We start from the raw sequence: 57,671 nt of genomic DNA on the forward strand, positions 1-57,671 counted from the left end.
TACTTCAACGAGAAGCCGGATATACGGACGCAAACCATTTTAGTCAAAACAGCATGTTTACTCTTGCAATAATGGGGGAGACCATATACAGGCCCTAGGGTTTCAAACTTTCTTTACTTTTTTACCATCCTTATTTTTCCGCTTTTTGAACTCAGGTCTTATTCTTTTCGTTAAACAACTAAGTGAATAGTTGATTTAGTGGCTTAGGGAATATTTATGAAACATTATGCGGTAAACACAGAAGTAGAATGGGAATGGGGAAACGGTAGTGCAACGGGAAATATCAGAGAAAAATTTACCAATGATGTAGAGCGCACGATTAAGGGTTCGTCGGTAAAACGAGAGGCTAGCGACAGCGACCCAGCATATCTCATTGAACAGGACGACGGTAGCAAAGTGCTAAAATCTCACAGCGAAATTACGAAGTCGTCTTAATTTGTTGATTAGTAAACCTAAACGAAAAATGCAGCGTTCTTTTTTCACTGATAGCGATGTCGTCAATATAGCAAAGACGCTCATTGGTAACTTCCTGTTTAGTAATGTCGACGGCGTACTAACCGGGGAAGCGATAACAGAACCGGAAGCCTATCGTGGTCATCAGGATCTTGCCATGGAAAAACACCTGTTGTGACGGTCCAGCTAAGCTGACACAAGCTCTTGCGATAACACCTGCGCTTAATTGTGAGCCTGTAGTGAACAACACTTTGATTTGGATTGAGGAAAGTAACCATGCCATTGCTAGTAAACATATCACTAGTTCGCCTCGCATCGGCATAGACTACGCAAAAGACGATCAAACCGGTAAGCTAGGTGCACGGGATGACACAACCTTGCCTTGGCGGTTCACGCTTAGGTAGCGCACCTCAATTGAAACTACTTCGCAAAAGCGAAAGTCAGCTTGCAGTCGATGTATTTGAGCAATTTGTTTACCACCCTTGGCACGGCAATATCACCGTTAGCAATTTTTGATTCAACATAAATATCGCAGTCATCATATTGAATTTGCTGGCGAATAACGTAATCATTGAGCTCGTCAAACAGGCTTTCTTTTAAAGGCACCATGCCAATGAACGCACCTGAGCCTTTTTCATCTACAAGTTCTTCTCGTTTACTGAAGTAAGCGCCTTCAATTTCTCGCTTTAGCGTATACGCCTGCATGGCATCTAACTTTGTTAAGCGAAAGTGCACGCTAGTTTGGGAGTCTGTCACTGGTTATCTCGGTTTTTCTTGAAGCTTATCTAAATGGCTACTGCTTTATTTCCACTTTCCAAGGCGGGTTCACTCTATTCTCTCCTGCCCAGTACAGCTTTATTTTGTTGCCAGATGGATCTCTTAAAATGGCCTCTTTCCAAAGGTAGCGCTGCTGCGTTGGCGGCTGCTCAAAACGAATACCTTTTTCCACAAGAGAGGTATACAACTCGTCTAGCGCCTCGTGTTCAAAATAGATCACACTGTGATTTTGAGCACTTTCGCTTTCTAAAGAGAGCGAAAAAGTGGACGAGCCTTCAGGACAGGTGAATCTGGCATAATGCGGTGTATCTACAATTTGAGTGAACCCAAGTGTAAGGTAAAACTCCACCGCTTCGACCATATTGGTAACGGGTAACGTAACTTGGTTCAATTCCATGAAGACCTGCTCCTTTTGTAAAATTTTGAAAGACACCAGCCAATCGGTTTACACCCAAAAGGCCAGCGTCCAGTTAATATAACCGTTACACTATCAAAAATATCGTGGCTGCTGTGGCCGCGCCCATTGAAAGGTTAAACTGCCGTCTTCGAGTTGGCGAACTCAACCACACGCGTATTTTTGCGCCTACCGCTGCCCAAAGCGAGATGCTTGGAAAACCAATCATGGCAAAAGCGGTAACAATCGCAATACCAGATTGGGTGTAGTGCTCGCCAGGCAGTGAAAACGTGCCTACGCTGGCTAACGCCATCATCCATGCTTTAGGGTTAATTAACTGGAATAATGCCCCTTCCCACCACTTGAGCGGCCCTTGACGTTTGGTCGATTTAATTTTGTTTTCTACCAGGTCTACTGGCTCATCTACGGGGCCAGTGGCAATTTTAAGTGCTAACCATAACAGGTAAGTATCGACATTGCCTGCGTTTTAATTTCATTGATAGTACGCAGGCTGCGCGCACCGAAGCTATTCAGCGTCTTGGTGAGATGCTTGTTGCACAAGAAACCTAATTTTTTATACAAAGTGCGTAAACCCGAGGGCAGTTGATCCACATCAACGCAGGCTAGCCGTAAGTCCACCAAAATAAAACCATCCAAACTAACCTGTGAAACTTTGTATGCTTACGTTAGTGAATAATACAGATGCGAATGATGACATTGTGCCTGAAGCACACGGACTATACCGTCTGCATTTAAAGCCTAACACGCAAATGGCGATAGAGAATAAGCCCGTCTTCGGTGCGAATATTACGCTACATAGCAGCGTATTGAAGCACGATAATTTTGTGGCAACGCCAGATAATATATTAGGTTGGCTGGATCACTGCGGTTTGTCACACTTTGCAGTGAAAGCCGAGACCGACAATTCAGAAAGTGAAGACACGTCTGTACTTTTGCCTTCACAGTTTTTAAATGCCGAAGGCGGAATTTTGCGTGTAACTGCCCCCACCCGCATTTATCTAATCAGCAAAACCCCAATTGATATTAACAAACGCGGCCTGTGCCTTTTTACGCCAGTAAAATAACCAAACAGAAGTGTACTCTGCCCCAAAATTTGGAGGGCAGAGTACATCTTCTTTTATTCGATTTCTGGGGTGGCGTTTGATGTGCTTTCTAAGTGCAGGCTAATTACTTCAGACAGCCCGGAATAACGCTTATCCACCCGTTGAACCATGTGGGTAAATGTTGCGTTGTCAGAGATGATTAAGCAGCCGTCTTTAGCACGGGTTAACCCTGTGTACACTAGGCCTCGATGAAATAAATTGGCGGCTTTCTCGCTATCAGGCTTAGGTAAAATAAGTACGACATGGTTAAACTCAGAGCCTTGAGATTTATGTATGGTCATGGCATACACAGTTTCAAACTGCGGTACTCTTGATAGCGATATGCTGCGCAACGCTTGTTTTTGCGCTAGCGTCTTGTCAGCACTGTCTCCCGCATTTGCCGAAGCTTTCTGACTTGAACCGTTTTGACCCGAAGCTTGACTATCCTGGTAAAACCACGCATAGAGCTTTCCTTTGCTGTCAGGCCAGATTACACCAACCTCACCGTTTGATAGTCGTTGAGGATGATGATTCTTTACAATCATAATGGGCTGACCTTGATAGAAATGGCCTTCCCGCTTTCTGATTTTGTGCTTGATAGCATCGAACACCAAATTATTCAGGCCTTCTACGCCCATTCCGCCCTTGCGGACTGGGGTTAGCCACCTAACCACATTCAGGCGATTAAGCGCTTCTTCGGCACTGCCAGCGTCAAAAATAGGCAAGAAGCTTTCTTTGGCCAACTGTTGTAAATCACGGCCGCTAACCTGGAGTTCTGGCCATAGATGAACGCCGGATTGTAGTCGCGATGCCGTATTTGAACCAAGACCCGCACTTTCGTCATTGGCATCAGCCTGGTCATTAATTGCAGTAAGTGCGCCGCTTGCATCACCTCGCTGTATGGCCGTTGCAACTTTTGCCACCTGCCCCTTGAAGCGCTGCGGTGCTTGCAGAGTTGCTACATAGCTTTTTGCCTGCTCATCAACAGGTAACAGGGGCAAATGCGGGCACAGCGTAGCGATGTGCTGACGCATTGACGATGGCACGCCACCTAAAGAAAACGCGTCGTCATGACTGTTTAAACTAAGTGAGCTATGTGCGCTGTTTGTGCCATTTGGCACATTCGCGTTGTCATCAAAACATGCTGGCCCGGTACTAACTAGCTGCTCTAACACGTTGCCAAGCTCAACCGCAGGAAGCTGATCTGCATCACCGATAAAATAGAGCCGTGCATGGTCTGGTAACGCTCGTACTATGCGCGTCATTAGCGCTAAGTCGACCATACTTGCTTCATCGACAATAAGTACATCTGCTGCCAATTGATTGTGCTGATTGAACTTAGTCGATACACCGTGCTCGCGCAATCCTAGTAATCTATGTAGCGTCACAGCATCGGTAGGCACGTTGTTAAGTACTGTGTCGTTCAACTTGCCGCGAAGCCCGTCTATGCTGTTCATGATAGATTCGGTCATACGCTGTTGCGCTTTACCTGTAGGCGCTGCCAGCACAATTTTTAAGTTTTCATCGCAAGCCTGTAGCGCCAGTAATAAGCGCAATACAGTATAGGTTTTACCTGTTCCTGGCCCACCGTTTATAACGCAAAAGCGCTGCATCAGGCTTTTCGCCACCGCTATTTGCTGCCAATCTTGCCGATCGGTTGTTTCGGTAGGAAAGATTGCTGGCCAAAGTTGCTTTACTTTTTCGCTTGCCTCATCACTTAACGGCGTAAGCGCAGCTCGTTTTACAACATTGCGTGCTACTTCTTGTTCAAATTCATAGTAGCGACGGCTGTACAGCTTGCCGTTGCTATAGACAAATAGTTGAGCCACCTGCTCGTTAACCAGTGCGCTTTTTAAAATTCTAAGTAACGGTGTTAGTTGTGGCACGTCAACACCTGCTTTGGGCGCTTTTTCCTGCTCGGTTTGTTCAACCAGCGTCAGTGAAGCAGCCGCCGCCCCATTACTGCTATGCTCATTCGTTTCAAACGCCAAGGCTGCCTCTTGTTCTGCGACTACCTCTTTAAAAAGCGTCGTACCCGCTATGTCTTTTAAATAGATACAGCTGTGGCCATTGCGCTGCATATACGACAAGTATGCTAAGATCCCAGCCCAAATAAACTGTTCTTCTTGCTCCAGTTCATCAATAAAGCCAAATTCTTTTGCGACAAATTTGTCGATCGCCTCGATGCCAAACAAGTTATCAAAAAATGACGGTACAGAGTGTTGATTGCTTTTCATTATTTTCCTTTGCTTTAGCCTCTATGATGTTGACTACTTGTCATCGAAACTAAACTGCTGCTGACCCGAAGACGTTTGTTCCAAAGGCTGGCGAGAGCTGCCTGCATTCGAAGAACTATTGCCTTGCTGGGCATCGCCTTTGCTCGCAAATATCCCGTCTAATCGATTGAGTACAGACGATGGAACATCAGTATAAAATACCCCTTCCCCGCGCTCGTTTTCTGGGTGCATACCTCGTAGATACAAGTAATACACTCCACCAAAATGTATATCTGGGTCGTAGTTAGGCAGCGTATTCTTTAAATAGCGATGTAGCGCCAAACAGTAAATTAAGTACTGAAGGTCGTAAAGGTGATGCTGGTTATTGTGAAACAGCGCTGTTGGCGTGTAGCTATCAAGGGTATCGCCAAGCCAGGTTGATTTGTAGTCTGCCACATAAAACTGACCGTCATGTTCAAAAATCAAATCAATAAACCCGTGCATCATTCCCTGTAATTTAGCTGTGATTAATTGAGGCGCTGTTTCCATCTCGCCACCAATAACGTCAGCCACGTTTTTTCGATGAGTCGCGAGTACTTCACGAAGCTGAGTCCATTGCGTGTCGTTCATTGGAAAATAGAATTCGGCTTCGCGCAGGGTTTGCGCTAAGGGCAAATCACTCATACTTAGCTGCATATTGGGATACAGAGGCGTCTGTAGCGCTTCTTCTAACCATTTATAGAGTAGCGGCGTTCGCTTTTCATCTAACCCGAAGCGGTTAACCAGTTCCTTACCCGTTTCTTCCCAATCGGGCGCACTAAAGTCACTGTGCTCTAGAATATCGTGAAGTAAATTACCTGCGCTCGCACCTTTCTCTAGGGTAAAACGCAGATCACTTTTACTTACCGTACTTTCAATACCTGCCGAGGAATTGATGTCTGCATCAATTGTGCCCATCTCACCCATAAGGGGGTCACTTGCATACACTTCTTCATCTCGAATGGTTTGAAGTACTGGCACATTAGGAAGGGTTTGACTCAAGGGCTCTGTTGTTGCGCCGGACTCTGCTGCTGTGCCTGTTTCAACGCTTTGGTTAGCACCAGCCGTGGTTAAACGGCTCATTGCTGAGAATGAATACAGTCGCCATTCTTCGCTTGCCGTGCCGGTAAATTGCAACGCGGTTAGCTGAGGTAACTCATCTTCTTGTTCAAAGCCATTATACACTTCCTCAAACTCATCACCGTCGATATGGCTGGCATGGGACGCATCTTCATCAGCAACGCGGTTTAACACACTCGACCAATCGTTGTTGCTGCCATCGCCGCCTACACCAAGTGCTCGTGCTAATGCGCTTCTTTCATTGTTAGTCAGCGGTACAACGCCCATGTAACAGCGATGGGCAGCTCGTGTTACCGCCACATAGGCCAGTCGCATGTCTTCCGCTTCACTCTCACTTTGAACGCGAGCTATCGCCTGTGGCGTCTGCCCAAGCTGCATTTGCAAATCTTGTTTTTCTTCGTCGTAATAAGTAAATATTTGCGACGTAGTGTTGCCGTTTTTAGCGGCGTCTCTGTAGCCGGTGGCAAAAGGAACAAACACGATGGGGTACTCTAGCCCTTTCGAGCCGTGTTGAGTAATAAGTCGAATAAGTTGGCTGTCACTTTCAAGGCGCAAAGTAAGCTCTTCATCGCTTTCAGGCTTATGAATTTGCTTATTCAACCAGTCGAGTAGCTGCTCTGGGCGCTGGTGAGTAGTGCTAGCTTTTTCCAGCACTTCGGCCAAATGCTGATAGTTAGTAAGGGCGCGTTCCACGCTGTCAGCATGAGGTTGATAGCTGTCTTGCATTAAATACAGCAGCACACTCATGCACCCTTTTTGCAGCCACATATCCCGCAGCGACAATACCTTGTCGATAGCCGCATCCCACTGCGCGTCATCTTCATGGTATAGCAATTCAATAAGTGTTTGGGCACTATAACCCCAAAGCGGTGACGCCAAGCTCGACGCTACTTTACTGGTGTCGTTAGCATGCCAAATACCGTTAAGTAACCGCAGTACATCTTTGGCTTCGGCACTGGCAAATAAGTTACTGCGATCGCTTAGATAAACGCACGCCAAGCCTTTTTGCTGCAGTACACTTTTGATAGCGCCAGCTTCGGTCCTGTCTTTCACCAAGATAGCGATATCCTGAGGCTTAACAGGCGCGGTGCCACCATTGGCGGTTTGAAAGTGCGCTTCGTTCAATAAGCGGTAAATCTCTTGCGCAATCCACTGAGCCATTTTGCGACGCATAATGTGGGCGTTTTCTTTATCGTCCAAACACATGCTAACGTAGTTCATTGCGCTGCGTTTCGTTACAGCACTTTTCATTACCTTGTCTTGTTCGGCAGGGTCGATAAGTGGCGTTTTTGCCGCGGCCGCTTTAGGCGTAAATTCGACTGGGTTGTATTTGATATCAAAACCAAACACATCGGCAGGTCTATTTGATGCCACAGGCGCGCCATAAAATAACCGATTATAGGCTTTAACCATTCCCTCAACCGAGCGCCAGTTGGTATTCATCACCCAGCGGTAATCTGCCTGCCTACCCGCCTTTAAATAGGTAAAAATATCGCCACCGCGAAAGCGATAAATCGCCTGCTTGGGGTCACCTATCATTAATAACGCACTTTCGTTAGCATTCTCAGGATTAGGATAAACTGCGTCTAAAATCGCGTACTGCTTTGCATCGGTATCTTGGAATTCGTCGATAAGCGCTACGGGAAATTTTTTGCGAAGTTCAGGCACAAGAGTATTGTTTGGCTTCACCACTTCGTCGGCGAGCATGCGAATAAGATCATCGAAGTCGATAACGCCAAGCTGTTTTTTCTGCTTTTCAACGCGGGATTTGATGAACGCAATGGCTTCAACCACCAGCTTGAATACAGGCACCTTACTAAGCGCTTTGTCTTTTTCACCAAATGCTTTTTTAAGCGCCCCTGCAAAATCTTTTATAGGCGTTAAAATCTCTTTTACGCCAGATGAATTTCGCGCATATCGGTTACCTTTAACAAAGGCTTCCGCTTCGGGCGGCGGAAGATAATAACTTTGTTCATCCACACAAGAACGCAACCAAGCTTTAAGTGCAGCCAACTCCTGCGGCCGCTCTTTTTTATGGGCCGGTGTTTTGATGAGCTGTTCTACCAATAGCCCTTCATTGTCTTCTACGCTTTGAAGTAGAGACTTCACGTAGGCTAAAGACGTGTGCGGCGCTTCATCTAGCTGCTTTTTACACGCCGCCTCAATATCCTCTTCACTAAGCAATATTGGGGTCAGAGTACTTTTAATGCTGGCGTTAAACTCTCGCAGCAGTTTTTCTGGTGTATGCCAGCCTGACTCTGCCAGTAGCCTAAACTCGTCCTCACTTTTGCTAATTTTTCGAATGTAGTCTTCAGAAGCTTCAACGTATAAGTCGCTGGTGTCATTGCCTAAATTGAGTGACATGGAAAAGCCGCTGTTAAACGCTAGCTGGGTAATAACATGCTGACAAAAGCCGTGAATAGTAAACACCGAGGCTTCATCAAGCTCTAGCTGCGCCGCTTTTAAAAGCGCCAAACTCTCGTCGGTGTCGCAACTATTAAATAAATACTGATAAACAGGGTCACAGCCACTGTCTATTTCGTTACCATTATCTTTGGCCTGCTGCCAAATAAGAAGGGATTCTCTTAGCGTTTTAGCAATGCGCCCCTTTATTTCTTCGGTCGCGGCTTTGGTGAAAGTCATCACCAATATTTCTTTGACGGTGAGCTTTTTTTCAAGCAATAGACGCAGATACAAGCGCGTAATATTAAAGGTTTTACCTGTACCAGCGCTGGCCTCAATAAGATGGCGCCCTTTTAACGGCATAGCGACCACATCGAGTAATTGCGCTTCGGTGCCGCTATGATCGTCGGTTTCCGGCTGAGTACGCTTGCTCATTGGATTGTCAGAGGATGTTGGATTGTAACTCATAGCTTCTCCTCCTGAGACGCATTATTTACCATAGCAAGTAGTACAAAAGCACTTAAGTGCGGCACGTCGCTCCAACTCACGCCCTGAGGAAACAGCCAATGTAAGTAAGGGTTGCTTGCCATATCGGCGCTGAACTGCCCGCTACTTTGTTGCCAGTCGGTTAATGATCGCTGTAACTCTATCGAGTCAAAAAGTGCAGCGGCTTGGTCCACCGCCTGTTTTGCTTTTTGGTGTTTTTCACTTGTCGTTTCGCTAGCTACAGCGTTGTCTTTATCAGTGAACGGACAAATCTCGTCAATTGCATGTTGAACTTGGCTAAGTATCGCTTTGTCGGTTTCACTAGTCCCGTCCGCACTCTCTAGTAGCGCATGCAGAATGTCGGTAAACATCTCGGGCTTTATGCTTTCCACTACAGGCTTAGTGTCTGAATTTCTGGTCCCGGGCATAAAAGTACCGAACAAACTTAAATGAACTGGTGTCGGCGCCGTGTAAACTGCCATATAAAGCTGTTCAATAAACAAAAGTAAACGCACAGCAGTTTCGCGATCGTAAGCGGAGAAGCGCTGCTTTTTCAAAATGGTTTCGCCCTTTTCCCAAGCACAGGAATAGATATCCAGCGGATAGTTGCTGTAGCTGGTTTCTTCATCGCTGCTTGAAAAAACTAATTGTGAGATGAAGAAACCCAAAGCGCGATGTGCGTCAATCTTGCCTGCACAAAGCTCGACTAGCGCGTCACTGCCGAATAAAGCCGATGAAGTAAAGGTGATGTATTTGCCTTGAAAGTGCGCTTTTTTAGGCTCCGCGTCGTGAGGACCCATGGCCTGACTCAATGCCAACGCCCCTTCTTTCCACATTTCAACTTCATCTCTGGCAACGGGGTTATTGGGAATATCCCCTCTAAGCGACGCAAACGTGATCACTTTTTCACTATAGGAAAGAGAGGTGACATCATCTTTCTCTGGCGCAAGGCGCTCTGCAGACGAAAAGATAGCATCGAGCACCTGGTAGCGCAGCAGCGCATTGGTTTCAAACGGCTCGCTATTTTCAAGTAGCGTAAACGATTGAGACAGATTCACGCCCAGCCGTTGGACAGAAAAATACTCCAGCGGATCTTTGAAAGCTCTCGCAACTTGAATACCTGATAGACGAAGCGATTGCGTTGATAGTGCATCAGGTGATGGCGCTAACGTTGACGTATCCGCATCATTGGTAGAGTCATTGTCTGCTTCGTCGGTATTTAATTTCGTTTTTTGTAACGCGTCAGCTAACCGTAACCACCCTGTTTCGTAGCTCGGCAAGGTTCCCGTAAAGCCTTCTTCACTAAACGGGTGTAGCGGCGCATTAACGCTGTACTTTGATAACTCCAGTGCGTAGCTGTTTTCTAGCATATCCATGAACTCAGCCAATACCAGACTGGGTTGTCGCTCACTGTTATTGGTAACGTCGTTCCCTTGGTAACTTAAATATAAGCTGTCTCTGGTGGAAATAATGGCTTCTAGGAATAAATACCTGTCTTCCAAACGCCGTGAGCGGTCACCGATTTGGCGGCCAGCACCTGCCATTAAATCAAGACCCAGCGGGCTTGATTTTCTGGGGAATTCACTGTCGTTCAGCCCCAAAATGCACACTTTTTTAAACGGAATGCTACGCATTGGCAGCATAGAACACACCGTAACCTGACCGGTCATAAAGTGGTTGCCGGCATCTGGCGACGAGAATCGATTGAGTAGCAGGTCGCGCACCTGACGAAGGGTGAGCTCGTGTTCATAACCTGCCTCTTCACATCGTGCAGCAAGATCGGCAGCAACTTTGGCAATAAGATCCCAGCTTTGCTGCTGCTCTTTTATCGGCATAAAACACGCATCTCTAAGCGATATTAAGGCTTTAGACCACTGCGCCGCCGTCCTTGGGGCTGTTAATACTTGGGCAAACTCACCCAACAGCGCCACAACGTCAATAAGCTTGCCTAGCGTAAGCGCACTTTGTCCTTCAACGTCGGGAATAGTAAGTAAGTCACTCACTATGACTTCACTATCTGGTGCAAGCATACCCATAAGTAATCGACGTATTCCCCACCACCAGCTGTAAGTGTCGTCTAGATCAACACCTTCTGAAACGGCCGTTTTATGGGCGCTATTAAGACCCCAATGAATATGAGCTTGTTTTAGCCAAACCACCATTTGCTCGATATCATCTTGTGACACTGAGAAACGCTTTTGCACTGAATCTAGCTGCAGATAATCCATAATGTCCGACACACCAAAGCGGCTATCGGGCAGCTGTAACAGCGCCATAAACGCCGCAATCAACGGCTCTGCATCCATTGGGCTTCTATCTGCAATGGTACACGGAAGCCTAACCTGCCCTCTGCCAGCCAAAGCCTTTGTGCCTACTCTGTGAAATACAGCATCAACAAATGGCGCGTAGTTTTCGATGGCCGGGCACATCACCAGAATATCAGATGGGGTGCGCGTTTTATCTTGAGATAACCAGTGTAACAAGTGGTCGTGTAATACCTGCACTTCGCGAAGTGCGGAATGGGTACACATGATAGTAACGCTATCGTCTTTTTCTCTTAAATCATGAGTAAGTGGCTTCGGTTGAGCGGCTTGCAATATATCGTTGTGAATATATTCGAGTAGACCATAACGGTGAACGTTCTCACCACTGTTAGAAGCCTCTTCAAAATCCGGTGAATCAAACGCACTAATCTCAAAGGTATCTAGCTCAGTAAGTAAGTTGAATAGCTCTCTGCCCTGTTTACCTAAGTTGCCAAGCAGCGGGTTTGACTGATCGTCTTCCATCCATTTTTTGAGCCCTTCTAAACGTAATAGCTTCGCCTGTTCGCTACTGCTTTTCGCTTCCCCCCAATAATTAACGCTGGGGTTTAGGTGAAATATATGAATATCAATGTGCTGCGCGAGGGCGTCAAAAAACGCGATAAGCTGCGGGGCCATGGTGTTAATAGCAAACACTATCACACGATTAGGCAATTTGTTCGTTGGCTCATTCGGTAAATGACCAGCTTCTAACGCTCCTAACGCCTCTAGGGTCATTTGATGCAAACGTGCAGGATGCAGCGGTTGCTCTTTGACCAATATGCGCCAAATTTCGCTTTGCCATATCTCCATGTCATCAAATACAGCGCGTTCGTTAGCTTCCCATTTAAATAACCAGTCTGGGCGGTACAACAAGTATTGCTCGTACACGTCGGCCAGAGCGGTAGCTAGCTGAAGGCGCTGTAACCCCTGCTCTTGTTCACTACCGGCGCTTTGCCAATACCGGTTAACTTGCTCGAAAGCTTCTGTGCTCATTAGCGAGCTATCTTGGAGAATATTGTCGATACGCCATGTCAGTACTTCACGACGATAGGGAGATTGCTTGGGTACTTTGTCTTGTCCTAATACAGTACGTGCTGTATTCCACATAAAGCGCACCGGTAGAGGATAATCAATATTCATTGCCACGCCGTGTTCTGTGGCAAGCTGCATGCTGACCCAGTGCTGCATTCCCGGGCTTTCAACCAAGATGGTTTCTGGCGTAAATACGCCCATGGGCTGCTGACGTAAAAGCGTGGTGAGAAGAAAACTTAAGTGTTCTAATTTATTAGAGGGATATAGCGCAAGCAATCGAAAAATCCTTTGTAGAACGTGCTTTTTAGATACTGTGCAAAGACTGTACAGGTATCGTCGACCTTATAATTTAGTGTATCGCATTGGGCTCAGTAGTTAAGTTATTTCTCCAAAATTTAGATGAGCAAATGTCTTATGAAAATAAAACAAATACTGGGGGCATGGCGAAATCAATACCCGGAGAGTTCTAAGCAAAGTGATTGAGAGATCTGGCGCAGTAAATGAGTGCAAAAAAGCGTGTGTGGGCGATTTTCAGACAAAAAAAACCCACACAGACCTCAGGACACGAAAAATCTGTATGGGTAAGGTTTACGGTCTACTCAGTAACAACGTGAATAAGCGTTGCCTGGCACTCATTCACGTTAGCGCTACTCAGCAGCACTGTTAACGATTAATGTTTTGCAGATTGAATGCCAACTTTTTAACCATTAAATATCAACAACTTACACGAAACGAGAAAAAATGACCAATAAGTCATAGTTTTGCCGTGGTGCAAGTGCACCACAAGCAAGCAGACATTAAAAGAAACGCTTTACTCTCGCCGCCGTAAATTTAGCAGTTTCTCCCGAAGCGTCATTCAAGTACAATTTCGCCTTTACGAAACGCAACACAATTTCACGGTCAGGAGCAACAATGTTAACCGCGCAACAACTCGCCACTATGCTTTCTCTTCAGGATAAAATGAACGCTAAAGTAAACCCAGACTGGCTAAATGCTGGTTACGGATACTTACGTGCAGCAATGGTAGAGTCAGTTGAAGCAATTGAGCATCACGGCTGGAAATGGTGGAAAGCACAACAAAAAGACTTGCCACAGCTTCAAATGGAGTTGGTGGATATCTGGCACTTTGCACTAAGTGCCTGCATTATTAAATATAAAGGCGATATCGCTGAATCTGCAAAAATTATTGCTTCTGAATTAGCTAGTGGCAATACGCTAGTGACCTTCGATGGAAAGGACTACGACGCGTCAAATCTGACCCTTCTTGATAATTTAGAGCTCATGACGGGCCTTTGCGCCGCCAAACGCTTTAGCGTGCCACTATTCATGTACATCGTAAGCCAGTGTGAAATGTCAGCTGACGAACTGTATCGTCAGTACGTAGGTAAAAATGTGCTCAATTTTTTCCGCCAAGATAATGGCTATAAAGAAGGCACTTACGTAAAAGTGTGGGAAGGTCGTGAAGACAACGAGCACCTAGTAGAAGTAATGGATGCCCTAGATTTAACGAAGCCAGAGTTTAGCGACTTAGTATATGAAGGGTTACGCTCTCGCTACCCATCTTAAATCGACCATTGCGTTTCGTTTGACGCGATTTAGCGCCGCTGTAGTGCTTATAGCCCAACACAGTTTCAATGTTTATTGCGCCTCCTGCTCATAACAAAAAGCTCTGTCATGGACAGAGCTTTTTCAATTATTTCCAAAGCAAAAGACTCAACGAGGATTTTACGCGTCAACCCAAACTAATTTGTCGCGATAGCTGCCTTGGATAATATCAACAAAGCGGTCTTCTAAAACATGACGCTTTACTTTGAGCGTCGGAGTCAGCAAGTCGTTTTCGATGCTCCATTCGTTTTTCATAATGATAACGCGATCCATAACTTGATGGCTTTCCAGTTTTGCGTTGATAGCTTCGAACGTTTTCTTAAGGCTTGCTTCAATGCCCGCTCTGTCTTTTTTCTGCGCGTCTTCACTAAGCACTAGCAAAGCCACAGGTTGAGGCAAATTAGTCCCCGTTACGCACACTTGCTCAACAATAGGGTTTTCCATGAATTTTGCTTCAATCGGTGCTGGCGTAACATACTTACCCTTCGCGGTTTTAAAGATATCTTTTAAACGACCAGTAATTTTAACGTAGCCATCAGCATCAATGACCCCTTTATCACCAGTGCGCAGATAACCATCTTCAGTAAAGACTTCAGCCGTTTTTTGTGGTTCCAAGTAGTATTCCAGCATGTTGCACGGCGACTTAACTTGAATCTCACCTTCTTCTGACGTGCGAATCTCTACGCCGTCGTATGGCTTGCCGATACAGCCGATTTTATCATGACGGAAAGGTACACTGCCGGTGCCATAAGCACTGTTCTCGGTCATTCCCCATCCCTCAGAAATGTAGATACCAATTTTCGCGAACCATTCAATGACTGCTGGAGCAAGTGGCGCCGAACCGCTTGCCCACAAACGTGCGTTATTAATGCCCAAGCCATCGCGAATTTTCTTCGCTACAATTTTGTTCAAAATTGGAATTTTAAGCAGCGTATCCAGTTTCTTCTGCGGCATTTTCGCTAACACGCCCATCTGGAACTTTGTCCATAAACGCGGTACCGAAATAAATAGCGTTGGCTGACAGTGACCTACATCCCGTTGGAAGGTAGTTAAATCTTCTACAAAGTGAATTTTGCCACCACTGTAGTAGCTTGAAAGCTCGACCAGTACACGCTCTGTAATATGCGCAAGAGGTAAGTAGCTCATTGTGCGATCGTTTTGGTTAATACCCAATTGATCGAGTGAGCGACGCGCTGCCCAACAAGCCGTATTGTAACTGTGCACCACCCCTTTAGGCTGACCGGTACTGCCAGACGTATAAATGATTGTCATCAAATCATCCATATCAGGTACAGGCGAGTCTGTTATGGGCGCGATATCCATAAATTCTTTCCACTGTTGCTTAGTAGCAATGTTTGGATAAGGAAATGCAACCGTTAAATATTCTGAGGGAATAGAGGCAACTTGTTCCGCAGTATTATCTAGTTTTCCAACGAACAATAGCTGTACGTCAGCATGCTTCAATACATACTGGACCGTGTCTGGACCGGCTGTTGAGAAAATAGGTACCGACACGTGACCTGCCATCATAATGCCCAGATCAGCGATAAACCACTCAGCACAGTTTTTTGAAAAGATACCTATACGGCTGCCTTGCGAAAGATCGAATTCACGTAAACGTGCTGCCACTTTTCTGGCTTGTTCGGCGACTTGTTTCCATGTGTAGTCGTGATATTCACCGTTAATAGGCTGCGTAAGAAATACGTCGTTCCCACGGCTTTGTTCCCAGTGGTACAACATACTTAATGGCGATGTTATTACTTCCGTGGTATTTGCGTTTGCTGTCATGTCTAGCGGCATAAGTCACTCATATGTTGTTATAATGTAGCTCATTTTTACAATGATTTCACAGACTTCTAATAATCCCTATTTTTTATTGAAAAACAAGCTTTTTAAACAAGCGTTTACATTCTATGCGATGAATAACAAGGCTTTAGAGGCTAAATTTAGTTTTCTTATAGATTTGGCTTTTGAATCTTTATGGTCTTATCTGTTAGAAAAACGTGGTAAATATCGACGTTTTACCACGCTTTAAATAACAGCGGTGCAACTTCCTCAGCGGTACAAGGCTTGGCGTAGAAATAGCCCTGGTGGAAATAACACGCTTTTCCAATCAATTCTTCCGCTTGCGCTTTTGTTTCAACGCCTTCCGCAACACAACTCATATTCAAGTTATTCGCTAACGTAATGGTTGTTGTTACCAGCGCTTCGTTTGCATTACCCGGCGCCATTTCGTTAACGAAGCTCTTGTCGATTTTTAATACCGACAACGGATAACGCTTTAAATAGCTTAAAGACGAGTAACCTGTACCAAAATCGTCAAGGGCTAATACAAAGCCTTCTTTCACAAACCGATTAATCTGTCTTAACGCATTATCACTGTCATCCATCAATACGCCTTCGGTAATCTCGAATCGAAACGCTTCTTTGGGTAGGTTGAACTCATCAAGCAGGGTTAGCACACCGGTTAAGTCGAATTCGGTTTTGAAGTGAAGTGCAGATAGGTTAATAGAAACAAACCCCGTGAAGCCTTGGCTATACCAGGACGACAAATCCTCTGCCGCTCTTCGCATTGCCTGTCGTGTAACTTCTATTATGTACTTCAATTCTTCAAGTACCGGAATGAACTGATCGGGGAAAAGAGGCTCGTTATCCAGTTTTCCTCGCAGCAGTAACTCAACCCCAATAGTGGTATTAGTTCTGGCATCTATAATTGGCTGGTAGTGATTGAAGAAGCAGTCATCTGAATAGGCACGTTTTACTTTATTTTCAAGCTGTAAACGCGTTTTGGCACGTTCATTCATGTCTGTCGTAAAGTAGGTAAAGCCGCTTAATGCGTCCTTCTTCGCCGTATACATGGCCACATCAGCCTGCTTGATAAGCTCAGCAGGCTCAGAGGCGTCTTCGGGATAAAACGCCACGCCAATACTGCAAGAAACACGAAGCACTTCCTCTGCTAACGATATAGGCGTTTCTACTGACTCAATGATTTGGGCCACGAATGAGTTCAAGTCGTCATTGGCATTAACTTCCTCAATAACAATAACGAATTCATCGCCACCTAATCGCGCAACGGTGCCCGACTCAGCCACAAGGTTTCGCATTCGGTTGGCTACAATGCGCAGCAGTTTGTCACCGTAATCATGCCCAAGTGAGTCGTTAATGCCTTTAAATCTATCCAAGTCAACAAACATCACCGCCACACGATGCTCATGATGACGGGCAAGCCCAATAGCGTGCTCCAGTCTGTCTAGCAGCAATGTTCTGTTGACCAAGCCTGTTAAGCCATCGTAGGTCGCGATTTTCAGAAGTTTGCGCTCAGCATTTTTTTGTTCTGTGATGTCGGAAATAACAATCAGGTAATGCTCTGCAGTATTACTTTCTCCACTTACCGCTGTTATATCAATAAGCACGTCGTAGCGCTTGCCATCAGCACCATCGATCACGGTCTCGTCTTTCCAAAAATCCCCTCCCTGCATTTCCGGTAATTTGCCAGACAGGTGTCTATTCAAGGTTGGGTAACGCAAATAAAGTCGTGCCAACTGCTTGGGTAACGGCTCTTTATTACTAAAGCCGAACACCTGTTCAAAAGCTGGGTTCGCGGCAACTAAACGCTTTTCTTTATCAAAAATTAAAACCCAGTCTCGAGTTTGTCTAAAAGCGTCACTGAATAGCGTTACCTGCTGCTGCGCTTTTTGTAATCTAAACAGTTGGCGTTGACGGGAGAGTAAATATGCTACGAATAAACTCACGATGAGCGCTGCGTAAATAGTATATGCAAGCGGTGAACGCAAAGGCGCATGTGGCATATAAAGCGTAATTTCAGCCGGAAGCACGTTATAGTCGAAACTACCTGGCGTAGGGGCAACAGAAAAAACGTAGTCACCCGGTTCTATGTTGGTAAAGGTTATTTTTGCATCGTCAGTCACGCCTTCTGTAACGACGCGATCACCGTTCAACAGCTTGTAGTAATACTTTATTTTTCCTATGCCTGACATCGCTAATGACGAAAAATGGATTGTTAACCCATAATCTTCGTAATCGAGATCAAAATGGTGTCCAGTTAGGTTTTTAAGCGGCTGATTAAGGACCCTATTGTCTACGGCGACTTCCGTTATTGCAGTTTGCTTACTTAGCAAACTTCTTCCAACTTCTAAGCTTTCCAATTGCGATGCAGAGAAAACCACAGCACCGCTCGTCGAACCGTAGGCCAGTCGACCGTCCTTAAGCTTAAGCGAAGCCCCCTGGTTAAACTCAGAAACACTTAGCTCACGTCCGTAAATAAAGTTCTTGATTTGGCCGGTAGACGGATTGTAATTGTGTAACCCTTTGTGCGAACTAAACCAGATATTGCCTGCTTCGTCTTTTTGCAGCCCGTAAACAATGTTTGATAATAAAATATTCGATCCATTTAGGTTGTACAACGGCTCAAACGTGTCAGCGTCTATACCAACCAACCCTACGCCACTGTATGCAAGCCACAGCACTCCCATATCGTCGATAACCCACGACGATATAGAGCGATCTCGGCCACGCTGTAGCTCTGAGAATCGATAGACCAATTCATGCTGAAACGTCTCTGGGTCGATTAACCACAAACCACCTTCGGTAGCAAAAAATAATCGATCATTGTGGTAATGAGACTGCCCCAAGAAACCCAATGAAAAATTTACGTCAAAAACACGAGGATCCAGCTCTAAAGAAGAAATTTCTTTTTCGTCCACGTCATACTTTAAAAAACCTTCGTTGCCAATAAAGTACAAATCCCCTTTATCTGAAAGCATCATTCCCGTGCCATACGCATCAAATATGGTCTCATCGCCACCTTTTAATACCTCTGGCCGGTTAGCCTCCCCTGTTTCCATATCAAACAACCGTATTCCGTTGTACGTATTGAGAAACAATTCGCCACTTTGCGTTGGAACAATTTTGTCTACGGCTCCTTCACCGATAATCGCTCTTTCACTTTTTGAATACAGATACTTCTCAGACTTTTTTGTCGAAAAATCATAGTGGTTAAGCCCATTTTCTGTACCTATCCAAATTTTATTAGGCTCAGTCTCAGCAAACGACCACACCACATGGCTAGTCAAAACGCTAGCCTCACCTGCTCGTTCATTCTGGATGGCAAAAATATCCGCACTTTTCACACCGAAATACAGCGCGCCAGCATAGACTGAACTTAACCAGAGGTTGTCAGATTCATCTTTGGCAATGGCGATAATTTTTTTGTTTGAAATTTCGGTGAAACCGTTATGCGGTTCTAAGATGTGTTCGTATTCCCAACCACCTGCTTTTTTACTCAGCTGATATAGCCCTTTATTAGTGCCCATCCAAAAAGCGTCGTCTTTGTACTGAACCAACGTCCACACATTTCTGTCAGATAGAACCTGTGTAAAGACATGTTCTTTTTCGCCCTGTACCTGCTTGAGAAAGTCTTGTTTCTGAGCAACAAATACGCCCGAAACCGTTGAAATCCACACCCTGTCCTTATCGTCTAAAAGTAGAAACTTTGCATTGGCGTTATCGAGGTTTTCGGGAATATCACCCAAGTAATCAAGTCGACGTAAAGGCTGCTCTAAATTGTTGATATCTTTGACGTACACACCCGATGTAGTGGCTACCAGTAAGGTGTCTTCAACGGTGATTGCCGCCCGGATGCTTTCGCTGTTACCCAACAGCGGCTCAGGGAGCTTTGCTATTCGCTCAAGGGTTTTAGTTTGCGTGTTAAATTTATGCACTTCTTCTGCCAGTGCAATGATAAGATGCGTGTCATCTTGCCAATGAAAGGTTTCCGCATGTTGCACAAAACTTTCAAAATCGTGGTAGTACGTTGGCTCTAATTGCACCACATCTTGAGTGGCCAAATCGAGATAATAAACTCCTCTGCCGTACACGCTAAACCACAACGCTTCAGTACCTTGAAGGGCAAGTCGATAAATGGATGAGTCGATAAGAGAATTGTCTGGACCTGCTATTCGTTTAGTTCTAACTCCATCCCAACGAACCAAACCACCTTCTGTGGCTATCCACACAAAGCCATCTTCGTTTATAACAATGTCGTTGACGATATCTTGCGGAAGGCCATTTTTGGTCGATAAAGACTGAAAGACGGGATTAGACAGTCGCGGTGAGGCCACCGCTTGTAGGCTTACAACTAAAACCAGCAGTAAAAGATAGTTGAAATATCTCATCAAAAATGGGTCGCACGTTTTAAATTTTTATTATAAACCCAAGTGTAACAGAATGTTTTAAACTTGGGCAGCTTCTAAAATGAGGTTTTTAAAAACGTGAAGGACACATCTATCGCATTGATAAATAAAAATTAATTTCCACAAAGCATACAATATGAACAATTACAAAAAGCGCGCCAGACTAAATACACTTAGGGCTATTTCAATATTTTTATTTTACTCTTGCTGTACAGGAATGCGACCAACTGGAACAACCTGTCTGCGAATGCTTGGCTGTGGCGCTAGCCTGTACAAATCACCGTTCTGCCCTACATAGGTCTTTTTAATACCGCACGCTTTAGCAATATTTGCATGTGCTTGAAGGTGTTGATGCTCCCCGTGAACCGGAATAGCAATGGTAGGTTTTACCCAATGATACATGAGCTTTAATTCTTCTTCACAGGGGTGACCGCTGGCATGAATTGGCAGCGTGCTATCTTCACTGTGAATAACCGTTACTCCCTTTGCCTGCAGCGCTTTACTTAATCGGCCTACACTCTCTTCATTTCCGGGAATAACTATCGAAGAAAATAGCACAGTATCCCCTTTGTCTAAACTAAGGTGAGGGTGAGTGTCTTTTGCAAAACGCGCCAGCGCGGTATTTTTCTCGCCCTGGCTGCCTGTCGCTACAGCTAAAACTTCATGGGGGGGAAGATAACCTAAATGTTGGGGGTCGGTCACCGGTAAATCGTCTGGCCAAATGCCCTGTTGCTTGGCAATGCCGTACATGTTCATTAAAGAACGACCGTACAGCGCCATGTAACGCTTAGTTTTCTTGGCGACTTTAGCCAGCGAAATTAGCCGTGCTATATTGCTACCAAAGCAACCTACCACCACTCTCCCCTTCAAGGGCGCGATAGTGCTTAATAGGCCGTCGTAACAATTTCTCTCTGAAATTGAAAAGCCCGGTTTTGTTGCATTGGTAGAGTCTCCAACCATGGCAAGAATATTCTCGTTGCCTAGTCGCTTGTAAAGGCTAACGTCAAACGGTAAACCTGTTATAGGGTTGGCATCAATTTTCCAGTCTGCTGTATGCAATACTGTGCCTACTGGTGTATTGATTTTTAGTGCGAAGGGTTCTGGAAGCGAATGAGTAATGGCAAGCCAGTTAACGCTAAAAGACCCAATTTGCTTAGTATCGCCTGCGTCGACTTCAATAATGGTAATACGGTTAGCCAATTTACTCCTTGCAAGCTTTCGCCTTAACACTTCGGCGGTAAAAGACGTAGTATAAATTGGCTTTTGGAAACGTTCCCAAAGGTAAGGAATTGCGCCTACATGATCTTCATGGGCGTGGGTAATGACAATGCCAGCCAGTGCTTCTTTTTGTTTAGTAATAAATGAAGGGTTTGGAGCCACAACGCGATGCGTAGTGGCTTTGAACGTACTCTGGTTAGACTCTTGGCTGATGTCTTTGTAGGCAGGTGTGAGAGGCTCATCAAAAGAAACCCCACAGTCAACCATTAACCATTGACCATCGTGACCATACAAATTGAGGTTCATCCCAATTTCGCCCGTTCCACCTAACGGAAGAAACCACAAATCATCAGCAGATGGGTGCAACAAAACGACTAGTACCTTCTCTCAAAGCATTAAATATTAGTTTGACGTTCAAATCTATGAGCGCAGAGCCATCATTCGTGCAACTCAGCATTAAGTTGGTCTATCACTTCGGCCCACGCAGCGTCTTCAATAATGGCATCTTTCAAAAATGCAGACTGACTTTCATTCCAATAAGGCGCTTCATGAAGATGTTGGCTCTTATTCAGCCCTCGATGTGTTTCAAAAAATTCAGCAATTTCTTCGTCTGAACTTCCTAAACCGAGTTGGCTAAATAGACTATTCATTGTGGGTTGCTCAGTAAACATAACGCCTCCTTGGGTTACTAATTAAAGGCACAATAAGCGCCAGATACGTTGTACCCAACAAGCGTTTTTATGCCCCATTTGCTTACTAGATAATTACCCTTTGCCGTCCCCTTGAGATCACATCTTAAAGGTAGTCAGCAAACTCTTCTGGTGTAATTACCTCTCCTTCTTCAGCAGGTACAGGACATACAATGACCATTAATTCATCTTGCGTCATGCCCGGCACCCACTTAGTCAAAAACTCTTCGGTGCTTAATTCCATCGCTTCACAGTGTGCCCAGTCTTCGGTTGCCCACAACAGTGCTAACTCAGCATCAGGCCAAACCGGAACACCATCTTCTTCATCAGTAGTTAGCATTACGCAGCCGTGCTCATCTTTAAGAATGAAGAGCTTTTCTTCAGCTTTAATTGTTGCAAGGCTTGCTTCTAGTCGTTGAAATGCGTTTTTTTCCAATAAAGGATGTAATTGTGACATAAGTTTCTCTCTTTAATTCTGCGATTCACATGCCTTTAAATTAGGCACAGTGGGTAAATTTATTGGCAGCGGTTAACACGCTTTAGACACGCTTTCTATTATCTCTGCTAGACCCACTCGTCTGACTTGCTTCATGCTGTGCACATACACCTTAAACGATACGTTTTCTAACGTTTCAATTCTGGTCACTTTCACACTACCGGGTAACTGACTCTCAACGTTGGTCGGTAATACGGCTATACCACCTTCGCTCTGTAAATTGTTGAGCGCAAGATTCAACGAATTGGTTCTTAGCTTTGCATCGCGAAGTTGAGGGTAAGCAGTAAGCAACCAGTCTCTTGCCTTAGTTCCCCAATCAATAGCCACAAAATCTGCTGCATCAATAGTCTCAGACGCTTGTCCAATTCTATATAGCGCCAAATCCTGCTCTAGCAATACATCACTGTTTACTTCTTCAGATTTCAACGGTTCAGTGGAGAATGATAAGTCCGTCACCCTTTCGTGCAATTGTCGCGAAAGGGTATCTAACGTAAGAACTTCAGCCTTTACTGACCAATCGGGAAACGAGTTGTGTAGGTGACTGAGCATCTGAGGCAATAACAGCTCGCTCGCAAGCTGTGTTGCGCCGCAAACAACATATTCAGAGGATTGAATTTGGAGCTCTTGTTTTGCTTCGTTTAGCGTTGCGCATAATTGCCTAGCGTAAGGCAGAAGTTTCTCACCAGATTGAGTGAGCTGTATACTGTTGCGTTGCCTAATAAAAAGCGTGGTATGAAAATACTCTTCAAGTAGCTTTATGCGCGCACTGACTGCAGATTGAGTAAGGTAAAGGTTTTCAGCCGCTTTACCAAAGTGACGAGTTTTTGCCACCTCTATAAAGGTGGTGAGAAAGCGTATATCCATGCTTATCGTACAACCGAATCAAAGTAGGTCTAAATTGACACAGATAATACGGCAAGTAAACACAAAAGCACAGAAGCGCACCGCTATAAACGGTACGCTTTATTAAAATTTCACCAACTCGCTGAATTAATACTCTTCTTGGTGCAGGCGACGCTGTTTGTCACGGCGTTGCAGGTCACGCTTCTGCTTTTCCTTTACAGTACTTTGACGTTTGGAATTTGGCTTTTTAGCGTGAAAATCTTCCTCTTCTACCGAGTCCCATTCATCACGCTGGTAACGATAGTCTTTACTCATTGACTTCTCTGGGTTGTTAACACACCTCAATTATTATCTTAAGCGACAAAATAGAAAACGAATTTTAATCATCGTAGCGACAAGAATTTTTGATTATTCCCATCAGTGATTTTCATAGACTTTTAACGTCCAACTCATTTACGCTCGTATAATAGCGACGCCCGTTGCAGGGCCAATAAATAAAAACTCACATTTTACGTTAATTTCAAAAACTTAGGCATATCACGATTGAGGTTATCTCCTCGCACTTTCTGTATACTATTCAAACGTAATCTTAAATTTAGTGTTAGATTTTATACCGTTAAAAATTTTTTATTGATAAGAGAAAAATCTTTTGTTTTATCTTCGTTTTTAATTATCTTAAAAGTGCGCTGAACAAAACATTACGTTGGGTACAACATGAAAAGTTTAGCTATTCGACAATCTGCAAAACCTTATATTGACCGTCAGAAGTTTCCATACGGTTTTCGTAAATCAGGTGACTTCAGTATTACTGAAGCCGATCTTCTAACCCACTACGGCAAAACACTGCTAGGACTTGAAAGTGGCGAATTGTCGCCTGAAAGTGATGATGAGAGACATTTCGTCGAATTCGTTACGGGTAAAGTTGAAGCTAACAATAACCTAGAAAAAGCCTGGGCGAAATACGTCAGATTAGCAAGGGGCAAAAAGCACTTCTACACCCTTCACAGCAGTGCGAGTAACCAATCAGACTATGATGAAGACTACTCTGATGAAGAATTCGATGTAGCATAATGCTACAGCATTACTAAAAAGCTCGCTCCGGCGAGCTTTTTTGTTTTTGAACAAATGATCTCAATCAACTTCAGACAAGAACAAAATGAAGAAACATTAAGGACTGTCTACACTTAGTAGTAATACAGAGTGATGTGCAGTGAATTGTGCATTTCATTCTGAAAAACGAGCCCATGCAAAGGAGGCGCAACGATGATCATTAGTTCAAACCAGCTTACTCACTTTTCTATACATGCCCTTGATGACAAAGTGGGCGGCATCCGCGATATCCTTTTCGACGACGAAACCTTCACTGTTCGCTATTTGGTCGCAGATACCAATACTTGGCTACCGCTTAGCCGCAAAGTGGTGATATCACCTATATCTGTCAAACAGCTAGATGAAGATAGTGAGTCTGTTCATATCAATATGACAGTTGATACATTAAAAAACAGCCCCTCTATTGACGAACATAAGCCTGTGTCACGTGAATACGAAGAAAATCTCTTCAAATATTTTGGTTACGGATACTATTGGATTGGACCAGGAGCTTGGGGGGAGTTCGCACATCCAAATGAACTGGTCGAATTACAACGCGCTGAAGAGTCTGAAACTGAAAACCCGAAAAAAAGTACCAACCACCTAAGAGCAGTGGGCGAAGTTGGTGGATATGAAGTAGCTACAACCACAGATAACGTGGGCCACATTAGTAACTTCGTCATTGATACCGAGAGCTGGAAGATAATCATGCTAGTGGTAGATACTAACAACTGGCTTCCGGGTGGCAAACATCTCGCACTTCTACCTAGCGATATTGAAAGTATCGACTGGGCGGCGCACAGCGTAGTAGTGAATTTAAGTCACGACGAATTGGTTGATAGACCTGAAGTGGAAAGTGAAAAAATTTCTGAAGAAGGCTATGTGCCTATGCTTTGCGAGCAATTGAATAAAACCGGAAATTAATAACCGAAGAATGTCATTGTTGGCGATTTTTAGATAGGAACTTTACAATGTCCGTTGTTGAAGGCGGACATTGTAGCTTAAGATACATAAAGAAGATTACTCGCAGAAAAATTCGTACATCAAAGCAATTAAACGCTTGACGCGCTCGTCTGCTAAGCGGTAGTAAATAGTTTGACCTTGCCTTCTTGTGGCCACCATCTTTGATTCTCGCAATAAAGCAAGGTGCTGAGAAATCACTGGCTGCGAGACGCTAACAACTTCGAGAAGTTCGGTTACCGATTTTTCCTCTTTCAGCAACGAACAAAGCACCATAAGGCGTGTTTTATTCGCGAATTGCTTAAGGAAGATCTCGGCTTCTGCAGCGTGTTCCATTATATCATCTGAACCTATTACCATATCCTCGGACATAAGCACTCTCTATCTGTGAAGTATTTCGGCACCAATTTAGCCATTTACTATACTAAAGTATAAGGCATTTTGCCGACCTGCCAATTTATGCGACGAATCGCCGTATTTTACATTGTTTTATTATGCTGACATCAATATATTAGATTTTACTTATTTCAACTAAGTTTAGGCAAAAAGGAAAAATATGCTTATAGACATGAAGACTCGAATAGAAAACATAGACGTGAACTTACGCACTGTATCTGCGGAGCAAGCGGCCAGTGAGTGCCGAAACAATAGCGGTATACTGATTGATGTACGAGAGAGTGCCGAAGTTGCCAATCAGCCCGTACCTTCTGCGCTTCACATACCACGCGGCGTGCTCGAAATGAAGGCACTGGAACAGTTTAAAGATGCTTCAGCGCCACTTTATATTCACTGTGCGTCGGGCGTTCGAGCAAAACTAGCTGCAGAGCAACTTATAAAGATGGGCTATGAGAACGTTTCGGTTGTGACATGCCCTGTACCCACGATAAATCAAGTAAACCAGAAATGACTTCTTAACCACGCGTATGCTATAAGTAGCGTTAATTAAGAGTTTTAAGGCGCTGTATGCTGAAATCTACGTTAGAACAATGGCGAATGTTCAAAGCCGTCGTCGATGCAGGCGGCTTTAATCAAGCTGCTGCTGAAGTTCACAAAAGTCAATCGAGCGTTCACCACGCGGTTCAAAAGCTTGAAAACGCCATTGGAGTGTCATTGTTTGAGAATATTGGACGTAAAGTCCAGCTTTCGCCGCAAGGTGAACTTATGTATCGCCGTGCCTCTTTTTTGCTTAGCGAAGCGCACAAGCTCGAGGCCGTTGCCAATAGCCTTAAATCTGGCACAGAAACAACTTTACGCATAGCGGTGGATATTATTTTCCCGTCAGAATTGCTTTATAACGTGCTAGCGAAAGTTTCTGCTGAGTTCCCGCTCCTTCGTATCGAGATAGAAGAAACTGTACTCAGTGGCGCAAACTCACTTTTGAGCAATGGTAAAGTTGATTTAGGCATCTCTCCTTTCGCGTTTTCTAGTGGCTTTAGCGAAGACTTGTGCGAAATTGAATTTGCAGCTGTCGCTCACGCCGACCATCCATTGCACCAATTGGATAGAACGCTCACACTGGAAGACTTAAAAGCGTATCGTCAAATTGTGGTAAGGGATTCATCCGCGGAGCGTAAAGCTGATGTGGGCTGGTTAGGTGCAGAGCAGCGCTGGACCGTAAGCCACGTTAGAACGTCATTAGATATTATTACTCAGGGGTTGGGTTTTGCGTGGCTGCCTATAGCAATAATTAAAGATGAGCTAGAAGACGGTACACTCGTTCCCCTTCCCCTCGATAATAATGCAGCGTTGCGTAAGGCGCTCCTTTATTTGTCTTTCGAAGACGGCGATACGTTGGGACCAGCTGCCCGTGCTTTTATTGGCGAGCTACGATATCAAACAATGAACCTTCCATCGTCAGATTTTATGCTCGATTCGTGTACTGAGTAGTTAGAACATCAACTTAGCGCGACTGAAAGGCGTTCAAACCCTAGTATAAAGCCAAATAGCGATAATGAAACACCAAACAACGCCACAGCACCGTCGTCTGTGGCCATGCCTATTGCCATAATCAAAACAGCAAAAGCGGGAATAAGCCCCATAAAGGGAATAAGCTCCAGTGGAATCATTACAAGTCCGCAACCCGCACAGCATAATGCGATGAGTGATCTAAACACAGGCTGGCGCATGAAAAAACACCGAGGAACTAAAAAGCGGTCTACGCGCACTGCAAACGGTTTAACCTTTTCGACAATGTAGCGAAGCTGATCGGCGTCACAGTTTAGTTGCATCACTTTTTGCGGTAACCAAGGATGCCTACGACCGAGTAAAATTTGCAACGCGATGAGTAAAATCGTCCCACCCGCTAAAGATGGGATCCCAGGGATGGCCCCAATCGGTGTGCAAGCGATAAAAGATGGCAGCGCCAGCATTGGTCCAAAGCCTCTTTTCTCCATCACATCCAAAAACTCAGCAAACTCGAACGTATCTTGTCTTGCTCGCGGCTGCATTTTCCCCAACAACTCGTATAAGGTCATTGATCTTACAGCTGTTTTTCCCCACATCTTCAATTCCTTTGATATCACATTACCTGCGAACGTCGCGCTAATCAGACGGGCTCCTCGCCTAATTAATATACATTTCTTGCACCTAGTCGATTTGCCATAATGAAATTGCAAGCAACTTTAGACAGATAAATCGTGCGAAAAATATGCCATCGATTGCATGTGACGGTGTGTTGAAGACAGGAATACTTTTTGCAGATGCCCCTGATATGTAAAATAAAATCACCTAATAAACAAAGACAGATATAGACATTCTGTACTTTAGTGCGATGTGTACCGCTGATCGCAAAGAGTTGATAAATTAGAAGAAGGTAGCGCAACCGACTATCCCTGGCATCTAAGCAAATGTTCAAGGTTTCCGGGTTGCTTGAAGCGTTTAGATATTTTCCGATGCGCTTACGCCTTATCAATTTAAAGCAGCGTATAAATAAACTTTAAATATGCGCTTTAGCATTCCGTTGTTAATAGCGTATGATAAAACTATAACATTGATTCTATTTCATATTTTTTCTGAATAGGAAACGAAAGAAGAGAGGGACATCCACGTGCTTACCGTACTTTTAGTTGATGACGACGCCGAGTTCACAGAAGTAGCTTGTACTATCATCGAATTTCTTGGCCACGAAGTACTTACCGCTGCCACACTCAAAGAAGCCCGCGATTGGTTAGAAAAAGAAACCTTTGACCATGTACTGCTTGATTTCATGCTACCCGATGGAAGCGGCGCGCACTTATTTAATGAACTAGATGCACTTCCTAAGCGCCCTCGCGTTACTTTGATAACGGGTCACCCTTCTGTGAAAAGCGTGATAAAGGGTCTGTGTGGCCCCACGGTCGACTATCTCGTTAAGCCAATTCAACGGGAGGAAATAGAGGCTGTATTAAGTCAAAAGCCAAAAGAAAAAGCACCTGCACAAGACAAAATAGAGAAACATTTTGACTTGCTGATTGGTGAATCGCCAATTATGAAAGAGCTCTACAAGCTGATTTCTAGAGTGAGTAAAACCAGCGCAAATGTAATGCTGCTTGGTGAAAGCGGTGTAGGTAAAGAAGTGGTGGCTGCCGCAATTCATCGTGCTTCAGAAAGTGAAGGCCCCTATATTGCAACCAACTGTGGTGCATTCTCAAAAGAACTAATAGGTAGCGAACTTTTCGGTCACGAAAAAGGAGCATTTACCGGCGCTGTAGGACGTAAAGAAGGTGTCTTCGAACAAGCTGAGGGCGGCACGCTCTTTTTGGACGAAATCACAGAAATGCCCATTGATATGCAGCCCAACTTACTCCGCGTTTTAGAAAACAAGGTTGTTATTCGTGTGGGCGGAACGAAGACCATCCCGGTGAGCTGCCGCGTTGTATCTGCCACGAACCGAACAATGGAAGAGATTGCGCAAAGCAAAGTACTGCGCGAAGACATCTACTTCAGACTTGCGGTGTTCCCAATCACCATTCCTCCGCTACGTGAAAGAAAGGAAGATATTCCATTACTAGCAAAAACCTTTATTGCTGAATTCAATAAAGATAATGGCTCGCAATTTAAGTGGGAAGATAGTCAACTCGATACGTTACAAGCCTACGACTGGCCCGGTAACGTGCGTGAACTAAGACACTTTGTGCATCGCGCTGCCATTATGAGCGACCCTGAAAAGAGTGAGATTGAATTACCAAAAACCATTGAGTCACCATTTGCTCAAAAACAGAGCACGACACCGGCACTTCAAGCCGGTAGAACCATTGAAGACGTGGAAAAAGAGCTAATTTATGCCACGTTGGAAAAAGTGAATGGCAATAAGACCACCGCAGCAGAAATGCTGGGAATTAGTACGAAAACGCTTTACAACCGTCTTCATGCATATGGTGACTTAAGTAAAGACGACTAAGTAAGAGGTATTCGGCATGACTAGCGAAGAATTTTCTCGACTAAGTGTTTATGTGCATGATGCACGCAAACCATTAAACAGAATATCAATGCAAGCTGAGCTAGTAAAAATGGCATTAAACGGTGACGTTCCACCTGAAAAGGCACTGGTGGCGTTGGATAAAATAATAAGCAGTGCTAAAGACTGCAGCCATACTCTTGCTGAAATGACATCAGAGTTAAGTGGCAATGTTTCGGATTAAGTAAATGATTACTAAAGTATTGTCTTCACTATACAGTTGGATAATTTTAGTTGTTCTGGTCATTATTGTAATAACTGCTAATTCATTTTACGTAGTTAGTACATTGAATGACCTTTCTGCTCTGGAAGCGCGGCTGTTCACTACGAACCGTGTTATCAATGCAGTTAACCGCCTTCACGTTGCTGTACTTCGCGTGGAGTCTGGTCAGCGCGGCTATATGCTAACTGGCGATGAAGAATATCTTACCGACTACACCGAAACGTTAAGCGTAATCGGCGAATTAATGGATGAGGTAGAAGTAAGCTCCTTCTCTTCAGATATTAACGACCAGTCCATCCGCATCGAAGAACTTTTGTCTTTAACCAAAGCAAAAATCAATGAAGTCATTGAAGTAGTTGAGCTGTATAAAGAAGGGAAAGAGCAACAAGCTGTCATTTTAGTGAATAGTGATAAGGGTATAAAACTCTACAAACAGTTTGAAACCTTATTTAGAGAAATCGACGGTTCAGAACGGGATATGCAAGGCACGCATTTGGCCAACTTAATGAGCCTAAGAAGGGACTCCGTTAATACGCTGATCATTTCCTCTGCAACGACTCTGCTACTGATTATTACGGTATTTTTATTGCTCAAAATAAATTCCCGTGAGCATGAGAAATACCAAGCTGATCTAGAGTCTGTTAACGAAGATCTAGAATCTCGGATAGCAGATAGAACGCAAGAGTTAAGTGTTTATTCAGACGAATTAGCACGAAGTAATAGAGAGTTGGAAGATTTTGCCTTTGTGGCGTCACACGATCTTCAAGAACCATTAAGAAAAATTCGGGCATTTGGTAACCGCTTAGAATCGGGCTACAACGACGTGATAGACGAACGAGGCAAAGATTATCTTGCGCGCATGCTCAATGCAGCAGAGCGGATGTCCATGCTTATTTCAGACCTTCTCGCCTTTTCTCGCGTTTCCACACGAGGTAAAGAGTTTGACGACGTTAATCTAGACACCGTAGTGGATAGCATCATGGGCGATTTGGAAATCGCTATCGATGAAAAGTCTGCGCAAATACATGTTAGCGATATGCCGACTATTCGCGGTGACAAATCGCAATTAGAGCAGCTGTTTTTAAACTTAGTGTCTAACGCACTGAAATTTCAGAGCGAGGGAGTGAGACCTGAAGTAACGATATCTGCAAGAGACGCGACGGAAGAAGAAACGAAAGACATTCTGCTTGCTGAAGAATACGACTGGACAAAAATAACCGTATCAGACAACGGTATAGGGTTCGAGCAATCGTTTGCTGAAAAAATATTTGCCCCTTTCCAACGCCTTCACGGTAGAAGTGAATACAAAGGTACGGGTATTGGGCTTGCCGTTTGTCGTCGTATTGTAGAACGGCACAACGGTCAAATAACCGCAGTTAGTTCTCCCGGAAAAGGGGCAACGTTCTCGATAATAATACCCAAAAATAGTGAACCGTTTGGTTCTAACAACAATAATGGAGAAACACACAATGACGCGTAAACAAACTCAGCCTATCAATATTCTTATGGCGGACGATGACGAAGACGACCGCTTACTTACGGTTGACGCGCTCAATGAAAGCCGCGTTCTAAACAATCTGTTTTGTGTTGAAGATGGCGTTGAATTATTAGAGTTTCTTCGTCATGAAGGTAAATATACAGATCCTGCTTCGGCACCGCGACCTAGTCTTATTTTACTGGATCTAAACATGCCAAGAAAAGACGGTAGAGAGGCGCTGCAAGAACTGAAAAACGACCCCAAGCTTCGCAGTATCCCAGTGGTAATTCTCACAACCTCTAAAGAGGAGGAAGATATGCTACGCGGTTATGATCTAGGTTGCGCATCTTACATTACAAAACCAGTGAACTTTGAAGGATTGGTTGAACTAATGCGCGCGCTCGGACGTTACTGGATAGAGTTCGTAGAATTACCACACGAGTAAACAAATAAGGGTTAGTTGAATTTTTGACAACCCAAACATGTTACTCAATAAAGTTTCAAAAATACCCCATCGGTAAACGAGGTACTAGATGTCAGAGGTAATAAAAATTTTATTGGTAGAGGATGATGAAGATGATTACTTCTTAACCTCTGACTATCTAGCACAGTGCGAGTCACCTACGTTTGAGTTGACGTGGGTGACGAATAGCTTAGACGCAGTGGAAGCATTAAAGACACAAAGTTTCGACCTGTGTTTGTTAGATTACTTACTGGGTGCAGAGAACGCGATTGATGTATTGGGTGTTTTAAAATCTAACCAGTTCAATTTACCCGTGGTGATACTTACCGGACAATCGGATGCTACGGTGGATGAAATGGTCATGCGAGCAGGTGCCGCAGACTATTTGCAAAAATCGGAAATTGAATCACCGCGGTTTATGCGCACGATTAGATACGCCATGGTTCGTCGTGACATCGAGAACGAGCGAATTGAGCGGAACAAAGTAGAGCAAAAGAACAAGGCCAAAGATAAGTTCCTTGCGCATTTAGGGCATGAGCTGCGCACCCCCCTCACCTCTATTCTTGGCTACACCGAACTGCTTATAGACGATGCGAGAAACAGCCCTTTTCAACAAGAGTTATCTATTATCCACTCTAATGGCAAGCACCTGTTAAGCCTACTCAATGATTTGCTAGACATGTCGCGGATAATGGCAGAGAAACTTGAACTCAACATTAAGGAAGTGAACTTAAGCGCGTTTTTGACGGACATTCACTCATTAATGCGTTTGAATGCCAAAGACAAAGGACTAAGCCTTAACGTTGTTTCAAAAACAAAAATACCAGAGTTTATACACACAGATCCTACCCGCCTGCGTCAGGTATTGTTGAACCTTATTTCGAATGCCGTGAAATTTACCGACAAGGGCAGTATCACGCTTACCATCTCTCTCGACGAGCCGTCAGAAAAAGATTCGAGTCAAACACTGCTGCGATTTTCTGTAGATGATACAGGTATCGGCATGCCGCCTGATAAGCTCAGCAATATTTTTCAGCCTTTCGAACAAATAGAAGATGTAATGCGCGCCAATCATGGCGGAGCAGGACTTGGACTTGCCATTTGCAAAGAGCTTGTCACTAAACTGGGCGGCGACATTGATGTTAAGTCTCGTTTAGGAGAAGGCAGCACATTTACATTTGATATAAACCCTGGCGATGTTTCTGAACAGCCTCGTATAGATCTTGAATTAGGCCAAATTCAACCTGTCGAGTCTAGTAGCATCAATTTAAACGTGACTGGACGCGTATTAATTGTTGATGACTTGCGAGAAATTCGACGTCTAACCGGCCACCTTGTGAGTCAATCTCAAGCTGACATTAGCTACGCTGAAAATGGCGTAAAAGCACTGGAAGCCGTGTTGCAGGCGGATGAACACAACCAGCCCTTCGACCTCGTTTTAATGGATATTCATATGCCAGTGATGAATGGCATAGAAGCCCTACATGCGATTAGACGACATGGGCAGGATATCCCAGTGATAGCCGTCACAGCAGCAAGCCGCAAAGGCTTAAGAGAATCGTTAATTCGCGAAGGGTTTAACGACGTAATTGGAAAACCGATTGACCGGTTTGCACTGGCTAACTTGCTTTCGCAATACCTCCCGCCAGGTAATCACGTAACATTTACCAACGTGGAGGCACAAGTTGCAGACATGCCAATAGACAAGCCGCACGCTCCAGAGGACGAAACCGCTTATCGAGGACTTGCAGATAATGGGCAAGCAGAGCAGAAAATCCAGTCTACTGATTCAAAAGGTAATTCAGATCAGCCTGCCAATAAGCATATACTTGTGATTGAAGACGATGAGGATGCGGCGGAGCTACTACAATTGTTTCTTTCCCACTTAGGTCATACGGTCACTACTCAGTACAGCGGTGCTGAAGCATTACAGGCTGCAGAAAATCAACGTTTCGATCACATTCTTATGGATCTTACCCTTCCCGATTATAACGGTTACGACTTAGCGAGTGAGCTCAAGAAAAAGCTACCAGATGCCATCCTTACTATTGTAAGCGGCCACGAAGCGGACTCCGAAACGATGACAACTATAGGGATCAACAGTGCACTGCTCAAACCTGTCACTAAAGACGATTTAGCCTCGGTAGTGGGCTGAAAAGTTAATTATTTCGCTGCCAACCTGTACCGAATGTCGGAGGTTGAGCAGCGCATCATCAAGAGCAAGAAAATATTACAGACGTAAGACACAACAGTGTGTGAGACTTGCACATAAGCACCTCACGCAACAATAGTAAAATAAAAATAAATCATATAAAACAGTAAGATAATAATTTGGTATATCAGTTGCAGCTACCTATATGAACCTAAAATATTAAGGAGAGTATTATGGCTACACAAGCTTCAGTTAAATCGCAAACAGCTAAACATAACGATACAAACAGCGTGGCTGAGCCGAGTCACCCAGTAACGGATCAACTGAAAGATTCTCTTCATGCGTCAGTAGACAAGTTAGCAGACAGTGCAGGCATTGCGGAGGAAAACATTCGTCGCACTGCTACATCGTCTGCAGAGAACATGTCAGCGAGAAAGCGTCTGGCGCAGCAGAAATGGCAGGCGTCAAACGTACGTAAATATGCCATTGAAAACCCAGTAGCGACAGCGGGTATCGCATTCGCAGCAGGAATGTTAGTGACGTCACTTTTACGTAAGAAGTAATACGATGACTGTACCAGATTTTCGAAGAGCAAATTTCAATTTGTGCACAGAAAATCCTTTTCGCCTGACGCCGCCCGCGGCGCAGGCGAATCCTAATGTTACGAGCAACGGTGACAATGCTAACGCTGCATCAGCAACCTCTGAACACTCTGCACAATACAAGTCAACACAACAGAACAAGTCAACGCAACAGAATTACCCCGACCCATCGTTTTCGGATATCTTCTCGGCATTCTCTGAAGCATTTACCCAGCGAAAAGCGCAGGGTTTAGCGTTTTTAGAGCTCACTAACAGTGAATTGATGCTCATTAAAAAGAGTTTCTTTGTTACAGTCTTTGCATGCTTAGCGGCATTTGCGGTGGGCACTGTATGTTGGCTCATTTTAAACATCGCTATTGGCGCTATACTTCATAGTGTGGGCGTTAGCTATGTGGTAGTTCCACTCCTGTTGTTGGTGTTTAACAGTGTTGCGGCCTTTTGTTTATTTAAACTTGCACAAAATTCATTTAATTACTTGAGCTTTAGCAGACTCATTCAAACGTGGCGACGGGTTTTCGGATAGTGAACACACTTACCATTGCGTAATAAATCACGGCCAATAATGAGGAAAAGAGATGAACATTTTTTTAAAATCGAATATGAAAGATATAGCACAGAAAGAGCATGCTTATTTTTCGCAAAAACATCATGCAGATGTTGCACTTACACAAGCAAAGAGGCAATGTAAACTGATGATGGGAAAGCCTGAAACATTGCTTGGCATCGCAACCCTTGGCGCATACAAGGGTGCGGTAGATGCAAAACCCAAAGCAAAACGCAATCAAGCCCTAATGGCAATAAGTAGGACTGCGCTATTGTCGTTATTTCAATGATCACAGTATTAAGGAATATGTGAGATGAACAACAAAAAAAATATGAAGAAAAGTCGTTTGACGCTTGCCTGTGTTGGTGTGGCGTTTAGCCTTGCAATAGTAGGTTGTTCATCGACCCCTGTAGCAGCCCCTACCCCTTATAAGTCAGCGAGTTCCAAAGCTGCCTATGGCTATTCGAGCGAAAAAATTTCTGAGAACGAATACAAGGTTCTTTTTAAGGCAACAGACAAAACTCCTGCTGATAAAGTACAGCAATATGCCCTTTACAGAGCAGCGGAAATTGCTCAAAAGCAAGGCTTTACCTATTTAGCTATTGTTAAAACCAACGTGGATAAAAAGCCAGTTGTTGCGCGAGAAGTTATGGCGAACAAGGAAGAGCCCGTGGCATTTCAAACAGACAGGCAGTGCACTATGTCAGGCTGCGATGAAGTGGCACAGCCTATGGCCGTCCCAAGCTCAAGCGACGTTGTGAAAACTCAAATTAACGACATCTACTTTACTATTGATGTAATGATGGCGAATGATAAAACGCGTCTAGGTAAAAATGCTTTTACTGTCTTAGAGGTACTATCAGAGCCTCTGGAGCCAAAAAATGGCAACTAGCTGAGCGTTTTGCCGCTCACTAATGCTCTGAAACATCAGTTTTAATAGAAATGCTTTTCAGGCCCTAGTTGCAGTTATTGAAAAGCATCGCTCAAACACATAAGCAAAACCGTAATATGGTTCAAAGCCAACAACCTGTGCAATAGTCTTTATTACTTTTCTGTTGTGGCTAGCAGTCCACAGGCTAACTGCATTCTTCACTTTTCTACAAACTTGGGCGGTGTCATATTCGTTTCTTCTTGAAAAAGTCGATGACACTGCTGCTATCACAGCCCTTTTCTCTAATTTAAAGCCTCTAATCTATAGCCTCTAGTCTATAGCCTCTAGTCTATAGACTCTAATTTATAGCTGTTATCCATTCTTCTGAAGTGCTTCTTGCATTTTTAATGACCCGTTAATCTTCTATTAATGTTGTACAAAAGTCTCCGTCATCATAGCTCGCTATCATTAAACCCATAAACTGCAGAGCAGATTTATAAACCTCTAGCAACAACGTTGTAGCGGTACTGCTCTAAGCAATTGAATCAGGTAATAGCACATATTTATTTTGCAAATGACTAAGGAGTCAGGCGATGAGAAAGCTAAGCACGTTAATGACAAAAACTACTCTTGTAGCAGCTACAGTAATGTTGGTGACAGGTTGCAGTGCAGTGGCAAAACCGCAGATGGAGCATTCAGCTAGTTCGAATGTTCCGGCGTTAAAAGCTAAAGCACTCGACAACGCATTACTTTATTCCGACGAATGTATTACTGAGCGAGAAGTGGTAACGGCACAAAAGATGTGGGGCGACGGCATAGTGCGAATTGGTGCAGTATTTAGCAATGATGGTGATTACTCTGGCGAAGCCGCAGATTTCATCCAAGCTATGTATGGTTACGATTTAAGCAGCGTACTGTTTAAACCAACGCTTGCAGCTAACGACCAGTTCCGTTCAAGCTTCGATGCTGCGCTTTCATACTTTGTTGGCGGTAATGACGCTTACGAAGAGGACAAAGGCTTTGCTATAAAGCCATACACAAATGTGAAATTCGATAATGTGGGTATTATCAACAACAGCTGTCGCATGGCCGTGGCGATGGGCAACTACTTCTTTACTGATACAAAAGGTGGCGAAACGAAGGTGGAATACACGTTTGCCTATGTCAAAGATAGTGACGGCGACCTGCGTATTGTTGCTCACCAATCTTCGTTACCTTACAACCCAAACGGTAACTAGATAGGCCATTGCCCCTCCATTCTTAGGAAGTGTGAGGGGCGAAACACTCTCCCTTTGCAGGCAAGGCGTCCCTTCCCTTTCGCTTTGCCTCTTTTTTATTTTCAACGAGAAAAACTATGTGCGCAAAACGAATTATGACGCGTTGCGTCTTACTACTTGCGATGGCGATGACAGCCGGCGTTAAGTCACACGCCGAGTCAGATTTTCAATCTTGGAATGCCCTCGCACTCACTGGAAATGCCGATGATAAAGGTAAATGGCAATTTTGGTTTGACGGTCATTTACGCTTTAAAGACGACGCATCTCGGCTAGGCGTTTCTATCGTTCGTCCCGGTGTCGGCTACCAACTATCAAGCGATACGACCTTGTGGCTGGGTGTTGCAAGAGTAACGATAGACTCAGACAGCGGTTCAATTGAAGAAGACAGGGTGTGGCAGCAAGCCACGTATTCATTAAGCAAATTTATGGGCGGTACCATTTCAGGTAGAAGTCGTTTGGAGCAGCGATTCAGGAGCGATGAAGGCGATGATACAGGCTATAGGTTTAGACAATTTATACGGTGGTCGAAACCTTTAAATGAGCAATGGTCAATAGTCGTGTGGGACGAGGTATTTTGGGCTTTGAACGACACAGACTGGGGCCAAAATAGCGGGTTTGATCAAAATAGACTTTACGTGGGACCGGCCTATCACCTCAACAAGAAATGGCGCGTCGAGATGGGATACTTACATAATCATATTGCGTCGCCAGGCGCCAATTCAGACGCCATAACAAACCACAACCTTGCTCTCACATTCTTCGGAAGCTGGTAAGAATCAAAAAATAACTCCAGCCAAAGGCCCTTAACACACAAAGAGTAAAGTTGGGTGACTAGGGCCTTACTCAATCATGTAAAAAATGCATTCGTACGTGTAATCGTGACGTTAATTGCCTGCAGATACGGTCTGACAACCAGAGAAAAATTAAATTATATCAATATATTTCAATAACTTAAAAAACAGGCACAAAGATAGCATTAGTTTAAAGTGAAAGTAACGGAAGCAATACGAGGATTTAGTTATGTTAGGTTGGGCAATCACATTTTTTATCATCGCCATTATTGCAGCAGTTTTTGGTTTTGGAGGCATCGCAGGTGCAGCAACAGGTATCGCACAGTTTCTTTTCTTTGTGTTTATCGCGTTGCTCGTAATCTCACTTATCGCAAATGCGTTACGTGGTAGAGCACCAAGAGCCTAAGAGTTAGAAGTATTTTAATAGGAAAAAGGAGTAAGGATATGTTTTCATTTAAAAACTTATCAAAGGTACTAGTAGCATCAGCATTTGCACTATCACTAGCAGCTTGCGGTGACGGTGAAGCGGAAGACGCAGGCGAAGAGCTAGACGAAATTGTTACCGATGCAGGTAATGCCGTTGAAGACGCTTGTGAAGATGTGAAAGAAGGCGTAGACGCTGAAGATAAAGACTGTTAATCACGTTTTTATCAAAAAAGGGTCAGACAATTGTCTGGCCCTTTTTGTATTTACAGTCGACGTGGTTTGACCTAACTGGTTAGTTAAGACACTTCTTCACCGCCTAATTCACGAGCAAGATCGTCTAGTGTAGATAGCGTCGAATCAAATTCACCTACGCCGTAACGGTATTTTACACTCACGTGATGATCCGTACGCCCGAACTTCACTCTTAACCCTTCTGCGTCAATATGCTTCACGGTATTCAAAAAGCGATAGGCAGACATTTCTGTTTCAAATTGAAACTCAACACTGTTTTCCATTTAGGCTTTCCGTTTAAGCAACAATTTCAGGATGAGTATCAATAACTGAAACAACTCGTTGCAGCAAATGGTTATCTTCTTCGCTTATCGAGTCGTATGATAACCAGTCAGCAAGAATGTCGGGAGCTGTTGCCGCTTCGCCTTGTTCCAACTTAGATGTCATCATTTGTAGCTGTACGCTAGAGCGTATAGATGCGTCTGCATCTGGGCTTGGCATACCTGTTGCGACTTCTAATGCTACCGTTAACCATCGTCTATCGTGCTGAGTTGTTTTATTTCCAGTAGACTGACCCAATACGCTTGACCAACGCTTCCCTAACGTTTCCGCTAGAGATTGCTCATCACCACTTCCCTCACCTACACTTAGCTGTAGTAAAGAAATCAGAGCCTGAGCTCGCGCCAATCGGGCTTGAGATTGTGCATTTTTCGCTTGCGCCGCGCGCTTACTTTCAAGTGAATCAATCTTTTTATCTACTTTCGTACGTTGCGCTTTAGGCAAGTCGGTTAACTGAGCGCGAACGTCGCTTATTGATTGACTGAACGTTGCATCATCGCTGTTGATGTCAACAGCTTCCACTTGCTTGAGTAGCGAATCTACTAACGCGTTAAATGCATTATTCTGTACTTTCCGCTCGGCTTTTAAACGTTCAAATACGGTGTCATTGGCAGCCTTAAATTCTGCCCACAACTTACTCTCTTCACGTTTACCTGCATGGCCTACTTGCTTCCATTGGCTTTGCAATTGCTGAGCCTTGTCGGCAGCGCCAGCGACATCTTCTTCCGTAGCAAGTTGACAAGCTTGGGTGACTAACGCACGCTTTTGGGCTTGGTTGTCTCTTTGCCATTGATTTACTTTTGCCTGAATGGGCGATGAAACCGCCTTCCATTCTTGCTTCAGTTGTTCATATATTTCGCGTTCTACCTGACCTGCACTGTGCCACTGCTTAGACGCTCTATCGAATACCTTCACTAACTCGGCTTCGGGTATGTTAATGTCCATTGCCTTGACCGTAGCGATAACCGACATGCGCTGTTCACGCGCAGCAGCCCGCTGTGCATCTAACTTCGCGTAATGCGCTCTACAAGGCTCGAAGGCCTTTTCAAGTGCATCATCGAATTGCTGCTGTAACAACGCGTCATCACTACTTTCTTCACTCGTTGACGATGACGGTGTTAGTGATAACCATTGCTTACGAAGATACTTAATGGCCTCACTTCTTTGCTTAATATTTTCTGCGTCAGCGCTGGCTAACGCTTTTGCTTCTTCTACAAGAGCGGGTTTGCGCGGCGCAGCAAGGTAATCCTGCCATCCTTCTAAGCGCGACACATCACCAGCGGTTTTTTCAAAACGTTTCTCTACATACTTTTTCGCTGAACCAGGAAGCGCAGCATAACTTTCCTGAAGCTTTGCAAATTTTGAAATAGCAACGCGGAATTTACCCTGATCAATTAAGTTATCGATAACACTAATATGCTTTCTAATGCGTTTCACTTGCTCATTTTCTTTGGCTTTTTGAGCACGCTCTTTGGCATTTACACGGCTTGTCGCTGCGTTAAAACGCTTAGACAACGCCTTAGGAGTGGCATCGATTTCGCGACTAAGCGCTTTATACGCTTGACGTGCTTCGTCAAACTCCGCTTTAAGAGCCACTACACTACTGCTTTGTAATGCGTCGCCACCATTTACTTGACTCAAATCCTCAGTTGATGCGCTAGCTTCTTCAACGCTCACATCACGGGTATCGTTATCCGACTCGCTATCGCTTGCCGAAACGATCTTAGCGGCAATGTCTTCGAGCGACTGAAGTTTTATCAGTAGCTTTTGGCCGTATTGCTGCTGCATAGAGAAGCGATCAAGCTGCTCGTTTAGTTCGTCGACAGAGCGCTTAATCTGTGTAATTCGCTTATCAGTTGCAGATTCATCATCGAGACGCGCTAGCTGTTCAAGCGTTGCTTCAACACCGCGTACGCTTTCATTAACTGTAGCAACATCAGCAAGCGTCGCTTCACAAAGCCGGTTATTGTACAACCAAGCTACCTGCTCCTTGGCATAAGTAAGCTGCTGTTCGCACAATGCTTTGGCATTGGCACGTTGCGACGCTTGTTGCTTTTCTTCCCATGCTGGGCGGATACGGCTTAAATATCGCTCGAGCTGCTCACCAATACGCGCGCGCTTTTCTTCATAATCAGCGAGTTCTTCTGAAGTGAGTAAGTCAATTTGAGCAAACAGCCCTGTCAATTCGCTCTCAAGCTCATTGCGCTTTTCATCAATGGTTTCTACATCTGATTTGTCGAGCAAAGCCTGATATTTTGAAAGTCCCAAAGTGAGGTGCTTTTTAAGCTCCACTGGGCGCTTTGCTGCCTCTTTGATAGCGTCAATACGTGCATTAATCTGCTTTGTAAGCGCATCATCTGACACTTTCTTAGCTAGTTTCTGTAAATCTGATACGTCTGAATGGGCGTTTATTAGCTGGGTTTGCAGTTGGGGACTTGCGCCTTCTAAAAAAACAAACTGGGTAAACGATGGCTTCGCTACTTTTTCGATTAGCGCGTTAGCTAGCGCATCATCTTGTAAGAGCATAGGCTCTTTCTTTAACATTTGCGGTACTAACTGCACTACCAAATCGGCGTTGGCTGTTTCAGTTAAAAAAGAGAATATCTCTTGGCGGGAGAGTGTGACATCCCCCTCGCCTAACAAAGCGGCGTTTACCTTTTTCTCCGCCGCTTTTTTAACGCGAGACTGCTTGGCAATTTGTGACTTTTTAAGCCACAGCACAAAGCTATTAAGCTTTTCGAGTGCTGCTAAACTGACATTTGCATCTTCGTCATTAAATGCCAGTTCGTGAAGAATTGTTTTTTCCTGTGCCTTTTCGGGAGAGAGACTCTCTATTGCCTGCATCCGTTTTTCAGGCTTTGGGCTTTGGTGTGAAGGCGCAAATATACGACTAAATATCATCCTGTTTAAACCGCGCTATTGTATTATCATCATCCTGCTCATCGCGTAACGAGCGTTTAAAGTCGGCTTTACTTTTATGTACAATTTCGCCGCTTTCACCTACTGTCATATGCTCAGAGGACTTTTCTATTTTTGCTTGATACAGCATAACAGCCTGCATACTGCTTGCTTTTTGCTCTTCGTTTAAAGGCGTGCCATCTGGCCACTTACCTGTTTCAACAGCCTGACGCAGACGCTCGTAAATTTCCGGCGTCATGCTGGCTAAAAGTGCTTCTATATTCATTTAGGAAAAACGCTTTATGTAAACAATACGCGCGCGGTTTACTAAGTACCAAACAAAGCCAACCACTGCGCCCAAAATAGCTAAATTATGTTGCAAATCACCTGGGCGTGTTCCGCCCCAATACATGAAGCCAAAACTCGCAACGAATATCAGCATAGCAAGAAGGGATTGGTTTTGGATACTGGCTAACTTTTTAAATCTTTGTAAGCTTTGTTTGCGCTCTATATCTTCAGAGGTCGCATCACCGATTTTAAAGTCACAGTGAGGACACGTCTTCGCTTTGTCAGACGTTTTTTTGTTACACGAAGGACAGTCAACTAATGCCATATGTTGCTCCTGTTTATTGGGTGCGAAATGGAAATGCGCAACTTGCTATTGAGCAAAGACGCATTTATACGCGGATGGGTATCATACTTAAGTTCATCACAACAATGAAGTCGATTCTGTGGAATAACCTTATCGCCATAAAACAAAAATGCGCAGGGTGATAACTTTTATACAAAGTTCACCGCTACGCATTTTTACCTGATAGCCAAGTTGCATTTCCCTTCAGCGAAACTCAAGAAGGGGCAATGCTTTAGGCAATACTCACCTTATTTTTTATGTCGAGACCAGTAGTCGTTAACCGTTTCTTTCATCTCTTTACAAAGCAACATGATGCCAAACAAGTTTGGCAAGGTCATTACGACGATAGCCACAGCTGAAAGCGCCCAAACTAATGTGGTGTCAGAGAATGCAGCCCAGACAAAACCGGCGACGTAGATGACGCGATACGGCATTACGGAGCGAGGACCGAACAAATATGTCATAGCGCGATCACCATAATATGACCAAGCGATGGCGGTTGAGAACGCAAACAGCATAAGCCCAATTGACACGATATATTGACCGAAATCACCAAAGAAACCGCGAGTAAAGGCAATGGTAGTGAGCGCTGCCGAGTGAACCAGTGACTTACCGCTTACTTCAAGGTTCTCTTTAACCGGCTTTCCGTCAACAATCTTAAGCGTGCCAGTAAACAAGTCTTCACTACCTACTGCATACTTCACGTCTTCTGCTACAGACCTAGCGTTAAGCAGTGTAAAACCATCGCTTACCGCCGTGCCGTTAACAACGGTAATTGAGCCAGTGTAAGGCTGTACATTGTTACCTTCAATTTCATTCAAGTAACCATATAGTTTGTTTACGTCATCCTGATTCGAGTCGTCGTATTGACCTGCAACAAAGTACATGTCTGAACGATCGAAGACGTTTTCGTGTTTTTCTTTCCACACGCCAGACGACAAAATAACCAAACCCGTTACGGTACAAATTAGAATAGTGTCGATAAAGGGTTCAAGCAGTGACACCATACCTTCTGAAGCAGGCTCTTTCGTTTTTGCTGCTGCGTGAGCGATAGGTGCAGAACCTTGACCCGCTTCGTTTGAAAACAAGCCTCGGTTAACCCCACGGTTAAACGCATAAGCTAACGAAGCCCCCAAGAAACCACCTGCGGCAGCTGAACCAGTAAACGCATCACCGATAACTGCGGCAAACGAAGGCCCAATGTTGTCTAGATTAGCGAAAATAACCGCTAGCGCACCGATGAGGTAGATAACAGCCATAACTGGAACAACACGCGCTGTAAACGCGGCAATGCGTTGGATACCACCAAGAATGACCAAGGCTAGAAGAATACCCAGTACACTACCTACCACCCAAGGTTCGAAGCCAAATGTTGCTTCGATACTTTGCGCGATACCATTACTTTGAGGAAGGTTTCCGGTACCAAATGAGCTGACTACCGTAGCAACAGCAAATGCAACCGCTAACCACTTCATGTTTAGGCGACGGTCCATGTAATACATAGGGCCACCTGCCATGGTGCCGTCTTCTGTTTTTACGCGATATTTGTGCGACAGAGTAACTTCAACAAATTTTGTAGTCATACCTAAAAAGGCGGTTACCCACATCCAAAATAGTGCAGCGGGGCCACCAAGGAAAATAGCGAATGCAACACCTGAGATGTTACCTGTACCTACGGTACCAGACAGTGCGGTTGTAAGTGCGCGAAAGTGCGTGGTGTCGCCTGGATCGCTTTCTTTATCAAACTTACCGGTAACAACCTGCCAAGCATGTTTAAAGAAACGAATTTGCGGAAATTTAAGATAAACCGTAAAGAAAAGACCTACGCCTAACAGTACATAAGGAAACCAGAACGCGCCTCCTAAGAATCCATCGAGCATAGTTAGAAAACTATATAACCCTTCCAACGTTATTCCCCTTTTTTATTATGTTTAATTGTTGTTTTATTTTAATAATTAAAAGGCCTCTTTTTGTCGAGGCCTTTTTTGCGGAAGCTTTCGCTTCCTTATTCTTGTTTTATTGCTCTGATGCTTTTAGCTTTTTAACAACTGCATTCACACCAATAAGTAAATCTTCACCTAATTGACGGCTACGCTGTACCGACCAACCGTAGATATCGTCCGGTACATCTGCATTGTCTTTAAATGGCATTTCTACCGTGTACGCCATACATTTGAATTTCTCGCCCACCGCATTTGATGCTACGGTTAAATTAGCCTTGCCTGGCTCATCTTTATCGTAACCAAATTCATCTTGAAACTCTGGCGTAGCGTTCAACAGCGCATCTTTAAAGGTATTTTCAAGCATTTTGATGGTGTCATTGTAGCTAGGGTTACCTTCACTTCCTGCGACAAAGTTGTACGGCAATGCCTCATCACCGTGCAAATCAAGATACATGTCTACACCAATTTCGCTCATTGCATTCAGTACGTAAAGTACTTCTGGGCTTTTTTCTTTCGATGGTGTCGCCCATTCACGGTTTAGATTGGTTCCTACAGCGTTGGTACGCAGATGACCGCGTGCGCTGCCGTCTGGGTTCATGTTTGGCACAATGTAGAAAACAGCATTATCAAGCAACTGTCGCGCCAAACCATCTTGCTCGTCGAGCAGACGATAAATAATACCTTCGGCACACCACTCGGCCATGGTTTCGCCAGGGTGTTGACGTGCCGTGATCCAGACTTTTTTCTTTTCTGGTGTTTCTTCACCGATAACCAGCATAGACATATCACGGCCATCAAGGGTAAGGCCTAGGAATTTGTGCTCGCACAGTAGTGACATCTGCGCGTCGTGCACAAGATCAAGGTGACGTTCGTAGCTAAAAGGAATGAAATACGCGAAGTACACACTTGGCTGTTCTAGCGTTAGTGAGAACGTAAGATTGTCACCGTCAAATTCGCTAGGAATTCTAAACCAAGTTTGACGGTCGTAAGACGCTAGAACGTTATATCCCTTCCAACCTTCTGGATACGCTGACTTAGCCAGATTACCAATCGTCATTGTGTGAGTTACAAAAGTTTCGCCCACTAAACGAAAATGGAACCACTGAGCAAATTCAGATTGGTTGTCGTTGGGAATGGTTAGACGGATATCGTCTGGTGATTGTGCGCTAACAACTTCAATGTTACCGCTGTCGAATTGACTGGAAATATGCATAGACTGTCGTTTTCCTCATTATTTGAGCGCTAATTTAGCATAGACGTAAACACAAATTCCACGCACACAGCGGGTTTTGTACTATCGAAAGTATACAAAATGTTTACACCATCAAAAAACCGACCACTTAGGTCGGTTTTTTATACAGTTAATTAAACTGCGTGTTGCTTAAAGCGGCAACGTAGGGAAACTAAGCCCTGCCATATCACGAACTACACGTAGTACCTGACAGCTGTAACCAAACTCGTTGTCATACCACACGTATAGTGTCAGGCGGTTATCTGCGGCGATGGTCGCCTGAGAGTCAACCACAGACGCAGCGCGAGAGCCGACTAAGTCTGTTGATACAATCTCTTTACTTGCCGTGTAGTCAATTTGGTGTTGAAGCTTTGAGAACAACGCGGTATCGCGCAAGAACTCGTTAACTGCAATGCGATCCACCGGCGTTTTAAGGTTTAGGTTCAAAATCGCTAGCGACACATTAGGTGTAGGTACGCGAATAGCATTGCCGGTAAGTTTACCTGCCAGTTTCGGGTATGCTTTGGCAACGGCTTTCGCAGCGCCCGTTTCGGTAATAACCATATTAAGTGGCGCACTACGTCCACGACGATCACCTTTGTGGTAGTTATCGATAAGGTTTTGGTCGTTAGTGTAAGAGTGAACGGTTTCAACGTGACCGTTTTCAATGCCATATTCTTCGTCTAGCGCTTTAAGTACCGGCGTTATTGCGTTAGTCGTACAGCTTGCAGCAGATACAATTGTGTCTTCTGGTGTGACTTCTTCGTCATTTACACCGTGTACGATGTTCTTGATGTCACCTTTACCCGGGGCAGTAAGGATAGCTTTCGCTGCACCCTTAGCTTTAAGGTGTAGGCCAAGGCCGTCGCGGTCACGCCAAATACCCGTATTGTCTACGATGATAGCGTTATCAATACCATATTGAGTGTAATCCACTTCATCTGGGCTGTTGGCATAAATGACTTGAATGTATGAACCGTTTGCTTTTAGCGCGTTACGCTCGTGGTCAACTGTGATGCTGCCGTTGAACGGCCCATGCACTGAATCGCGGCGCAGTAAGCTTGCACGTTTTTCTAGGTCGCCATCGCGTCCGCCACGAACCACAATGGCGCGTAAGCGAAGCTTATTGTTTTTACCTTGGCGTTCAATAAGCAAGCGAGCAAGTAAACGACCTATACGGCCAAAACCATATAGTACAACGTCCTGAGGTTTCTTATCGTCCTCTTTATCGGCAACGTCGTTTAGTTTTTCGTTAAGGTAGGCCGTAAGGTCGCTATTGTCGACCGCAGAACCGTAGTGAAAGTCAAAAGCCAATTTACCAATATCAATTTGTGCAGGAGCAAGCTTCATGTTGCTCAAGGCTTCTAAGATTGGATAGCTTTCGCGTAGGCGTAGCTTAATACCTTCGTGCAGACGCACTTTGCGGTGCGCTTTAATAACATCAATAGCACTGGCGTTCAGTAGCGAGCGTCCATAAACCGAAATTTCAACTGCCTTATTGCGATACAATTTACCAATAAGGGGCAACATCATTTCTGCGTATTCCTGACGCTCTTGCCAGCTGCTTTGTAATTCCTGCTCAAACTGTTGATTCATGCTTCTGCCTTCATCGATATTAATTTAACGGTGTTGTCATTGTTGTATGCGCGGCCAAATTTTGTGTGGCACAAACACGTACAACTAATCCTAATTACGCGTCAGCTTTTTATTATTTTTAGGGTACACTAGGTGAGTTTTCGCCTGACGGTGACGAGCAGTATCTTAAATAAACAAGCAAGGAAGACCAAATTGTTGATAAGTTTCAAAACCTCTATGAAAACTCGTGTAACAGAGAGTTTATTTAGTAAGTTTCCAACAAAAGGTTATGTAACGACGGTGTGGCTGGCAGCAGCGACAACACTGACGGGTTGTGGCGATCTTTTTGAACCTACTATCAGTGAAATTTGTGAATCTCACAGCGAGATTTGCTTAGATTTGAGTTTGGATGCCCGTTGTCGCGGCGAGCGAGCTGAGATTATTCGCTTACGTTACTACAATCAAGATTCAAAAGACGACGCTTACAAGTACCCTCTCCTTCTGAACTTCGAAGAGTATCTCACCTGCGTTGAAGAAGTGCAGCATATCGAACACGTTAAACGCAAAGGCAAGGAAGCGACACGGCTAAAAGGCGTTATTACTGCTCAGCGTGAAATTAAACGCCTAAGCCGCGAGACGAAAGACTCCCTTGATCCTTACCTTTCTTACTATCATTGGACACGATATAGCGACAAAGAGGCTTTTCATCGCTTTGAGCGCTACGCTGCCAGCAACCGCGTAAGCGATCCAAAGCTGCTGGTCGCACTGGCCTCTGTTCAGATTAAAACAGACCAAAAGCGTACTATTGAAACCTTATATCGCGCGCTAAGTTTATATACAGATAGCGACGACATTGATGTCAGCATTTTCTACTCGCTTGCTTCAATGGGAATGGATATGGACAACTATCGCCTTGCCTATGTTTGGTATGGTGTGGCTGAAGCCTTCGATGAGAGACTTAACGACACTCAGCGTGTTCAACTTGGACAACGCTATGCCCTTCCAGTAGGTATTCTAGATAACATTGTTGATGAAATAGTCAGTAATTTGAATAGCGCGACCTTCAACGCAGATTTATTGAAACTGGATAAGCTCTGATTTTTTGAAACTCAATTACACAATTTCATTGGTAAATAATTAAAAAAACCGCCATTTATGGGCGGTTTTTTATGATTGGATCTCTCGACTTCCCACGCAAGGTCAAAATTTAATCAGATGTTTACCTTAATCAAGCGCTCACCTAGGGCTTTTTAACCTTTAATTTGTGTATCATCTTCGCCTTTAAAGGTCATAGATAGCGAATTTACGCAGTAGCGTTGACCCGTTGGCGCAGGACCATCTGGAAATACATGGCCTAAGTGCGAGCCACACTGCTTACAAAAAATCTCAACCCTACGCATACCGTGACTCAAGTCTTCTCTGTAATCTACATTACCGTCATCAAGCTGCTTATAGAAAGAAGGCCATCCACAACCAACATCAAATTTAGTATCTGAGGGGAAAAGTGGCGCTTCGCAGCACTTACACACGTACAATCCATCTCGCTGCTCGTCTAGCAATACTCCAGTAAAAGGTCGCTCAGTACCCGCTTCGCGGCATACATAATATTCCTCGTCAGTGAGCTCAGTTTTCCAGTCTTTTTTAGCTATTGATGCATTTGCTTTTTCATCTGTCGACATAACTTACCTCTTAAAACAAAAAAGGTGTATTTGAAAACAAATACACCTTTCGATAGTTTACGCTCAATTATGAGCGCGTGTAACACTATTTAGTTCATACTATTTTTTGATAGCGGTTTGCGGACGTGCAGGATCACTCCACTCGATGTGATACTTTTTACCTGCTGGCTTATCTACTCGCTGATAAGTATGTGCGCCAAAATAATCGCGCTGGCCTTGCAGCAAATTAGCAGGTAACACTGCTGTGCGATATGAATCGTAATAGCTTAGCGCCGACATCATGGCAGGGCAAGGCACGCCAGCCAGTGTCGCTTGGGCGATAGACTCACGCCAATCAGATTGATACTGTGTAATTTGTTCCGCAAAGAATGGGTCCATAAGCAAGTTGGCTAAGTCTTCGTTATTCTCGTAGGCCTGAGAAATAGACTGAAGAAATACGGCGCGAATAATACAGCCTGCACGCCATATTTTAGCTATTTCACCAAACTCCAGTGTCCAGCCGTGTTCTTTGCCTGCCATTGCCATTAACTGGAAGCCCTGTGCGTATGCACAGATTTTAGAGCAATAAAGCGCCTGCTCTAGCTTGTTGATGATCGACATTTTCTCATCATCGCTGAATGATGGCGCATCAGGGCCTGCAAGAACCTTGCTCGCAGCTACACGCTCGTCTTTCAAACTAGAAATACTGCGCGCGAATACCGCAGAAGTGATGGTCTGTGCCGGACTACCTACTTGTAATGCGCTTACTGCAGTCCAAAGGCCTGTACCTTTTTGACCCGCTCTGTCTAAGATCACATCAACCAACGGCTGCTGGGTTTCTGGATCCATTTGTTCAAGAACTTCAGCACTAATTTCCATCAGGTAGCTATTCAGCTTGCCTTCGTTCCAGCGACGAAACACCTCTGCTATTTCAGCAGGCGCCATATATAGCGCTTCGCGCATAACATGGTAAGTTTCGCAGATAAGCTGCATGTCGGCGTACTCGATACCGTTGTGCACCATTTTTACATAGTGCCCGGCTCCAACCGGACCGATGTAGGTCGCACATGGTTCGCCTTCTAACACTGGTTGACCAGGCGTATGGCTTTCTAATGGTTTACCTGTTTCTGGGTCAACCTTTGCAGCAATAGCTTTAAGAACAGGCTCAATGCGTGTCCATGCATAAGGGTTGCCTGAAGGCATAAGAGATGGCCCGAAACGAGCGCCTACTTCACCACCTGACACGGCGGTAGAGAAGAAGATAAATTTACCTTTGTACTGCTCTTCACGTGCTACAGAGTCTGTCCACAAACTGTTGCCAGTATCAACCACGATATCGTCAGCGTGAATTCCGGCGTCAATAAGATGATTGCAAACGTGGTCAACAGGATCGCCAGCAGGCACAGAGATAATAATAAGATGCGGGGCTTTTAACTTGCTTAAAAGCTCGGTGTAAGAACTGCAGCCTTCAACACGAGGCTCAGTATTTTCAGCTCTTTCGCTTGCGTCTTTGGCAAGAATAGACTCAACTTTATTTTGGTCTAAATCGAAACACGCTACACGATAGCCATGGTCCACTAGGTTCATGGTTAGGTTACTACCCATCACCCCTAAACCGATAAAACCAATATCACACGACTTGTCTTCGTGCGAATTACCACCTTTCTTTTGCATAGGAACACCCTCACATTTCAGATGGCTGCGCATGATACCACCTGAAAGAATAAAGAACAGTCTAAGCGAACAATTTAGTGCGCAGTGGTGTAATTGTCACCAGCGGTAAACATTAACGGGTTTTGTAAGCTATTTTAGCCGAGATTTTGGCACGCATTCAGCACCTGCGTTACGCGCTTTTACCCATGCTGTATGAAATTCACACAAAGGTAAAGACTCTGTTTCTTATTCGGCTAACGTGCACTGGGTTTAGAGCCGTTTAGCGGCACTCTTAAATTCTTTAAAGGCACTCTAAACCAAGTATAAGGTCAAATTGTAAGCCATTATTCTATCCAGAGAACTGAGAAAAACTGAACAACGTTAGCGATTTGCTGGCCTGTAAAAACACCTTCTGAATACAAATTGAAGGCTGTTCTTCAAGAGAGCTGTAGCGCGTATCCAGGTGCATGGTCCACCCTCCCCTGGGTATGACAGAAGGTAGGTGGAAACGCACGTCGCTTTCACTTGCATTAACACACAAGAACCAGTGCTCTGGCTTCTGGTCGCCCGTTACGCAACCTTTTATTTCCACACCAAACGCTTTGTTATGATGCGCATTCCAGTCTTCAGACGCTTTGTCAGAACCATCGGGCTTATACCAACTTATTTCTTTTACATTTCGTGAGAGCGTAAAAGTATCATCGTGCAGCTTTAGTTCGCTTAACAGTGAAGAGGACTGACGCAAACGGATCACATATTGGCAGAAGCTAAGAAAATCTTGCTTGCGCTTGTTTAATTCCCAATTCATCCAGCTAATAGGATTATCCTGACAATAGGCATTATTATTGCCATTTTGGGTGCGGCTTAATTCATCGCCACCAAGAATATGCGGGGTACCTTGCGAGAAAATCAGCGTTGCAAAGAGATTGCGCTTTTGACGCTCACGCATAGCGAGTATCTGCTCGTCATTCGTTTCCCCCTCAATACCATAATTGGCAGACAGGTTGTGTCCATGGCCATCTCGATTTTCTTCTAAGTTATCGAGATTGTGACGTTCGGCGTAGGTCACCATATCGTGCAGCGTGAACCCATCGTGATATGTCACGTTGTTTACCGACGTACTGATATGTCGATGGCCTTTGTGAAATATATCTCGTGAGCCCATTAAACGGGTAGCAAAGTCCGCGGTAACGCCATCGTCTCCACGCCAGAAGGCGCGCACCGTATCGCGGTATTTATCATTCACCTCTAACCACGGGGACGGAAAGTTACCCACTTGGTAGCCGCCAGGCCCAATATCCCAGGGTTCGGCAAGCAATACCCTCTCTTTTAGAACAGGGTCGCTACTAATGGCTCTCAGCAGCCCAGATTTTTTACTATATTCTTGTGGCTCTCTTCCCAAGCATACTGCTAAATCGAAACGAAAGCCGTCAACGCCAATTACGGATACCCAGTGGCGCATGGCATCTAAAATAAGTCCCATCATAAATGGCTGCGCGGTATTTACCGTGTTACCACAGCCTGAATGGTTGGAATAAACCAATTCTCCGTTTTTCGTTTGCTCTAATAAGTACGCTTGGTAAGGGCAAAACCCCTTATAAGAAAGAATAGGACCGCCATTGCCTGCCTCTGCTGTATGGTTAAAAACCACATCAACAATAACCTCAAGTCCGGCAGTATGATAAGCATCTACCATAGACTTCAGTTCAGCAAGCGCGTCTGCCACACCGTAGCGTGGTTCAGGTGCAAAGAAGTTAACCGGGTTATATCCCCAATAATTGGTTAAGCCTTTCTCTGTAATAAATGGTTCAGGCATGAATGAACACAACGGCATAAATTGCACCGTGGTTATGCCTAATGCTTTGAGATGCTTGATGACACTCGGATGGGCAGCACCGATAAATTTGCCACGGTGTTCTTTAGGTACATCGGGATGGAGTTTTGTTAGCCCCTTAATATGTGCTTCGTAAACTACTCGCTTGTGTTTCGGTATAACAGGCGCGCTAACATGACTGGGTGCATAGTCATTTTGATCAATTACTATGCACTTGGGGATCATAAACTGAGAGTCGTGTTTGTATTGCCTAGCGTCCCATTTTATTGCGCGACTAATTTTCTTGGCGTAAGGGTCGATTAGCAGTTTGTCGGTGGGTACCGCATGTAACCCTCCCTCACCGCGTTCTACGCGATAACCATAGTATTGTCCTGCGCTAACGCCGCTGTAACGACCGTGCCAAACATCACCAGTTTTCTCAGGCAATGGATGCTCACTCACCGCCTCTTCTGTGTCACTATTGAAAAAACACAACACGACCGCCTTCGCATCGGGCGCGTATACGGCAAAATTACAACCATCTTGTGTAACTGTTGCGCCAAGTGGATATGCCTTTCCCATTCCACTTTCTACAATTAGTGCGGTGTCTCGAATTTCGTTCACTTCGTTCTCAATTTATCTCTTCACTAGGGCGTGTCGCTCTAGTCGGATTAATCCACATTGGTAACATAAAATACCGTGGCTAGCGGCGGTAACGTGATTTCTGCAGAGTGAGTACGCTCATTCCAAGGTATGGGTTGCGTATTTACAGTAGAAGCAACGTCGTAGTCACTACCCCAATATGCACCATCATCAGTGTTTAGTGCTAGCGTTAGCGTGCATGCATCCTCTACGCCTATTCTGAAGTTCTGACGTGGCACAGGCGTAAAATTAGATACCACATATACTTTTTGCTTCGCATCTTTTGACATGCGAACAAATGAAACCACGCTTTGGTCTGCATTATTGTGGTCCAGCCAAGCAAAGCCCCCTGGTTCGTGGTCTTGCTCGTAAAGCGCTGGCGTAGACGTATAGAGGTGGTTGAGCGCCTTATAAAGCGCTTGAATGCCTTTGTGTTTTTCGTAATCGAGCAAGTGCCAGTCTAAACTACTGTCATGGTTCCATTCTCGTGCCTGCGCAAGCTCGTTCCCCATAAAGTTAAGCTTCTTGCCGGGGTGACCGTACATAAAGCCCGCGTAACAACGCAGGTTAGCGGCTTGCTGCCATTCATCGCCAGGCATTTTGTGCAGCATACTGCCTTTGCCGTGTACCACTTCATCGTGCGAGATAGGCAACACAAAGTTTTCGTCAAACGCGTAAACCATGCTGAAGGTAATATCGCCATGGTGGTAATTGCGGTATGCTGGGTCTTTAGCAATGTAATGTAATGAGTCGTGCATCCACCCCATGTTCCACTTAAAGCCAAAGCCCAAACCGCCATCAAATACTGGACGAGAAACCTTAGGAAACGACGTTGATTCTTCGGCAATTGTCATGGCGTCAGGGAAGTGCTTGTACACTTCTTCATTCATCCATTTCAGTAAACTAATGGCTTCGTAATTTTCGTTACCCCCATCCACATTCGGGATCCACTCGCCGTCATTACGTGAGTAATCGAGATAAAGCATGGATGCCACTGCATCAACCCTGAGTCCATCAACGTGAAATTTGTCTAGCCAAAACAGTGCGTTTGCAACTAAAAATTGACGAACTGTGTCTTTGCCGAAATCGTAAATGCAAGAATTCCAATCCGGATGCCAACCTTTCCTCGGATCTTCATATTCATAAACACAAGAACCATCAAATCGCGCCAAGCCATGGCCGTCTTCCGGGAAATGTGCAGGTACCCAGTCGATAATTACGCCTATACCTGCTTGGTGAGCCTTATCAACAAAGTATTTAAATTCATCTGGGTCTCCAAATCTACTCGTTGGTGCGAACATTCCCACGGGCTGATAGCCCCATGACCCATCGAAAGGAAACTCGGAAATAGGCAGCAATTCAACGTGAGTGTAACCCATATCGCTGACGTAGCTTATTAAGTCATCGGCCAGCGCTTTATAAGTAAGATAGCGCGCATCAGTTTCAATACCCGGGCGCTTCCAAGAGCCAAGGTGCACCTCATAAATGCTCATTGGGCTGTTGTATTTATTCCCCTTTCGCTTTTCCATCCATGCACTATCATTCCACTCATAGTTATTGTGATTGTAAATTTTCGAAGCATGAGAAGGATACTGCTCTGCACTGAAGCCAAGTGGGTCAGCCTTGTGCGGTAGGTCGTGGCCGTGTGCATCTTTAATATGATACTTGTAGCGCTCTCCCTCTGCGAGTTCTGGCACAAACAGTACCCAGTATCCCATGGAGGTCTTTTCCATAGGATGCGTGCGCCCATCCCACTGATTGAAATCACCAATGAGCGACACCGTACTCGCATTGGGCGCGAAAACGCAGAACCTGACACCTTTTATCGCATCGCCTTGTGATGAAGTGAGTGTTAAAAGTTGCGCGCCCGCTTGCTCGTACAAGTTTGAAGGCTTGCTATCGATGTAGTGTACCGCATGATACGCCTGCTCGGAGAATTGATAAGGATCGATATAGCCCTTATCGTCATTCAAGCCTTCGGCGATAACGCGATAAACCTCACCCTGATATTCTTTAGGCAATGGTGTTTCAAAAAGACCATTTTTGGAGGTAACGGTTACATTTGCTAGCGCTGCATTCTCCCATTCAATCGTTATCTCGCTGACATTAGGACGCCAAACGCGAAGTACCAACTTCTGCTGATTTTTAACTACACCTAAATGGGAAAACGGCTGAGAACATAATACCTGTTCAAACTGCTGCGCTAATTGCATTCGCTACTCCTAGTAAAAACCCGCGTTGGCAGCGGGTTGAATTGTGAGCTTAAATGCGTTGTATACATTTAAGCTCTATCAAGTACCGTCTTGGTACTTTATCTTACTCGTTTAAGTTACCCAGGCAACCGCCTATTATCATTTCTTTGATAATGGCAATTAACCCTGACTTGCTTGCTTTCTTGCATGAGTAAGTTTAGACGCCAACTCATTTATATCATGTCTATCGAACATCGACTCGATATTCTCTGTGAGTTTTCTTCGCCAGTTTGGATACTCGTCAAAAGTACCAGGAATATTGACCGGCTTATCCATTTCTAACCAGTCTTCCAATTGCAGGCTCAATAATGCGCTCGAGCCACCTGCCATATGCACCTGCATACCGTTATTCAGTTCGCGATTCATACCCGTATGATTAACATCGCGGCCTACATTGTCGCCAATTGAACCGTGGCCGTGCAATGTATCTAAAATCGCCTGTTTGTTTTCATGACGATCCGCATAAAGCGTTTGAAGGATTTCTTCTGTTGGATAAAGCCCTATTTCTTTGCCTAGCTCTAAATCTAAACAGTGCCAGTAACCAATCAGCGTTGGCATATCGTGGGTAGTCAACGTTGACATAGACTGAACAGGGTAATGGCTAGGTGAGAAGAAACCGCCGTCTTCCGCTTGTTCGAAGAAAAATACGCGGTATGAGTACACGCCATTGTCAGCAAGCTTGCTGCGAATTTCTTCGGGTACAGTACCCAAGTCTTCACCGATAACCAGGCTCTGATTGCGGTGACTTTCTAGCGCTAGAATACCGAGTAAATCGTCTACAGGATAATAAACATAGCCGCCATCTTTAGCGTTATCGCCTTTCACAACCCACCATAAACGCAGCAACGCCATGACGTGATCGATACGCAATGAGCCTGACGACGCCATGTTAGACGCAAACAGGTCAATAATGGGCTGGTAACCCTGTTCATACAGCTTACGAGGGTCCATAGGCGGCAACCCCCAGTTCTGGCCTAGTGGGCCCAAGATATCCGGTGGAGCACCTACACTTGCGCCTGTGCAGTATAGGTCTTTGTTACCCCAAATTTCCGCACTGCCTTCACTAACGCCTACCGCCAAGTCCCGATAAAGACCAATGGTCATGCCTGCATCAGTAGCTTTGTTGCTTGCAAGCTCAAGCTGTTGGGCGGCAATCCACTGTAGGAACAAGTAAAATTTGACGTCTTGTTCGTTTGCACTCTTAAACTTAGCCACGGCTGGATTGTAATAGTCTTTGTATTCTTGTGGGAATACCGGCCATCCCCAGCTGTCTTTACCTTCAGCTTTTAGGTGCGATTGTAGGGCGTCGTACACCGCTAACATGTCTAAGCTTTCACCGCCCGCTTCTACGAAGGCTTTAAACGCCTTATTTTGCTTGGTGCTTTTACGAAGGTATTTGGCATCGTAAACATCAAATACTGCTTTAAGCGCAGCCAATTTCACATGGGCGACTGCCTCGTAGTCTACATGTTCTACGTTACGTGCATGTTCAAGCGTGGCTTTAAACTCATCACTGCTCACTACCGCTTGTACTGATGCATCGTCATAGCCGTCAATGGCAGTCACATCGATATACAAATAATTAAGCCAGCGACGTGAGCTTGGCCCATAAGGCGAGCACGCGTTGGGATTTGCGGGGTAAAGCGCATGAATAGGATTGAGTCCGATAAAGTCTGCGCCCACACCAGCGGCTTTTTCAATAAGCAGAGCTAAATCAGAAAAATCACCAATCCCCCAGTTCTTTTCACTGCGAACGCAGTAAAGTTGAACGCTTAAGCCCCATATTTTTTTGCCTTCTTTAATTTCGTTTGGCGTGTAGCACGCTTCTGGTGCCACAATTAAGCGAGAACGCGCAAACTCATCGTCATCAGCGCTTAAGGCTACATCGTGATAACCAAGGGGCAAATCCAAAGGCAGTGTTACTACGTATTCATGAAACTCTACATCGTCGATATGCGCCATCGTCGTCATTTCTTGGTCAACTGGCGTAAATTGATGAGTGAGCACGTCACCATTTTCACAGGTGACCGTGAGCGTGTGATCATCGTTCACTAACTCGATAGGCAAACGAACAGCTAGATTAATTTCTTGGGTATTGCGAACCACTTGAACAGGATTTAACGGCGACAACCATACCGACTTTATA

At 44.7% G+C, this 57,671-nt stretch carries 51 protein-coding genes (1 of these 51 running past the window's edge); 24 read left to right on the forward strand and 27 right to left on the reverse strand.

All coding sequences use genetic code 11. The features are described from left to right. Positions 1-216: 216 nt before the first annotated feature. The 3 genes from MHM99_RS11715 to MHM99_RS11725 are packed head-to-tail and all read left to right on the forward strand — an operon-like array spanning position 217 to position 857. Positions 217-435: a DUF2945 domain-containing protein gene (locus tag MHM99_RS11715; RefSeq protein ID WP_014949794.1), complete on the forward strand. Its 219-nt coding sequence runs from the start codon at positions 217-219 to the stop codon at positions 433-435. Position 436: 1 nt separating this feature from the next. After that, entirely contained in the window at positions 437-631 is a 195-nt protein-coding gene (locus MHM99_RS11720) for a DNA-3-methyladenine glycosylase (RefSeq protein ID WP_239219451.1), read from the forward strand. Next, positions 591-857: a DNA-3-methyladenine glycosylase gene (locus MHM99_RS11725; RefSeq protein WP_231514295.1), complete on the forward strand. Its 267-nt coding sequence runs from the start codon at positions 591-593 to the stop codon at positions 855-857. The genes MHM99_RS11720 and MHM99_RS11725 overlap by 41 nt, the downstream gene beginning before the upstream one ends. Before the next feature lie 16 nt (positions 858-873). On the opposite strand, the gene MHM99_RS11730 is transcribed toward MHM99_RS11725, so the two are convergent. From MHM99_RS11730 to MHM99_RS11740, 3 genes are all read right to left on the reverse strand, one after another. Continuing rightward, the gene (locus MHM99_RS11730) at positions 874-1,209 is read right to left on the reverse strand and encodes a hypothetical protein (protein ID WP_049587648.1); all 336 of its coding nucleotides are present in this window, start codon (positions 1,207-1,209) and stop codon (positions 874-876) included. Positions 1,210-1,246: 37 nt separating this feature from the next. After that, the gene (locus MHM99_RS11735) at positions 1,247-1,627 is read right to left on the reverse strand and encodes a VOC family protein (RefSeq protein ID WP_039234794.1); all 381 of its coding nucleotides are present in this window, start codon (positions 1,625-1,627) and stop codon (positions 1,247-1,249) included. Between the two features lie 85 nt (positions 1,628-1,712). Next, positions 1,713-1,937, reverse strand: a complete 225-nt coding sequence (locus MHM99_RS11740; protein ID WP_230962113.1) for a hypothetical protein — start codon at positions 1,935-1,937, stop codon at positions 1,713-1,715. Between the two features lie 134 nt (positions 1,938-2,071). On the opposite strand from MHM99_RS11740, the gene MHM99_RS21215 reads away from it, so the two are divergent. Beyond that, the gene (locus tag MHM99_RS21215) at positions 2,072-2,194 is read left to right on the forward strand and encodes a hypothetical protein (RefSeq protein ID WP_257721542.1); all 123 of its coding nucleotides are present in this window, start codon (positions 2,072-2,074) and stop codon (positions 2,192-2,194) included. A 107-nt stretch (positions 2,195-2,301) separates the two neighbouring features. After that, on the forward strand, positions 2,302-2,709 hold the full coding sequence (locus MHM99_RS11745; RefSeq protein ID WP_039216512.1) for a hypothetical protein: 408 nt from the start codon (positions 2,302-2,304) through the stop codon (positions 2,707-2,709). 53 nt (positions 2,710-2,762) lie between these two features. On the opposite strand, the gene recD is transcribed toward MHM99_RS11745, so the two are convergent. From recD to recC, 3 genes are read right to left on the reverse strand one after another with little or no spacing between them, the layout of a single operon-like run. Beyond that, positions 2,763-4,964 (reverse strand): exodeoxyribonuclease V subunit alpha, encoded by a 2,202-nt coding sequence (gene recD / locus MHM99_RS11750; RefSeq protein WP_187446959.1) that lies wholly within the window; start codon positions 4,962-4,964, stop codon positions 2,763-2,765. Between the two features lie 33 nt (positions 4,965-4,997). Further along, positions 4,998-8,933: an exodeoxyribonuclease V subunit beta gene (gene recB, locus MHM99_RS11755; protein ID WP_239219452.1), complete on the reverse strand. Its 3,936-nt coding sequence runs from the start codon at positions 8,931-8,933 to the stop codon at positions 4,998-5,000. Next, positions 8,930-12,562 carry an exodeoxyribonuclease V subunit gamma gene (gene recC, locus MHM99_RS11760; protein ID WP_239219453.1) on the reverse strand — a complete coding sequence of 1,211 codons (3,633 nt, stop codon included), beginning with the start codon at positions 12,560-12,562 and terminating at the stop codon, positions 8,930-8,932. The genes recB and recC overlap by 4 nt, the downstream gene beginning before the upstream one ends. Positions 12,563-13,198: 636 nt before the next feature. Here recC and MHM99_RS11765 point away from each other — a divergent pair. Then, positions 13,199-13,852 carry a dUTP diphosphatase gene (locus tag MHM99_RS11765; RefSeq protein ID WP_239219454.1) on the forward strand — a complete coding sequence of 218 codons (654 nt, stop codon included), beginning with the start codon at positions 13,199-13,201 and terminating at the stop codon, positions 13,850-13,852. A gap of 159 nt (positions 13,853-14,011) precedes the next feature. Here MHM99_RS11765 and MHM99_RS11770 read toward each other — a convergent pair whose 3' ends face one another. The 7 genes from MHM99_RS11770 to MHM99_RS11800 form a co-directional block, all read right to left on the reverse strand. After that, complete coding sequence (locus tag MHM99_RS11770) at positions 14,012-15,691, reverse strand: AMP-binding protein (protein ID WP_239219455.1); 1,680 nt, start codon at positions 15,689-15,691, stop codon at positions 14,012-14,014. Between the two features lie 221 nt (positions 15,692-15,912). Next, a complete protein-coding gene (locus MHM99_RS11775) occupies positions 15,913-20,085 on the reverse strand; it encodes an EAL domain-containing protein (RefSeq protein WP_239219558.1) in 4,173 nt (1,390 codons plus the stop codon). Between the two features lie 216 nt (positions 20,086-20,301). Then, on the reverse strand, positions 20,302-21,690 hold the full coding sequence (locus MHM99_RS11780; protein ID WP_239219457.1) for a ribonuclease J: 1,389 nt from the start codon (positions 21,688-21,690) through the stop codon (positions 20,302-20,304). A gap of 68 nt (positions 21,691-21,758) precedes the next feature. Beyond that, positions 21,759-21,992 carry a DUF2789 domain-containing protein gene (locus MHM99_RS11785; protein WP_061095288.1) on the reverse strand — a complete coding sequence of 78 codons (234 nt, stop codon included), beginning with the start codon at positions 21,990-21,992 and terminating at the stop codon, positions 21,759-21,761. A gap of 124 nt (positions 21,993-22,116) precedes the next feature. Further along, positions 22,117-22,467: a DUF2750 domain-containing protein gene (locus MHM99_RS11790; RefSeq protein ID WP_014949811.1), complete on the reverse strand. Its 351-nt coding sequence runs from the start codon at positions 22,465-22,467 to the stop codon at positions 22,117-22,119. Between the two features lie 72 nt (positions 22,468-22,539). Then, positions 22,540-23,370 (reverse strand): LysR family transcriptional regulator, encoded by an 831-nt coding sequence (locus tag MHM99_RS11795; protein ID WP_014979575.1) that lies wholly within the window; start codon positions 23,368-23,370, stop codon positions 22,540-22,542. A 126-nt stretch (positions 23,371-23,496) separates the two neighbouring features. Continuing rightward, positions 23,497-23,664, reverse strand: coding sequence for a hypothetical protein (locus MHM99_RS11800; protein WP_014949813.1), 168 nt, complete (start codon positions 23,662-23,664; stop codon positions 23,497-23,499). 399 nt (positions 23,665-24,063) lie between these two features. Here MHM99_RS11800 and MHM99_RS11805 point away from each other — a divergent pair, with 399 nt between their 5' ends. Together MHM99_RS11805 and MHM99_RS11810 are read left to right on the forward strand one after the other, a co-directional pair. Further along, a complete protein-coding gene (locus MHM99_RS11805) occupies positions 24,064-24,420 on the forward strand; it encodes a DUF413 domain-containing protein (RefSeq protein ID WP_239219460.1) in 357 nt (118 codons plus the stop codon). Positions 24,421-24,612: 192 nt separating this feature from the next. Further along, positions 24,613-25,362, forward strand: a complete 750-nt coding sequence (locus tag MHM99_RS11810) for a PRC-barrel domain-containing protein (protein WP_239219462.1) — start codon at positions 24,613-24,615, stop codon at positions 25,360-25,362. Positions 25,363-25,458: 96 nt separating this feature from the next. On the opposite strand, the gene MHM99_RS11815 is transcribed toward MHM99_RS11810, so the two are convergent. Further along, positions 25,459-25,770, reverse strand: coding sequence for a metalloregulator ArsR/SmtB family transcription factor (locus MHM99_RS11815; protein ID WP_053103822.1), 312 nt, complete (start codon positions 25,768-25,770; stop codon positions 25,459-25,461). A gap of 184 nt (positions 25,771-25,954) precedes the next feature. Between MHM99_RS11815 and MHM99_RS11820 the strand changes: the two genes are divergently transcribed. Then, a complete protein-coding gene (locus tag MHM99_RS11820) occupies positions 25,955-26,305 on the forward strand; it encodes a rhodanese-like domain-containing protein (RefSeq protein ID WP_239219464.1) in 351 nt (116 codons plus the stop codon). A gap of 56 nt (positions 26,306-26,361) precedes the next feature. Continuing rightward, positions 26,362-27,285 (forward strand): LysR family transcriptional regulator, encoded by a 924-nt coding sequence (locus tag MHM99_RS11825; protein ID WP_239219466.1) that lies wholly within the window; start codon positions 26,362-26,364, stop codon positions 27,283-27,285. A gap of 8 nt (positions 27,286-27,293) precedes the next feature. Here the strand turns inward: MHM99_RS11825 and MHM99_RS11830 are convergent, their stop codons facing one another. Then, positions 27,294-27,899 carry an exopolysaccharide biosynthesis protein gene (locus tag MHM99_RS11830; protein WP_239219468.1) on the reverse strand — a complete coding sequence of 202 codons (606 nt, stop codon included), beginning with the start codon at positions 27,897-27,899 and terminating at the stop codon, positions 27,294-27,296. Positions 27,900-28,444: 545 nt separating this feature from the next. Here MHM99_RS11830 and MHM99_RS11835 point away from each other — a divergent pair. The 13 genes from MHM99_RS11835 (at position 28,445) to MHM99_RS11895 (ending at position 38,872) form a co-directional block, all read left to right on the forward strand. Next, positions 28,445-29,776 (forward strand): sigma-54 dependent transcriptional regulator, encoded by a 1,332-nt coding sequence (locus tag MHM99_RS11835; protein WP_156086533.1) that lies wholly within the window; start codon positions 28,445-28,447, stop codon positions 29,774-29,776. Positions 29,777-29,792: 16 nt separating this feature from the next. Beyond that, positions 29,793-30,017 (forward strand): hypothetical protein, encoded by a 225-nt coding sequence (locus tag MHM99_RS11840; protein ID WP_014949821.1) that lies wholly within the window; start codon positions 29,793-29,795, stop codon positions 30,015-30,017. Positions 30,018-30,021: 4 nt separating this feature from the next. Continuing rightward, positions 30,022-31,536, forward strand: a complete 1,515-nt coding sequence (locus MHM99_RS11845; protein WP_168533893.1) for a sensor histidine kinase — start codon at positions 30,022-30,024, stop codon at positions 31,534-31,536. Continuing rightward, positions 31,526-31,978 (forward strand): response regulator, encoded by a 453-nt coding sequence (locus MHM99_RS11850; RefSeq protein ID WP_049587620.1) that lies wholly within the window; start codon positions 31,526-31,528, stop codon positions 31,976-31,978. The genes MHM99_RS11845 and MHM99_RS11850 overlap by 11 nt, the downstream gene beginning before the upstream one ends. A gap of 88 nt (positions 31,979-32,066) precedes the next feature. Further along, positions 32,067-34,151, forward strand: coding sequence for a response regulator (locus MHM99_RS11855; RefSeq protein WP_049587619.1), 2,085 nt, complete (start codon positions 32,067-32,069; stop codon positions 34,149-34,151). Positions 34,152-34,381: 230 nt separating this feature from the next. After that, on the forward strand, positions 34,382-34,711 hold the full coding sequence (locus MHM99_RS11860; protein WP_049587618.1) for a hypothetical protein: 330 nt from the start codon (positions 34,382-34,384) through the stop codon (positions 34,709-34,711). A gap of 4 nt (positions 34,712-34,715) precedes the next feature. Continuing rightward, positions 34,716-35,273, forward strand: a complete 558-nt coding sequence (locus tag MHM99_RS11865; protein WP_239219470.1) for a hypothetical protein — start codon at positions 34,716-34,718, stop codon at positions 35,271-35,273. A gap of 52 nt (positions 35,274-35,325) precedes the next feature. Next, on the forward strand, positions 35,326-35,583 hold the full coding sequence (locus tag MHM99_RS11870; protein WP_014949827.1) for a hypothetical protein: 258 nt from the start codon (positions 35,326-35,328) through the stop codon (positions 35,581-35,583). A gap of 24 nt (positions 35,584-35,607) precedes the next feature. After that, positions 35,608-36,186: a hypothetical protein gene (locus tag MHM99_RS11875; RefSeq protein ID WP_049587615.1), complete on the forward strand. Its 579-nt coding sequence runs from the start codon at positions 35,608-35,610 to the stop codon at positions 36,184-36,186. 572 nt (positions 36,187-36,758) lie between these two features. Further along, a complete protein-coding gene (locus MHM99_RS11880) occupies positions 36,759-37,403 on the forward strand; it encodes a hypothetical protein (protein WP_014949830.1) in 645 nt (214 codons plus the stop codon). 116 nt (positions 37,404-37,519) lie between these two features. Beyond that, a complete protein-coding gene (locus MHM99_RS11885; protein ID WP_171338661.1) occupies positions 37,520-38,215 on the forward strand; it encodes a DUF2490 domain-containing protein in 696 nt (231 codons plus the stop codon). A gap of 247 nt (positions 38,216-38,462) precedes the next feature. Then, positions 38,463-38,639 carry a DUF1328 family protein gene (locus MHM99_RS11890; protein ID WP_014949832.1) on the forward strand — a complete coding sequence of 59 codons (177 nt, stop codon included), beginning with the start codon at positions 38,463-38,465 and terminating at the stop codon, positions 38,637-38,639. A gap of 38 nt (positions 38,640-38,677) precedes the next feature. Further along, positions 38,678-38,872, forward strand: a complete 195-nt coding sequence (locus MHM99_RS11895) for a hypothetical protein (RefSeq protein ID WP_014949833.1) — start codon at positions 38,678-38,680, stop codon at positions 38,870-38,872. Between the two features lie 83 nt (positions 38,873-38,955). Here the strand turns inward: MHM99_RS11895 and MHM99_RS11900 are convergent, their stop codons facing one another. The 7 genes from MHM99_RS11900 to MHM99_RS11930 form a co-directional block, all read right to left on the reverse strand. After that, the gene (locus tag MHM99_RS11900) at positions 38,956-39,174 is read right to left on the reverse strand and encodes a hypothetical protein (protein WP_014949834.1); all 219 of its coding nucleotides are present in this window, start codon (positions 39,172-39,174) and stop codon (positions 38,956-38,958) included. A gap of 13 nt (positions 39,175-39,187) precedes the next feature. Beyond that, entirely contained in the window at positions 39,188-42,130 is a 2,943-nt protein-coding gene (locus tag MHM99_RS11905; RefSeq protein WP_239219472.1) for a DUF349 domain-containing protein, read from the reverse strand. Continuing rightward, on the reverse strand, positions 42,120-42,413 hold the full coding sequence (locus MHM99_RS11910) for a DUF1315 family protein (RefSeq protein ID WP_239219474.1): 294 nt from the start codon (positions 42,411-42,413) through the stop codon (positions 42,120-42,122). Before MHM99_RS11910 ends, MHM99_RS11905 begins: the two co-directional genes overlap by 11 nt. Next, positions 42,414-42,740: a zinc ribbon domain-containing protein gene (locus MHM99_RS11915; RefSeq protein WP_014949837.1), complete on the reverse strand. Its 327-nt coding sequence runs from the start codon at positions 42,738-42,740 to the stop codon at positions 42,414-42,416. 266 nt (positions 42,741-43,006) lie between these two features. Continuing rightward, a complete protein-coding gene (locus tag MHM99_RS11920; RefSeq protein WP_202943075.1) occupies positions 43,007-44,665 on the reverse strand; it encodes an AGCS family amino acid carrier protein in 1,659 nt (552 codons plus the stop codon). Positions 44,666-44,774: 109 nt separating this feature from the next. Then, positions 44,775-45,914, reverse strand: coding sequence for a M14-type cytosolic carboxypeptidase (locus MHM99_RS11925; protein WP_039225346.1), 1,140 nt, complete (start codon positions 45,912-45,914; stop codon positions 44,775-44,777). A gap of 168 nt (positions 45,915-46,082) precedes the next feature. Continuing rightward, a complete protein-coding gene (locus MHM99_RS11930) occupies positions 46,083-47,528 on the reverse strand; it encodes a glyceraldehyde-3-phosphate dehydrogenase (protein ID WP_187446298.1) in 1,446 nt (481 codons plus the stop codon). A gap of 192 nt (positions 47,529-47,720) precedes the next feature. Between MHM99_RS11930 and MHM99_RS11935 the strand changes: the two genes are divergently transcribed. After that, a complete protein-coding gene (locus MHM99_RS11935) occupies positions 47,721-48,605 on the forward strand; it encodes a DUF2989 domain-containing protein (RefSeq protein WP_343213279.1) in 885 nt (294 codons plus the stop codon). Between the two features lie 152 nt (positions 48,606-48,757). Here MHM99_RS11935 and msrB read toward each other — a convergent pair whose 3' ends face one another. From msrB to malQ, 5 genes are all read right to left on the reverse strand, one after another. After that, positions 48,758-49,186, reverse strand: coding sequence for a peptide-methionine (R)-S-oxide reductase MsrB (msrB, locus tag MHM99_RS11940; RefSeq protein ID WP_239219478.1), 429 nt, complete (start codon positions 49,184-49,186; stop codon positions 48,758-48,760). A 99-nt stretch (positions 49,187-49,285) separates the two neighbouring features. Continuing rightward, positions 49,286-50,839 carry an NADP-dependent phosphogluconate dehydrogenase gene (gndA, locus tag MHM99_RS11945; protein WP_239219559.1) on the reverse strand — a complete coding sequence of 518 codons (1,554 nt, stop codon included), beginning with the start codon at positions 50,837-50,839 and terminating at the stop codon, positions 49,286-49,288. 328 nt (positions 50,840-51,167) lie between these two features. Beyond that, positions 51,168-53,255 carry a glycogen debranching protein GlgX gene (glgX, locus tag MHM99_RS11950; RefSeq protein WP_239219490.1) on the reverse strand — a complete coding sequence of 696 codons (2,088 nt, stop codon included), beginning with the start codon at positions 53,253-53,255 and terminating at the stop codon, positions 51,168-51,170. Between the two features lie 47 nt (positions 53,256-53,302). Beyond that, positions 53,303-55,486 (reverse strand): 1,4-alpha-glucan branching protein GlgB, encoded by a 2,184-nt coding sequence (glgB, locus tag MHM99_RS11955; RefSeq protein ID WP_239219492.1) that lies wholly within the window; start codon positions 55,484-55,486, stop codon positions 53,303-53,305. Positions 55,487-55,645: 159 nt separating this feature from the next. Beyond that, on the reverse strand, positions 55,646-57,671 hold the 3' portion of the coding sequence (gene malQ / locus MHM99_RS11960; protein WP_039234854.1) for a 4-alpha-glucanotransferase. The gene runs 173 nt beyond the window's last position; the window shows 2,026 of its 2,199 coding nt (coding positions 174-2,199); its start codon lies off the right edge, out of view; the stop codon is at positions 55,646-55,648.

The organism is Alteromonas sp. MmMcT2-2, assembly GCF_022348305.1.
Taxonomy (GTDB): Bacteria; Pseudomonadota; Gammaproteobacteria; order Enterobacterales; family Alteromonadaceae; genus Alteromonas; species Alteromonas macleodii.

Excerpts from the sequence above, each read along its gene's own strand:
- MHM99_RS11715 (WP_014949794.1), top strand. The coding sequence starts at position 217 with ATGAAACATTATGCGGTAAACACAGAAGTAGAATGGGAATGGGGAAAC.
- MHM99_RS11735 (WP_039234794.1), bottom strand. The coding sequence starts at position 1,627 with ATGGAATTGAACCAAGTTACGTTACCCGTTACCAATATGGTCGAAGCG.
- MHM99_RS11740 (WP_230962113.1), bottom strand. The coding sequence starts at position 1,937 with ATGGCGTTAGCCAGCGTAGGCACGTTTTCACTGCCTGGCGAGCACTAC.
- MHM99_RS11745 (WP_039216512.1), top strand. The coding sequence starts at position 2,302 with ATGCTTACGTTAGTGAATAATACAGATGCGAATGATGACATTGTGCCT.
- recD (WP_187446959.1), bottom strand. The coding sequence starts at position 4,964 with ATGAAAAGCAATCAACACTCTGTACCGTCATTTTTTGATAACTTGTTT.
- recB (WP_239219452.1), bottom strand. The coding sequence starts at position 8,933 with ATGAGTTACAATCCAACATCCTCTGACAATCCAATGAGCAAGCGTACT.
- MHM99_RS11765 (WP_239219454.1), top strand. The coding sequence starts at position 13,199 with ATGTTAACCGCGCAACAACTCGCCACTATGCTTTCTCTTCAGGATAAA.
- MHM99_RS11770 (WP_239219455.1), bottom strand. The coding sequence starts at position 15,691 with ATGCCGCTAGACATGACAGCAAACGCAAATACCACGGAAGTAATAACA.
- MHM99_RS11775 (WP_239219558.1), bottom strand. The coding sequence starts at position 20,085 with ATGAGATATTTCAACTATCTTTTACTGCTGGTTTTAGTTGTAAGCCTA.
- MHM99_RS11785 (WP_061095288.1), bottom strand. The coding sequence starts at position 21,992 with ATGTTTACTGAGCAACCCACAATGAATAGTCTATTTAGCCAACTCGGT.
- MHM99_RS11790 (WP_014949811.1), bottom strand. The coding sequence starts at position 22,467 with ATGTCACAATTACATCCTTTATTGGAAAAAAACGCATTTCAACGACTA.
- MHM99_RS11795 (WP_014979575.1), bottom strand. The coding sequence starts at position 23,370 with ATGGATATACGCTTTCTCACCACCTTTATAGAGGTGGCAAAAACTCGT.
- MHM99_RS11800 (WP_014949813.1), bottom strand. The coding sequence starts at position 23,664 with ATGAGTAAAGACTATCGTTACCAGCGTGATGAATGGGACTCGGTAGAA.
- MHM99_RS11805 (WP_239219460.1), top strand. The coding sequence starts at position 24,064 with ATGAAAAGTTTAGCTATTCGACAATCTGCAAAACCTTATATTGACCGT.
- MHM99_RS11810 (WP_239219462.1), top strand. The coding sequence starts at position 24,613 with ATGATCATTAGTTCAAACCAGCTTACTCACTTTTCTATACATGCCCTT.
- MHM99_RS11815 (WP_053103822.1), bottom strand. The coding sequence starts at position 25,770 with ATGTCCGAGGATATGGTAATAGGTTCAGATGATATAATGGAACACGCT.
- MHM99_RS11820 (WP_239219464.1), top strand. The coding sequence starts at position 25,955 with ATGCTTATAGACATGAAGACTCGAATAGAAAACATAGACGTGAACTTA.
- MHM99_RS11825 (WP_239219466.1), top strand. The coding sequence starts at position 26,362 with ATGCTGAAATCTACGTTAGAACAATGGCGAATGTTCAAAGCCGTCGTC.
- MHM99_RS11830 (WP_239219468.1), bottom strand. The coding sequence starts at position 27,899 with ATGTGGGGAAAAACAGCTGTAAGATCAATGACCTTATACGAGTTGTTG.
- MHM99_RS11840 (WP_014949821.1), top strand. The coding sequence starts at position 29,793 with ATGACTAGCGAAGAATTTTCTCGACTAAGTGTTTATGTGCATGATGCA.
- MHM99_RS11845 (WP_168533893.1), top strand. The coding sequence starts at position 30,022 with ATGATTACTAAAGTATTGTCTTCACTATACAGTTGGATAATTTTAGTT.
- MHM99_RS11850 (WP_049587620.1), top strand. The coding sequence starts at position 31,526 with ATGACGCGTAAACAAACTCAGCCTATCAATATTCTTATGGCGGACGAT.
- MHM99_RS11855 (WP_049587619.1), top strand. The coding sequence starts at position 32,067 with ATGTCAGAGGTAATAAAAATTTTATTGGTAGAGGATGATGAAGATGAT.
- MHM99_RS11860 (WP_049587618.1), top strand. The coding sequence starts at position 34,382 with ATGGCTACACAAGCTTCAGTTAAATCGCAAACAGCTAAACATAACGAT.
- MHM99_RS11865 (WP_239219470.1), top strand. The coding sequence starts at position 34,716 with ATGACTGTACCAGATTTTCGAAGAGCAAATTTCAATTTGTGCACAGAA.
- MHM99_RS11870 (WP_014949827.1), top strand. The coding sequence starts at position 35,326 with ATGAACATTTTTTTAAAATCGAATATGAAAGATATAGCACAGAAAGAG.
- MHM99_RS11875 (WP_049587615.1), top strand. The coding sequence starts at position 35,608 with ATGAACAACAAAAAAAATATGAAGAAAAGTCGTTTGACGCTTGCCTGT.
- MHM99_RS11880 (WP_014949830.1), top strand. The coding sequence starts at position 36,759 with ATGAGAAAGCTAAGCACGTTAATGACAAAAACTACTCTTGTAGCAGCT.
- MHM99_RS11885 (WP_171338661.1), top strand. The coding sequence starts at position 37,520 with ATGTGCGCAAAACGAATTATGACGCGTTGCGTCTTACTACTTGCGATG.
- MHM99_RS11890 (WP_014949832.1), top strand. The coding sequence starts at position 38,463 with ATGTTAGGTTGGGCAATCACATTTTTTATCATCGCCATTATTGCAGCA.
- MHM99_RS11895 (WP_014949833.1), top strand. The coding sequence starts at position 38,678 with ATGTTTTCATTTAAAAACTTATCAAAGGTACTAGTAGCATCAGCATTT.
- MHM99_RS11900 (WP_014949834.1), bottom strand. The coding sequence starts at position 39,174 with ATGGAAAACAGTGTTGAGTTTCAATTTGAAACAGAAATGTCTGCCTAT.
- MHM99_RS11905 (WP_239219472.1), bottom strand. The coding sequence starts at position 42,130 with ATGATATTTAGTCGTATATTTGCGCCTTCACACCAAAGCCCAAAGCCT.
- MHM99_RS11910 (WP_239219474.1), bottom strand. The coding sequence starts at position 42,413 with ATGAATATAGAAGCACTTTTAGCCAGCATGACGCCGGAAATTTACGAG.
- MHM99_RS11915 (WP_014949837.1), bottom strand. The coding sequence starts at position 42,740 with ATGGCATTAGTTGACTGTCCTTCGTGTAACAAAAAAACGTCTGACAAA.
- MHM99_RS11925 (WP_039225346.1), bottom strand. The coding sequence starts at position 45,914 with ATGCATATTTCCAGTCAATTCGACAGCGGTAACATTGAAGTTGTTAGC.
- MHM99_RS11930 (WP_187446298.1), bottom strand. The coding sequence starts at position 47,528 with ATGAATCAACAGTTTGAGCAGGAATTACAAAGCAGCTGGCAAGAGCGT.
- msrB (WP_239219478.1), bottom strand. The coding sequence starts at position 49,186 with ATGTCGACAGATGAAAAAGCAAATGCATCAATAGCTAAAAAAGACTGG.
- gndA (WP_239219559.1), bottom strand. The coding sequence starts at position 50,839 with ATGCAAAAGAAAGGTGGTAATTCGCACGAAGACAAGTCGTGTGATATT.
- glgB (WP_239219492.1), bottom strand. The coding sequence starts at position 55,486 with ATGCAATTAGCGCAGCAGTTTGAACAGGTATTATGTTCTCAGCCGTTT.